The sequence below is a fragment of the Arthrobacter sp. ISL-5 genome (genome assembly GCF_018613835.1).
GTDB lineage: Bacteria > Actinomycetota > Actinomycetes > Actinomycetales > Micrococcaceae > Arthrobacter.
The window spans coordinates 56873-113891 of record NZ_JAGGPM010000004.1 but is presented as its reverse complement, the minus strand read 5'-3'; the positions used below and the strand labels follow the sequence as shown (position 1 = coordinate 113891).

Genomic DNA, 57019 nt, shown 5'->3' with positions numbered 1-57019 from the left:
TGCCACTGTAGTTGGCGAATTGCCAGACGAGGTGGCGAATCTTGTCAGCTATCTGGCGAGTCATCCTGTGATTGCCGGTCGCATCTGACATAGTCGGACGCATGTTTCGTCATCGTTCTGGCTTCTGGCGGGTGCTGACGTGATGGTAAAAGCGCCTTCCGCCGCCAAATTGCTGCCGCGGACGAGTTCCGGACTGGACATGGTCCAGTGGCGCTTTCGTGGATCCGTTGTGACTCAGGATGCCGGTCGGAAGTTGCTTGAGCTGCCGATCGTCGAAGGCGAACCTGTTCGTCTCGGCAGTCAGTGGCAGAATCGCCCCAATCAGCATGGAGTCTACTTCTGGCAACGCACGGGCCGGCATATCTGGTATGAGAGCTCCCTCGAGGCGTCTTGCCTGGTCGAGCTGGATCAATGCGGAGAGGTCGACCGGATCCTCGCCCAGCCGTTCCGGGTGCTTTTCCGGCATGGCTCGAAGGTTGTCCGTCATGATCCGGACTTCTTCGCTGTTCTCCGTAACGGGGATCAAGTGGTCTATGACGTGAAGCCGGCCAGACGGATGACCGAGGCGGTCCGTGATCAGTTCGAGGAGACGGCGCGTGTTTGCGAGATGGCCGGTTGGCGTCACGCGGTCCTCCACGAGCCGGATCGGATCCTGGCCGCCAATCTTGCCTTCCTGCGAAACGCACGGCATTCACGCGCTCATCCCGACCCTGTGATGTCCGAGCAGATCGGCAATGTCTTCTCAGGCGGACGAACCCTCGGCGAGGGCCGGGAGATGGTGAACCGGCGGTTTCCCGCATTGGCGATGCCTTTCATCAAGCACTTGATCTGGCACCGGCGGCTGTCTGTTGATCCGACCGAGCGTCTGGACTTCGACACCGTCGCGACGACAGTTCCCCGACCCGAGGAGAATCAATGCTGCGCCTGAACCTGGGCGACCTGTTGACGTGGCAGGACGAGGAATACCTCGTCGTCGCGGCCCGGCCACAGGCGGCGATGCTGCGCCGCCTTGCCGATAACGACACCGTATGGGTGGACGTAGCCTCCCTTGCCGACGAAATCACCGTGGCTGACCGACCTGAGCCCGTTGACCACACGGAGGACCTTTCGTTGACCGCCACGGTCAGCAAGGCCGACTTGGAAACCGCCCGCTGGTGGGTCGAACACCTCAACGAAGTCACGTTCGGTGTCCCGGACCCCGATGCACCGGGCGCGGTCCCCCGTCCCGGCTACGGACCTGGCACTTCCAAGCAAAGCCGTGAAGCCCTGAAGGTCAGCGAGCTATCTGCCGCCGGCTATAAGGCATCCGTGCGTAGCCTTCAGCGGAAACAGCAGCAATATGAGAGGAATGGTGTCCACGGACTCATCGACCGCCGGACCCTCACCGGGGGCAATGGGACTCCGGGGGTTGAGGACCGGATTCTTGAGGCAGTCCTCGCAGTGCTCGCGGCAACCAGGAACGACTCGACTGTCTCGGTCTCCACGCTGATCGACAAGACCCGTGTCCACCTCGCGCAGCGCTACCAAGGTGAGGATGTCGTACTTCCGTCGGACCGGACGATGCGGCGGGTCTTCGCAGCGTACGACCGCCGGGGCCTGGCCACGGGCAAGGCGACCACCCGTAGAAGTGAAGCCAACCGACACGACCGGGGACCCAGGCCTGTCGCGGCGACAACTCCGGGACAGTACGTTGAGATTGATTCCACCCCGATCAATGTCATGGCGTTGCTCTCTGACGGCACCCCGGGCAGGGTGCACCTGACGGTGGCGATGGACGTAGCCACCAGATCGATCCTGGCCTTCGACATCGTCCCCTCCGGTGCATCTGGAGTTGAGCACGCAGATCTTCTCGGACGGATGCTCCGTCCGCGCGCCTCCAGGGTGGATGCACCTGAGGACATGCGCCTGGACCGGGCCCGGGACCTCCCGTCGGCTGCAATGGCGGCCGCCGACGAACGCCAGATCGGCGCTGTCGCAGTGCCATATATTGTCCCGGAGACGATCACGACCGACCGCGGCAAGGACTACCTGTCCGAGACTTTCATCTCGGCATGCCGCCACTTCGGGATCAGCGTCATCCCCTCCCCTCCGCACTCCCCCACCTACAAGGGCCACATCGAACGGCTGATGGGCACGATTGAGACTTCCTGGATGCAAAAGCTTCCCGGTTATGTGGGCAACAGCGTCTCTAACCGGGGCCGGGTGATCGATCATGCGAGCCTGCTCACGATCCGTGAACTGCGCGAGTCTTTCGAAGAATGGTGGGTGCGCGTCTACCAGAGGACCCCACACAGTGAGCTGCGCGACCGTGACCTGCCGGCTCGCTGCTACAGTCCCAACCAGATGTACTCCGCGCTCTTCGACGCAGGAGCAGGTATACCGGTGCCGATTGACCAGGCCACCTTCATCAGCCTCATGCGACCTTATGCTCGCACCATCCAGAATGACGGCATTCACATCGATAACCTCACCTACTGGCACGACGAGCTGGTGGGGCTCCGCAAACTAACCCCGCCCACCAAAGACGGAAAGTGGGTCATCCGCAAAGACCCCTACGATCCGGACCGCGTCTGGGTCCAACACCCGGAAAGCGGCGAGTGGCTGGAGTGCGTTTCTGAGTCCTACCGGCGCGACATCTATCCCTTCGCCTCCGCACTGCGGCTCCTGCGCAACACGCCCCAAGCGCAGGCCACCCTCGCGGACGAATGGTCAGCTGAACAACTTGCCCGCACCGCTGACGCGGCTCGGGCAGGACGCAGGAAGAAGACGAAGAAGGCCGAGAAAGCACACGCGGTCCTCGCACGGCGGGAAGCGGACACCGAACCACGCCCCACCCGGATCAGCGCCCCCGAACCGGCCGCATCCGAGACCTCCGAGCACACCCGTGACGACTTCGCCGTCGTCCGCGCCACCGACAGGTTTTGGAATGACTGAACCCTCGACCGGCCAGATCACGCCGGCAGTGAAGAACACCCTTATCGGGATGCGACGCCAAATCGACCGTGTCGTTGCAGAACCCGGCAAGCTCACCCGGGCCGTCTACGAAGCGCTCACAACCGCCGGGCAGCTTGCCTACGATGAGAGCCGGGTGCGGTGGTTCGGCTCGGGATTCACGCTTCGTAGCGAGGCGACCACAGAGCTGCTGCGCAGCGTCCGAGGCTACATCGCGATGCGCGACATGGACGCCGTTGGCAGCCAAGGCGTGTGCGTCCTTACCGGACCGGCCAACGTCGGAAAGTCCACCACCCTGCTGCAGCTGGCCAAGGAAGTCGAGGCCCGCACCGAACGGCGCCACCCGGGCTTTCGCGACGACGGACGTGTTCCCGTGGTCTCCATCGAGATGCTGCCCGGAGCTACCCCCAAAGGGGTCGCAACCTCGATCCTGGACTTCTTTGGCGTGCCCCACCGCCAGCGAGACGCCCACCAGGTCCTGGTCCGGCAGGCCGCCGAAGTCATGGCCCTCCGCCGGACCTCGCTGCTCATTGTCGACGAATTCCATGCAGTCCAGCTCGATGGCCGTCGCGGCGACGACGCCATCAACACAGTGAAGGCCATCATCAACAACACCGGCGTCGTGACCGTTCTGGCAGGCATCGACCTCGACCTGCAGTTGGGCAGCCGCGCTGCAGAGCAGCTCATGGCCCGCGGTGAAACGCACCGGCACGCACCTTTCGACTACGCCTCCGAGGCCTCCCGCCAGTCATGGACACGGCTCGTTGACGCCTTTGCCAAGCAGATGTACCTCATCGACGGTCCTCCGGATCTCAGCCCGTACGCCGACGCGCTCCATTCACTCACAGAAGGCCGCATCGGCGCACTGCGCCGCATTCTCGGATTCGCAATGCTGACCATGCTCGAAGAAAAGTCCTCTCCCGCCGATCCTGAAACACTGCTTGAGGAGCACATGGGCGCAGGATCCCGGCGGCTCGTGGCCGCGCAGAAGCCCAAGAAGCGGAAGGCCGCATGAACCGTGCCGGGACAGTGCCCGGGCAACTCCACCCACAGGTCGTGCGGCCCCGGCCCCACCAGTTCGAGAACCCCGACTCCTATCTCGCCCGGCTGTGCGCAGCCAATCTCATCGACGGCAACTACATCCGGCGCCTGATCCAGAACCGCCGATTCCGCACAGGCCGCCCTGACGAGCTTGCCCACGTCATCAATGAGCTCGGCGGCCCCGACGTCGGACACTTCCACCGCGAGTACGCCCGCGCCACCGCCCAGCCTGCCCCGCGGCTGAAGGACGCCTTCCCAAGCCGCCAGCAGAAGCGAGCCGCCTGCTCGCGCTGTGTCGGCGGCGAACACATCGACACCTACGACCACCGCCGCTTCATGATCTGCCTCAAGCACAACCGCTGGATAGGCCAACACACCACCGACCAGCGGCAGATCATCGACTACGAACTGCGCACTGTTGAACGACGTTTCCGCCGCATCGCGGCCACCGGTCTCGTCCCGGTTGGAGCCCACGACGCCATCATCGCCGCCATCGACCGCCACGCGCCCGTACTCACGGACCACCTCTGGCTCGGCCACCGACCACACGGCCACCCCGACATCGACCGCTACCCCGCCCGGGTCCGCATCCTCAAAACCATCGCCGACTACCTCGGCACACACTGGCCCCTCGAGCGCGAGATCAGCACCTTGCACCGCCGTCCCGAACAAGCCCGCCTCTACACCCACCTTCGCCTGGACCTGGCATGGCTCGGCGCCCCTGCCCAGACATGGAAACTCATCGACGAACTCGTCGATGTGGTGATCGGCGTCCTTACCAACCGCACCGACAGATTCCTCTTATCTCCGACGCGTTCCTGACCTGCAGGGACCAGCGGCCGCCAGCTCCAATCGCGCGGTTCCTCGAGGCAGTCATCGTGGCCGAAGCACTCAACTGCTAGGCCTCACCCCGGCGAGAGGGGCCGAATTGCCGCCGTAAATCCCGCTTCTCGCCAAGATGGCTGTCAACTCAGCTGACCCACCTCCGCGTGGCCCTGCCCTGTCCGCAAATCTGCCTTGTCAATTTCGCCAACTACATTGGCAAGCCACAGTCAGGACCTCGGTCACGTGCCGACGTAGGCCGCGAGGTGCTCGCCGGTGAGGGTGGAACGCGCGGCGACCAGGTCAGCGGGTGTGCCCTCGAAGATGAGTTTGCCGCCGTCGTGGCCGGCGCCCGGGCCGAGGTCGATGATCCAGTCGGCGTGCGCCATGACCGCCTGGTGATGTTCGATGACGATGACGGACTTGCCGGAGTCGACAAGCCGGTCCAGCAAACCGAGCAGCTGCGCGACGTCGGCGAGATGCAGGCCGGTGGTCGGCTCGTCGAGGATGTAAATATCACCCTTCTCGGCCATCTGGGCGGCCAGCTTGAGCCGCTGCCGCTCGCCGCCGGACAGCGTGGTGAGCGGCTGGCCGAGTGTGAGGTAGCCCAGGCCGACATCGGCGAGCCGGTCGAGGATGTTGTGTGCGGCTGGCGTGCGCGCCTCACCGTCTCCGAAGAACGCCTCGGCTTCGTTCACCGACATCGCGAGCACCTCGGCGATGTTGAGGCCGCCCAGCCTGTACTCCAGCACCGAGGCCTGGAACCGCTTCCCGTCGCACTCCTCGCAGGTGGACTCGACGGTGGCCATGACGCCCAGGTCGGTGTAAATCACGCCTGCGCCGTTGCAGACAGGGCAGGCGCCCTCGGAGTTGGAGCTGAAAAGCGCCGGCTTCACGCCATTTTCCTTCGCGAACGCCTTGCGGATGGGCTCGAGCAGACCGGTGTAGGTCGCCGGGTTGCTGCGGCGCGACCCGCGGATCGCGCCTTGGTCGACAACCACCACGCCGTCACGGCCTGCAACTGAGCCGTGGATCAGCGAGCTCTTGCCTGAGCCGGCGACGCCCGTGACCACGCAGAGCACGCCGAGCGGGATGTCGACATCCACGTCCCGGAGGTTATTCGTCGACGCGCCACGGACCTCCAGGGCGCCGGAGGACGAACGCACCGAATCCTTGAGGGCCGCCCGGTCATCGAGGTGGCGGCCGGTGATGGTGTCGCTCCCCCGCAGCCCCTCCAATGTGCCCTCAAAGCAGACGGTCCCGCCCTCTGTGCCGGCGCCGGGTCCGAGGTCGACGACGTGGTCCGCGATTGCGATCGTCTCCGGCTTGTGCTCCACAACGAGCACGGTGTTGCCCTTGTCGCGCAGCTGCAGCAGCAGGTTGTTCATGCGCGCGATGTCATGGGGGTGCAGGCCGATCGTGGGCTCGTCGAAGACGTAGGTGACGTCGGTGAGTGACGAACCGAGGTGGCGGATCATCTTGGTGCGCTGTGCCTCTCCCCCGGACAACGTGCCCGCCGGCCGGTCGAGCGAGAGGTAGCCGAGGCCGATCTCGGCGAACGAATCGAGGAGGTGCTGCAGGCCGGCGACCAGCGGGGCGACCGACGGTTCGTCCAGGTCCCGGACCCAGTCGGCCAGGTCGCTGATCTGCATGGAACAGACGTCGGCGATGTTCTTCCCCTTGACCTTCGAGGACAGGGCCCCCTTGCTGAGCCTGGTCCCGCCGCACTCGGGACAGGTCGTGAAGGTGATGGTGCGGTCCACGAACGCTCGGATGTGCGGCTGCAGCGAATCGACGTCCTTGGACAGGATCGACTTCTGGATCTTGGGGATCAGCCCCTCATAGGTCAGGTTGATGCCCTCGACCTTGATCTTCGTCGGTTCCTTGTAGAGCAGATCGTGCAGCTGCCTCTTGGTGAACTTGCTGATCGGCTTGTCCATGTCGAAGAAGCCGGAGCCGCTGAAGATGCGGCCGTACCATCCGTCCATGCTGTAGCCCGGGATCGTGAGCGCACCCTCACTGAGCGACTTGGTGTCGTCGTACAGCGCGGAAAGGTCGAAGTCGTTGACCGAGCCCATGCCCTCACAGCGCGGACACATGCCGCCGAGACGGTTGAAGGTCGCCTTTTCGGTCTTCGTTTTGCCTTCGCCGCGCTCGACGGTGATGGCACCGCTGGCCTTCACCGACGGGACATTGAACGAGTACGCGTTGGGCGAGCCGATGTGCGGCTGACCGAGCCGGCTGAAGAGGATGCGCAGCATCGCGTTGGCGTCGGTGGCGGTGCCGACGGTGGACCGGGGGTTGGCCCCCATTCGCTCCTGGTCGACGATGATCGCCGTCGTCAGGCCGTCGAGCACGTCGACGTCCGGCCGCGACAGCGTCGGCATGAAGCCCTGCACGAAGGCGCTGTAGGTCTCGTTGATCATCCGCTGCGATTCCGCGGCAATCGTGCTGAACACCAGCGAGCTCTTGCCCGAGCCCGAGACGCCGGTGAACACCGTGAGCCGGCGCTTCGGGAGTTCGACGCTGATGTCCTTGAGGTTGTTCTCACGCGCGCCCTGCACACGGATCAGATCGTGGCTGTCGGCACCATGCAGCGCAGGCGGCTGCGTGTCCGTCCTCGTGACAATGCTCATCTTGGCTCCATCTCTGAGGCAGGGCGCCTTGGCGGCCTCCGTCGGCGTCGTCTGGCTCTATCTAACCAGCTTCGGGCGGCAGGTCCGGCCCGGAGTCGCTTCGACCCGCGGCGACTCCGGGCCCGGCCGACTTATTGGTCCTGAAGCAGCCCGAGCACGTTGCCATCGGGGTCGGTGACGGTGGCTACCAGGCGGCCGCCGCCGACGTCGTGCGCGGGCTCCTTCACGGTGGCACCCGCGGCGGTCACCTCGGCCAGCTTCGCTTCGATGTCCGGCACGTGCCAGTAGGCCACCGGTGAGGTCATGCCCTGCGGTCCCCCGCCCGGCACCAGCCCGATGTGCTGGCCCTCGGCCTCGAAGCCGACATAGTAGGGCCCCTCGGTTTGCGGCGGCACGCCGAGGAGGGCGGCGTACACCGCTGTGGCCGCCGCCAAGTCGGAGACGGGATGGAGCACGGTCTTGATTCCCTGAGTGGAAGAGCCGGTCATGGTCACTCCTGAGGTCGTGGGTAGTCGAAATTGTCTGGCCTAGGGACGAACAGGACGCCCGGTCGCCCCCGATGCCGATGTCGCCGTCGGGTCTCCGCTAAAACGGTCCTGGCCCGTAATCGAAGGCGGTACCGCCGGGACCGCCTTCGGGCTGGTCACATGCGAGATCGTGCCACGTCATACCGGAGTTGTCTAGCACCGGCGGCGTCCCGCTGACAGTGGACGAAACACGCTTCAGCGGCGCGTAGTACTTCTCTCCACCGGGCTGAACGTGCTGGTCAGCGGCATGATCCGGTCCGTACCCATCCATTGTCTTAAGCTGCGGTCTCGCTAAGAATGAACCAATGACGGTCTATGTGCGAGCCCTCGAAACTGCTGTTCCGCCGACACTGCTGATCCAGACGGAAGCCCGGGATGTCTTTGCCGCCCAGCCCGGCCTGACGCGGCTCGGCTCACGGCTGGTGTCCACATGCTTTGACTCCGCCGCCATTGACACCCGGTATACGGCGGTGCAGGAGCTGACGCGCGATTCCCGGGCGGACAATCCGCAATTTTTCGACCCCGACACCGGCCTGCTCAGGAGCCCCAGCACCAAGGCCCGCAACGACCTCTTCGCCGCCGAGGCCACGAAGCTTTTCATCGAGGCGGCCCACGCGGCCGTCGCCAACTGTGCCGGCATCGATCCAGCTGACATCACTCACCTCATCACGGTTTCCTGCACCGGATTCTTCAATCCCGGCCCTGACTATAAGATCGTCCGCGCCCTGGGCCTCAACCCGGCCGTGCAGCGGTACCATCTGGGCTTCATGGGCTGCTACGCCGCGTTTCCGGCGCTCCGGGCTGCGAAGTCCTTCTGCGAGGCGGACCCGGACGCCGTCGTCCTGGTCGTGTGCGCCGAACTCTGCTCGCTCCATGTCCGGACGTCCAACGATCCGGACACCATCATGGGGTCGGCGCTGTTTGCGGACGGCGCCGCAGCCGCCGTCGTGACGGCGCGCGAGGTTCCCGAATCAACGGCGCTGCTCCAGCTGGACCACTTTGAGACCGTCCTCACCCCGGTGGGTGAAGACTCGATGGCCTGGAACATCGGTGACGAGGGATTTGAGATGGTCCTCGGCAACTACGTGCCGCACATCATCGACGACCACATCGTCGGTGCCCTTGAGCCGCTGCTCGCCCGCGACGCCTCGCTGCGCGGACTCCCCTACCGGGACATCACACACTGGGCCATCCATCCCGGCGGCCGGAGCATTCTGGACAAGGTGCAGTCCCGGCTGGAGCTCACGGACGAACAGCTGGTCCCGGCCCGCGAAACGCTGCGGAACTTCGGCAACATGAGCAGCGCGACGGTGCTGTTTGTCCTCAAGCACATCCTCGTCCTCCCGCCGCGTGATGGCGATGAGCGCATCTGTTCAATGGCCTTCGGACCCGGGCTGACCGTGGAGACGGGTCTTTTCACGAAGGTGCGGCAGCCCCTGCCGGACATCCCGGTGCTCGCCGGTGAGGCCGAATCGTCCCTCGCCTGACCCGCCATGGGAATACTGGGCGCGCGCGACACCCACGCCGTCGAGGAAATGGACCGGCCGGACTGCGATCCGGACCGCCTTGACCGCACCTACAGGCAGTTTGCGCTGGTCAACCGCGCTCTGTCCGGCTGGCATGGTCTGTATCGCAGCAGGGTACGGCCGCTCCTCTCCACGACCGGCCGGGCCACCCTCTTGGACATCGGCTGCGGCGGCGGCGACCTTGCCCTGCTGTTCGCCCGTTGGGCCGTCAGGGACGGAATTGAACTCCGCGTCACCGGCATCGATCCGGACGAGCGGGCCTACCGCTTTGCTGCGAGCCGCGAGCCGGTGCCGGGCGTGCAGTTCCGCCAGGCCACCAGCGCCGAGCTTGTCGCGGAGGGCGCGGCCTACGACATCGTGGTTTCGAACCATGTGCTGCACCACCTCGACGCGGACGAACTGCAGTCGTTCCTTCGCGACTCGTCCACGCTGGCGCTGCGCGCTGCGTTTCACAATGACCTCCGGCGCAGCGCGGCGGCCTACGCCCTGTTTGCGGCCGCCGCGCTGCCGCTCACGGGCTCGTACATCCGCCGCGACGGCCTGACCTCGATCAGGCGCAGCTACACCGTTCCCGAACTCGCCGCCGTCGTCCCCCACGGCTGGACAGCGGAGCCCCACTCCCCTTTCCATTGCCTCCTCACCTACCGCAAAGGCGCGGAATGACCGACGTCCTGATCGTGGGCGGCGGGCCGGTGGGCCTGTATCTGGGCGCGCTGTTGCTTCAGCACGGGGTGACAGTCCGGATACTGGAGAAGCGGACCGGCCGAAACGCGCACACGAGGGCCATCGGCATCCATCCCCCGGCGCTCGCTGCCCTGGACCGCATCGGGGTGGCCTCCTCGCTGGTCGCCCGGGGCGTCCCCATCCGCCGCGGCCGCGCCGTCAGTGCCGGCCGCGAGATCGCGCACATGCCGTTCGGCCCGGTCTCCGACCGCTACCCTTTTGTCCTCGCCGTCCCCCAGCCGGTGACGGAGTCAATCCTTGAGCGCCGGCTTCTCGAACTGGACGGCGGCGCGCTGCTTCGCGGGGCCGAGGTGACGGACATGCACGACGACGGCGCCCGGGTCACCCTGGCCGTCACCGGAGCGGGCGTTCCGCCGAGTCTGTCCGCCGCCCTGGCGGTCGGGGCGGATGGCGCCAATTCAACGGTGCGCCGGCTGCTGTCAGTGCCTGCCCGTGAACGGCGGTATCCGGACCACTACCTGATGGGCGATTTTCCCGAATCCAGCGGGTATGGCAGCGATGCGGCCCTGTTCCTCGAGGAGGACGGCATTGTTGAGTCCTTTCCGCTGCCCGGTGGAGTGCGCCGCTGGGTGGTCAGGCTGAACCGCCCGCCGGTCCATCCGGACGCCGCGGAACTCGCCGGGCTCGTCGCAGCCAGAACTCGGGTGGCGGTGGACGCCTCCCGTAACAGCATGCTCAGCAGCTTCGGCGTCCGGTCGCGGCTGGCCTCGAGCATGGTGGCCGGCAGGACGGCCCTCATCGGCGACGCCGCCCACGAAATCAGCCCCATCGGCGGGCAGGGCATGAACCTTGGCTGGCTCGACGCCGAGTCCCTGCTGCCGGTCATCCTTGCCGCCTTGCACGGCCAGCCGACCGGGGCTGCGCTTCGCCGCTTCGATGCCGCGCGCCGCCGGGCCGCCACGGGAGCCAGGCGACAGGCGGAGGTGAACATGGCGCTGGGCAGGCCGCTCCCGGGCGGCGTGCTGCGGGCCCGAAACACTGCGATCGCCCGGGTGGCGGCCGTGCCTGCGCTCAACGCGTTCGTGGCTAGACGGTTCACCATGCAATGAGCGGCAGTCCCTGTGCGGAGAGCAGTCCCCGTGCGGCGGCGGGGGCCCCGGCCTAGACTGCAAGCATGCGTCCCCGCTTGTGGACCGCCCGACGCCGGAACATGGGTCCCGCCGTCGTTCTCGCCGCCGCGGCGTTGCTGGCCCCGGCAGCCTGCACCCTGCCCGCTGAGGCGCCCCGGACGCCTAATGCATCGGCTGGTTCGACGTCCCCGCCACCTGTCACGGCCATGGTGAACCAGTTCCGGGACAACTACGGGAAGCAGATCATCGAGATCCAGCTGACTAACAACAGCGCAGACACAGTTACTGTCCATGCCGCGAGCATCACCACCCCGCTCTTCGCCGCCGGGATAGCCTGGCGGGCTTCGCCGGACGGAACCCAGATTCCGCCCGGCCAGGCAAAGAGCCTGCCGGCGCAGCTGACAGCCGCCAACTGCGGGACGGGCACCGGGACCACCGGACCCATGGCTCCCGGCCCCGGGAATCCCGGCACGGAGGCCCAGGGAGTTGCCTCCGTCACGGTCCGGCTGACGCCGAACGGTGCCCAGGAGAGCCTGCCTGCCACGGACCCGTTTGGTGTCCTCGTTCGGAACAACACCGAACAGTGCCTGGCAAGGGATGCCGGCGCCGTGGCCAACATCGCTCTCGAGCCGGAGCTGACCGTGCCTGGTGATGCCCGGCGGGCCGTGCTGCGGCTGTCCATCCGGCCGTCGGCGAGCACTTTACCCGCACAGCAGGGCGGCGGAAGCGGAGCCGGCCGGCTGGTCATCGAGCGCATCGACGGCACGCCGCTTCTGGCTGAGGACCCGGCCAGGCCGTGGCCGCTGAACTTGGCCGTCGAGGCCGGCGGGCCCGCCCAGGTGATTGAACTGGGAATCCGCCCGGCCCGATGCGATCCGCATGCCGTGGCCGAGGACAAGGTGGGCACAGTCATCCCGCTGCGTGTCGCAGTGGGCGCTAGGACAGGCATCCTGAAGGTCGCCGCGGACAGGGATCTGAGGGGCAGGATCCTTGACTTCGTCACGGCCGCGTGTGCGCGCACCACTAGGCTGTCCCCATGAGCCACGCATCGCCGCCAACGTCCTTCAGCCCGGCCGAGATCCGGGAGCTCGTGCAGGAATTGCTCGCCATGGACACGCTGCCGCCCATCGTGCAGGCCGGCCATCCGGTGCTGCGGCAGCGTTCCGCCCTTTTCGACGGCCAGCTAGAAGCGGCTGAACTAAGCCAGCTGATAACGCTGATGAGGAAGGTCATGCACGAAGCCCCCGGCGTCGGGCTGGCCGCGCCGCAACTGGGTATTCCGCTGCAGCTGGCGGTCCTGGAAGACCAGTTCGAAATAGACGAAGAGACGGCAGCAGCCCGCGGACGTTCTCCATTGGACTTCCTCGCCATCCTCAATCCGTCCTACACCCCGCTGGGAGACACGACTGCCGCGTTCTTCGAAGGCTGCCTCTCCGTCTCGGGGCTGCAGGCGGTGGTGGAGCGTCCGGAGCGTGTCCGTCTCGACTTTGTGACACCGGAGGGTCAGCCTGCCAGCCGGGACTTTTCCGGCTGGCAGGCGCGAATCGTCCAGCATGAGACCGACCATCTCCTGGGAACGCTGTATCTCGATCGCGCCGAACTGCGCTCACTGAGCACCAACAGCGAGTACGCCGCGCGCTGGGCGGAGCCGGGCATCGGCACAGCCCGACGGGAACTCGGCTTCATGACCGGACAGCCACTCGGCAGCCAGGAAGCACCCGGCACGCCGGGTGCGTCAGGCCAGCCAGAGGCGACGGACCAGCCGGACGCGTGAGGCTAACCGGTCGGGCCGGGATTCCCGGCCGTTGGCAGGAATCGCGCCCACCACGCCAGGATGTGCTCGAATCGCTGGCGGCGGTGGTGCGGCGTGCCTGACCGGGAGAGTTCATGGTCCTCCCCCGGAAAGACAAGGAACGCCGATTCCACGCCCTGCTGCTTCAGCATGGTGAAGTACCGCTGGCCCTGTTCCACCGGGCAGCGCAGATCGTCCTCGCTGTGGATGACGAGGGTGGGTGTCCTGACGGCGGCAATCGCTGCCATGGGACTTTGCGCCGCCACCAGCTCTGCCGAGCGGCCGTTATATTCGCCGCCGAAGAACCATCCGATGTCCGATGAGCCGGTAAAGCTGACGGGATCCAGGAAACCGCGCTCCACGATGGCGGCCTTGAACCGGTGGTCCTGGCTGATGGTCCAGGCTGTGAGGTAGCCGCCATAGGAGCCGCCCATGATCCCCACGGCACCATGATCGAGCGAGGAGAATTTCTTCAGGGCACCGTCGAGGAAGACGAGCACGTCCTGCATGTCAACAGTGCCCATCCGCTCCTTGATGGACCGGCCGTGCGCCTGGCCGTAGCCTGCCGATCCGCGCGGGTTGCACAACACCACCGCGTAGCCTGCCTCGGCATACACCTGCGCTTCGTCAAACAAGGCGACGGTGTACTGGGAGAACGGACCGCCGTGGATGTTCAGGAGCACGGGGTGCGGGCCCTTGCCCAGGGGCATCAGCACCCACCCGTGCACCGGGTAACCGTCGGCCGAGGGGAACGTCAGCTCTTGCGGTTCGATGATTCCGGCCTCCGTGCGGAGCGCTGACGAAAAGTCGGTGAGCAGCCGAAGCTGGCCCCCCTCGAGGACACAGACGTCACCGGCCGTGGCCGAGTCGGAGACGCTGACGTAGACCGAGCCTCCTGCCGCAGTGGCTCCCGTGACAACCCTGTCACCGTGGACCAGGAGGGCGTGGCTGCCGGTGGCGCTGAACTCCAGCAGCTCAACCGTGCCTTGCGCGTTGTTGACCACCAGGGCGCCGTCGCTTCCGCGGAGTTCAATCCGGGCGCCCGGCGCCGCAACGTCCATGTGTTCCGCGTCGCTTAGCGCCCGTGCCTCGCCGCCTGCTGCGGGCATGACCTGCAGGACCGTGTTCTTCGCCACAAAGTCCTGGCCCGTGCTGCCCAGGTCCTGCGCCGTGAAGAACAGCCATTTTCCGTCCGACGATTCGCGGACGTCCTGGACAGTCTGCGGCCCGGCGTTGGTGGCGTCGACGCAAACCGGCTCCCCGCCGTCGGCCGGAACGCGGTAGATCCCGCTGACCAGGTCCTCGTCGGCGGCTTCGTGAAGGGCCGCGACGAAGTACACGGAGGTGCCGTCTCGGCTGAAGGACTCGCCGGTGTGGTCGGTCGCCGCCGTGGTGAGCTGCCGGGCGTCGGGAAGTCCGGCCACCTTTGCGCCGCCGCCGGTCTCCGGGGGCTGATTCCTGTCGCGGAGGGCACGCCCCGCCGGCTGGACCACCGGCTCCGCGCCCAGGTCCGGCACATCCAGCGTGAAAAGCTGAAGCGGCTTGTCCCGGGTGTAGCCCACGCCGTTCATCCTGTATTTGTAGTCCGTGATGAGCCGGGCATCTTCGCCGCCGGAGCTGACGCCGTCCACCGTGCCGTAACGCCCGGCTTCCGGCTCCCTGGAACTGAAAACAATCCGCTGGGAATCGGGCGACCAGGCGAACGAGGACACCCCCAGGGCCCGGCCGGTCAGGGCCTGGGGCTCTCCGCCGGCGGCTTCCACCACGTGGAGCTGGGGCTTGCCGCCGGCAGCGGCCCGGAGGAAAGCCAGCACGCGCCCGTCCGGTGAAAACGCCGGGGCCGTGTCGCGGAAGCCGCGCGTTACGAGCCGCGGCCGTTTATCGGGGTCCTGCGGCACGCTCCACAGCTGGCCCACGTACGCGTCGGCGTCGAAGTCGGGACGCGTAACCGACACGACGGCGCGGGTGCCGTCGGGATGAACGGCGGGGGCGGAGACGGACTTGAGCAGCGGCAGATGTTCAGGCTTCACCCACGTGAGCCTAGCGTTTCCGGCGCGGCGTGTGAAACACCTCACGTAGCCCCTTCTGCTGTCCCGGAGCAACAGCCCTAGGATTGTCCCTATGCCTCTCCGCCTACCGTCCCTGCTGTGCCCTGTCTGCAGGAAGACGCTCTCTCCTGCCTTGAGGGATGGCGAGGCTGGCGCGGCCGCCCGGCCCCGGGCCCTGGCCTGCGCGGAGGGCCACAGCTTCGATGCCGCCCGGCAGGGCTATTTCAATCTGCTCGTGGGCAAGGGCACCGCCTTCCAGCCGGATTCCGCCGACATGGTGGCGGCCCGGGCCGCGTTCCTCGACGCCGGGCACTACCGGCCGCTGGCCGCCGCGGTCGCCGGCGCGGCGGCCCCCGCGCTGCAAGGACCCGAACCGGCCGTGCTGGACTCAGGAACAGGCACGGGCCATTACCTTCGGGCAATCCTGGACCAGGCGGGCAGCGGCGGCCCTATCGCCGCCGTAGGCCTGGACATCTCGAAGTTCGCGCTCCGGCGGGCGGCGAAGCTTAACCCCGGAGCCGTGAACCTGGTCAGCGATGTCTGGCAGCAGTTCCCGGTGGCGGACGCCGCCGTCGACGTCGTTACTGTGGTGTTCGCACCCCGCAACGCGGCCGAATTCGCCCGGGTCCTCAAGCCCTCGGGACGGCTGGTTGTGGTGACGCCGCGGCCAGGGCACCTCGCGGAAATCGCCAGCCAGGCCGGCATGCTCGGCATCGAAGCGGAAAAGGACGAACGGCTGGCCGACGCGCTTACGGGCCACTTTGAGCTGCTGTCCGCCCAGGACGTCGACCTGGCTCTGGGGTTGTCCCCGCAGGACGTGGCCAACCTGGCGCTGATGGGCCCCGCCGGCCACCACACGGACCGCCCGGCCCTCACGGCCAGGCTCGCCGGTTTACCCGCCGTCACCGCCGTCACCGGGAAGTTCCGGATCAGCGTCTTCCTCCCCCGAAGAACCGCAGCCGCATAACAGCTTGGCCACGTTCCGGCGCGGGTCGAACCTTCACTGCCAGGTCCCGCTGCTTCGGTCTAGGATGGAAGAAAGTTACGGAGGGTCTGCCCCGCAGCCCCCGGAATCAAGGGGGAACGGATGTTTGAATGGCTTAGCCAAAACTGGTGGGCGCTCTGGCTCACGGTCTTCCTGGTCTTCGCTGCCGTGGAAATGCTGACCCTTGATCTCTTCTTCATCATGCTTGGCGGCGGCGCCCTGGCCGGGCTCGTGGCCGACTTTGCCGGCGCCGATCTCTGGCTTCAGATCGTGGTCTTCTGCGTCGTATCGCTGCTCATGATCGCGTTCGTCCGCCCGATCACCCTCAAACACCTGCACAAAGGCCCCGCCGAACAGCGAACCAACGTTGACCGCCTGATCGGCGAATCCGCCCTCGTCATGGAGGCGGTGTCCGCCACCGGAGGACGGGTGAAGATCGGCGGTGACGTCTGGAGCGCGCGGTCCGAGTCCGGCGTCCTGACTGAGGGCCAGCGTGTAATCGTCGCAGCCATTGACGGCGCGACGGCGGTGGTGGCTCCGCAGGCCGAAACTGCAATCCAGTAAGTACCGCAAGGTAAAGATTTCTGCCGCCGCCGTTGCGGCGTCAGCAGTTGCGGCGGGCGATCCGCCAAGGTAGAGCTTCACTGAATTTGGGGAGAAGGAGAAGTATGGATAGCCCAGGAGGAATCGCCGTCACTGTAGTGATGCTGGTCCTGATCGTCTTTGTCGTCATTGTGTTGGTCCGCTCGGTGCGGATCGTGCCGCAGGCCAGGGCCGGAGTGGTTGAACGCCTCGGAAAGTACCAGCGGACCCTCAACCCCGGCCTGACCATCCTTATCCCGTTTGTTGACCGGCTGCTGCCGCTCCTGGACCTCCGCGAGCAGGTTGTTTCGTTTCCGCCGCAACCCGTGATCACAGAGGACAACCTCGTAGTGTCCATCGACACCGTGGTCTACTTCCAGGTGACCGATCCGCGGGCCGCCACGTACGAGATCGCCAACTACATCCAGGCCGTGGAGCAGCTGACCACCACCACGCTCCGCAACGTCGTCGGCGGATTGAACCTGGAGGAGGCGCTGACCTCGCGGGACCAGATCAACGGCCAGCTCCGCGGGGTGCTGGACGAGGCCACGGGCCGCTGGGGAATCAGGGTTTCCCGGGTGGAGCTGAAGGCGATCGATCCGCCCCACTCCATCCAGGATTCGATGGAAAAGCAGATGAGGGCCGAACGCGACCGCCGGGCCGCGATCCTGACCGCCGAAGGCACCAAGCAGTCGGCCATCCTGACGGCCGAAGGCCAGCGGCAGGCCGCCATCCTCAAGGCCGAGGGTGATGCCAAGGCGGCCATCCTTCGCGCCGACGGTGAGGCCCAGGCTATCCAGAAGGTCTTCGACGCCATCCACAAGGGCAATCCGGACCAGAAGCTCCTGGCCTACCAGTACCTCCAGACGCTGCCCAAGCTCGCCGAGGGCACGTCCAACAAGCTATGGATCATTCCGAGCGAAGTGGGCGAAGCACTTAAGGGCATAGGCAACGCGTTGGGCGGGGCTAACCCGGATCCGCGCTCGGGCGATTTGTTCGGGCCCGGCCCTGATGCGGGCAAACAGCCCGCATCGTAGCTGAAGGCATGTAGGTTGCGGGGAACGGGAGGCACGCCGCCAGGGGTGCCTCCCTTTTTCCTGCCGCCGCGCACCTGCGTTGCCGTGAGTGCAGGAAAGCCGTATAATAGTATATTTGTCCGGCCGGATCAGTCCGGGCGGAACAACAATGCTTGGCAAAGCGTTTCATCTAGTGATGCTACGTAGAGCACACCGTAGTCCGCAGGCCGCTTTTTAGCCTGCGGCTAGCGCGGAGCGCGGCTCCGCGAACCGACCAGAGGGAGAAATCATGAGCGATCGCAGCCTGCGGGGTATGCGACTTGGCGCACAAAGCATGGAGACCGAATCCGGCGTGGAGCCGGCTCCGCGTCAGCGGGTTGAGTACCGGTGCGAGGACGGCGAACAGGTGTTTGTAACCTTCTCCTCCGAAGCCGAAATTCCCCCTGTATGGGTCTCCAAGACCGGCAAGGAAGCGCTGCTCGTCGATGGCGAACGCCCGGACACCAGCAACGAAAAAGCCGTCCGCACCCACTGGGACATGCTGCTGGAACGCCGGTCCCTTCCCGAGCTTGAGCAGATCCTCGACGACCGCCTCACCATTCTGCGCGAACGCCGTGGCGAACGGCGCTCCGCCTAGCCGGCACTAAGACGCCGAGCTAAGACGCCGAAAGGCCGGATCCGCTGCGTTCCTTGAACGCAGTGAATCCGGCCTTTTTTGTGCCGGGTGGTGGACCGGCAAGTTGCCCTGCCGGCCGGTCCGGGCGGCTAGGCCCGGCTGGCTAGGCCCGGCTGGCTAGGACCGGCTGTCCGCCTGGTTTTTTCCGGTCAGTTTGTTCCAGCGGGCCGTCAGGCCCCACTTCGTCACGTTGATCATGGCCTCGACGACGATGTTGCCGCTCATCTTCGAGGCGCCCAGCTCGCGCTCCACGAACGTGATGGGCCGTTCCACAATGGTCAGCCCCATTTTGGCGACGCGCCAGGCCAGGTCCACCTGGAAGCCGTAGCCCACGGACTCGATCTGGTCGAGGTTCAGCTTCTCGAGGGTGGTGCGGCGGAAGGCACGGTAGCCGCCGGTGACGTCCTTGATTTTGACGCCGAGCATGATGCGCGAATACGTGCTCCCGATGCGGGAAATCGCCTGCCGGTACAGCGGCCAGTTGACCACCTTTCCGCCGCGCACCCACCGCGAGCCCATGGCGAGGTCAGCACCCTGTTCCACCGCGTCCAGGAGCTGCGGAAGCTGCTCGGGCTGGTGCGATCCGTCGGCATCCATTTCGACGAGGACGTCGTACCCGGCGTCGAGGCCCCATTTGAAGCCGGCAATGTAGGCCGCTCCCAGCCCTTCCTTGCCCTTGCGGTGCAGGACGTGAACCTGGCTGTCTTCGGCAGCGATGCTGTCCGCCAGCTGTCCGGTGCCGTCCGGGCTGTTGTCGTCCACGACCAGGACGTCGGATGCCGGCACAGCGGCACGCAGACGGCCGAGCGTTATGGGGAGCGACTCCAGCTCGTTGTAGGTGGGAATGATGGTGAGGACACGCACAGGGAGGCCTTTCCTGGATGGGAGCGGTCAGCGCGCGTGGAGTACGGCGGGACCGCCGACTCGCAAAGCGCAACTCTCCATTATACGGGCCCGCACCGGCCCCCATTCCCGCCGTCGCCCGGTTCCCGCCGCACATGACGGAAGCCTTCAGGGTTGCGCCCCGGGATGCCACGGGCAGGTCCACACTGCCGCGGGCCAGTTCCGGACTACGCGATGGGCGTTAAGGGAACTGTTTTCTGCTGCGTTGTGGACCTGCCCCGGAATGCCGCCCGCCCGAGTCACCAGACGGCTGTCGCGTTCCAAAAGGTGGAGCGGCGGCCAGACAGATACTGCTCCAAAAGCACCCGTCCGTTGACCCTCAATGCTACGGACTGCCGGTTGCCTGTCAACCGGCGCCTGACCAGCTCTTACGTGCATCGGCGCAGGTCAGCGCCGGATTCGATGCCGGCAAACCGGCACCGAATCATGCGTGGAAGGCGGTTTGTTGCAGCGGCCGTGGCGCCCGCGGTCAGGCGCGGAGGGTGTCGGCGGAGAACAGTTCCATCCCGTTCCGCACGGTCTGAAGGCAGCGCGGGTCTGTTCCGGTGTCCAGGGCCGGAAGCAGGGGCGTCCTGGCGCGCGGATCCGTACTCCAGGACTGGACCCTGCCGTCGGCCACCTGGACCATGAGTTCCTCGACGTCCCAGACCGCAAACGTTGCCGGAGCACCCGGCACCAATTGTCCGGCCATCGGGTTGGCGTGCCTGGCCGCCCGCCAGCCTGCCCGCGTGTGACCGAGGAATGCTGCCCGGGCGGATATCCGTTGCGCAGGATTGCTGTGCTCAAGGCAGGCCCTCACGCTGGACCACGGGCGCAGCGGGGTCACCGGGCTGTCGCTTCCGAAGCAGATGGGAACGCCTGCCGAATAGAAGGAGGCAAAGGGGTTCATGTTCTCGCTCCGGGAACCCAGGCGCTGGTCGTAGAGCCGGCCCGGGCCACCCCATGCCGCGTCAAACGCTGGCTGGACGCTCACCGTCACCGAGTACTTGGCGAGGCGCGCTATAGCCTCGGCGTCGGCCATTTCCACGTGTTCGAAGCGGTGCCCGGCCGCGCGGACCGGCTGCTCCCCCACTTCCGCGGCTGCCAGGTCCAGCGCATCCAGGGCGGCGTCGAGGCCGGCGTCGCCGATGACGTGGAACCCGCCCTGGATTCCCAGCAGGGAACAGGCGGCCAGGTGTGCGGCGGCCTGATCCGCGGAAAGATACGTTGTGCCCTGCTCCCCCGGGGCGTCGGTGTACGGCTCCCGAAGGGAAGCCGTCCGGGAACCGATGGAACCGTCGATGTTCAGGTCGCCAGCAAGCCCCCGGACCGGAACGCCCAGCTCCGTGAGGAGCGCCTCGGCGTCCGCCGCCGACGTCGCGAGTTGACCCCAGTAGGCGAGGACCTCGGGCACGGGCGCGGAATCCGCCCCAGAGTTCCAGCCGGCTGCCAGCTGCAGATCGAGCGGGCTCCCGATGTGCGGTGCACCCATTTCCGCAAGTGCCACGTAGCCGTTGGCCGCGGCTTCGGCCAGCGCGCGCCGCTGGTGGTCCTGCAACTCGGCGGCGGAGAGGCGCCTGGTGGCCAGCCGTGCCGCGGCATGTGCCTCGCGTTTGACGTGGCCGCCGGGCGCGAACCCGTCAAGTTCCCGCAGGCCGGCCGCAGCAGCCAATGCCGGGGACACGAGCGCCGAATGGGCGTCCACCCGTGACAGGTAGACCGGCCGGCCGCCGGCAGCGCGCTCCAGCTCGCTCGGTTCCGGCAGCGTGGGATCATCCCACAGTGACTCGTCCCAGCCGTGCCCCAGGATGGTGCCTGCCCCGCCGGATCCGGCCACGGCGTCCAGCAGCTCCCGGGCCGAGCGGACATTGGCCAGCTGCAGCGCGCCAAGCGCAATGCCCGTCTCCGTCAGGTGAACGTGGGAATCCACGAACCCGGGGGCCAGCAGCGCGCCGCGGAGATCGATGACTTCCATGGAGCTGTCGGCGATCGACGTCGCGGCCTGTTCGGAGCCCACCCATGCGATAGTGCCGCCATCCACGAGCATGGCGGTGGCGAAAGGGTCAGCCGCCGTGTAGACGGAGCCGTTCCGGTACATCGTCACCCTCGACGGTCCGGTACCGGCGTGGGCGCGTGTGTCTGCTTCGGTCATGGGGGTGGAACTCCTTGGGGGTTTTTCGTGTGCGGGATTCAGACCACGGTGGAGTAGGCCACTACTCCCCGCCTGACAAGTTTGATGGCCTCGGCGCACAGCCGGGCAAGCCGCGGATCCAGCCCCGGAATCTTGGCCAGCTGGTCCAGCAGGTCAATCACCTGCTTGACCCACCGGACGAAGTCCCCGGCCGCGAGCTCAGTGCCGTTGAGCACCTCCTGGAGGTGGCGCCCGCGGGCCCACTTGTACATGGGCCAGATCAGGCCAAGCTCCGGCTCGCCCGTGAGGGGAAGCTTGTTCTGCTCCTCCACGTCCTCCAGCGCCGACCATTCCCGCACCACGATGTCCACGGCGGTTTCGAGCGAGACGCTGGGCATGCGCGGCCTGAGGCCGCGGTCCTCCCGCTTGGCCTGGTACACGAGCACGCTGGCGAAGGCCGCCACCTCCACGGCGTCGAGGTCGTCGAACGCGCCCTGGCGCAGTGCCTGTGAGATCAGGAGGTCCTTCTCGCCGTAGATCCGGCGCAGGCGCTGCCCGTCGGTGCTGATTCTGTGCTTGCCCGGTTCCGGCGTTTCCAGGTATCCGTAAGCGGACAGGACATCGCACACCCGGTCGAACGTTTTGGCGATGGTGTTCGTGCGGCCCTGGATCTGGCGGACCAGCCCGTCCGTTTCCTTCCGCAGCTTCCACCAGCGTTCCGACCACCGGGCGTGGTCCTCACGCTCGCTGCAGCCGTGGCACGGGTGGGCGCGCAAGGCACGCCGCAGGTCGGCGATCTTCTTTTCCTGGTTCGGAAGAACCGCGCCCAGGCCGAAGTCGTTGTTGCGGCTGCTGCCCCTGGCCGGCGGACGGTTCTCCCGCAGCGCGTTCCGGACGGAGGAGGCCAGGTCCCGCCGGGACTTGGGCACCTTCGCATTGAAGGACTTGGGGATCCGGATCCTGGTTAGCGGTGAGATGGGTCCTTCGAGGTCGTCGATGCCGATCCTGCGCAACTGGCTGTCCAGCGTGAGCACGGCAGGCCTCGGCTCCCGGGAGCTGTGGTCCGAACTCAGCACCACCGCAACCCCGGGTGCCCGGCCGGCCGGGACGTCCACAACATCGCCCGGCAGCAGGCGGCTGAGGGAGTCTTCGTTGAGCGACTTCCGTGCCCTCGACTTGCTGCGTGACGTGAAGTTCTCGGCGTCGGAGAGTTCCCGCCGCAGCCGCGCATATTCGGTGAAGTCGCCCAGGTGGCAGGTCATGGACTTGGCATACCCGGCCAGGGACTCCTCGCGGCTGCGCACCTGCTTGGCCAGTCCCACCACCGACCGGTCCGCCTGGAACTGGGCGAAGGAGGACTCGAGGATCTCCCGGGCCCGCGGGCGGCCGAACTGGGCGAGCAGGTTGATGCTCATGTTGTAGGTGGGCCTGAAGCTGGAGTTCAGCGGATAGGTCCGGCGCGATGCCAGGCCCGCCACCGCCGCGGGATCCGTGCCGGGCTGCCAGAGGACCACGGCGTGGCCTTCGACGTCGATGCCCCGCCGCCCGGCCCTGCCGGTCAGCTGCGTGTACTCCCCCGCCGTGATGTCCACGTGGGCTTCACCGTTGAATTTGTCGAGCTTCTCCAGGACCACCGAGCGTGCCGGCATGTTGACCCCGAGGGCCAGGGTCTCAGTGGCAAACACGGCCTTCACCAGGCCCTCGGCGAAGAGCTTTTCGACGACCTCCTTGAAAGTGGGCAGCATGCCCGCATGGTGCGCCGCGATGCCCCTCAACAGCCCGTCACGCCAGTTCCAGAATCCCAGCACCTCAAGGTCGTCAGAGGGTATCTCCTCGCCCGCCTCGTCAACACGCTGGGCAATGATCCGCTGTTCCTTCTCGGTGGTCAGCCACAGCCCTGCGGCCACACACTGGGACACCGCGGCGTCGCAGCCCGCCCGGGAAAAGATGAACGTGATGGCGGGAAGGAGGTCCTGCCGGTCCAGGCTGGCGATGACCTGCGGCCGGCTCGCCTTCCTGACAGCCGTGCGTGGCGGCGTCTGCTGGGACCGGTCGTCAGCACGCTGACGCTGCTGCCGCCGCTGGCTGCGGCCGCCGTGGCCGAAGCGACCCTGGAAGTTCAGTTGGCTTTCGGCCCGGGCCATGGACAGCAGCTCGGGGTTGACCTCGAAGCCGCGCTGTCCGGCGGCGTCCGGACCCGGTGCCGCCGGCAGAGCGGAGGCGGCGACGGGGTCGCCTTCGGGCGCGATTTCGTCGAAGGTGGTCTCTCCGGCGAACAGATCCACAATCTCCTTGCCGACCATCACGTGCTGCCACAGCGGGACAGGCCGGTGCTCGGACACGATGACATCCGTGTCCCCCCGGACGGTGTCCAGCCACGCGCCGAACTCCTCTGCGTTGGAGACGGTGGCGCTGAGCGAAGCCACCTGGACTTCGCTGGGCAGGTGGATGATCACTTCCTCCCACACGGCGCCCCGGAAGCGGTCGGCCAGGTAGTGCACCTCGTCCATGACCACGAAGCCGAGGTCGTCCAGGGAAGCGGAGTCGGCGTAGAGCATATTGCGCAGCACCTCGGTGGTCATCACAACCACGGGCGCTTCGCCGTTGATGCTGGTGTCCCCCGTCAGCAGCCCCACATTCTGCGCACCGTACTTCTCCGTGAGCTCGGAGAACTTCTGGTTGCTCAGGGCCTTGATGGGGGTGGTGTAGAAGGCTTTCAGCCCGCGCTGCAGCGCCAGGTAGATGGCGAACTCGCCCACGATCGTCTTGCCGGCGCCGGTGGGTGCGGCCACGAGGACGCCGCGGCCTTCCTGCAGCGACCTGCACGCCTGCCGCTGGAAATCATCCAGGTCAAAGTCCAAGGTCCGGGCAAACGAGCCCAGATGGGTTTTGGATTCCGCCGTCCGTTCGGCGCTGGCCCGGTAGCGTTCGGAGGGCGACGATGAACCGGTTGTGGTGGACATGCCTCAAGCCTAGCCGGGACGGCGCTAGAGATTCCTCAGTTCGCTGCCCGGAGTCGCAATGTCTGCCGTGGCCTCGGTCTCAGCGGCCTGCTTCGCCGCGCGCCGGTCGCGCCGGCGGTCATTGACGATGCACAGGCCGATTGCGGCGAAGAAGAGGACCAGCAGGGGCCCGGCCAGCAGGAACATGGACAGGGCGTCGGCCCCGGGGGCCGCGATGGCGGCCAGCACGAAGACGAGGAACACCGTGATGCGCCATGCCTTCATGATGGTGTGCCCGCGGATGATGCCTGCCATGTTGACGCCGACGAGGACCACCGGCACCAGGAATGCCAGGCCGAGGAACAGCACCATGCGGGTGACGAAGTCCACGTAGTCCCGTGCGTCAATGAGGTTTGAGAACCCCGCGGGAGTAAATTGCGTCAGCGCGCGGACAACCTGGGGCGTGACCATCCAGCCTACCCACACGCCGGCGAGGAAGAGCGGGACCGCAGCGGCCATGTAGCCGAGGGTGTACCGCCTCTCTTTTACGGTCAGCCCCGGGGTGATGAACGCCCACAGCTGGTAGATCCAGATCGGACTGGAAATCACGGCGCCGATCAGCAGCGCCAGCTGGAGCTTGAAGTCGAAGGGCGACGCGATGCTCGAGAAGTTCACGGACGACGTGCCGCCCGTGTGCTCCGCAATCCGGTCCACGGGTTCCTTGAGCGCGCTCAGTACCGGGTCGTAGAGGATCCAGCCGCCGACGCCGCCGATGACCAGCCCGATGGCAGATTTGATCAGCCTGTTCTTGAGTTCGTTCAGGTGATCCATGAGGGCCATGCGGCCCTCCGGGTTGGCTTTGCGGCCCTTCGTCAGTGCCACTTCAGGTCAAGCGCGGTTCGACGGCGGGACGTCGGTGCCGTCGGTCGGTTCGCCGTTTGCTGTCCTGGACTGCGGGTGGTTCACGACCCTGCCCTCGACGGGGTCGGTGCCATCATTGGCAGCCTCAGGCTTGCCATCGTTCTTCATTTCCTTGACCTCGGATTTGATGATCCGCATGGACTGGCCGAGGCTGCGGGCCATGGCCGGAAGCTTAGGCGCCGCGAACAGCAGCAATGCCACGATGATGATAATTACGATGGGCCACGGGCCATCAAAGAGTCGTCCCACTGGAAGTCCTTTCGTCTGCTTACATCCTACGTTTATCTGAATTCGATGTCGCGCAGCGCCTGGGGCTGGCCCCGTTCCGCCTTGCGTTGGATTCGGCGCTGGCGCCGCGCTTCTCTGCGGGCAGACTTGGATGCGTGGTAATCATGTCGCATCCGGTGCGGCGAGGCAAAGACAGCCGCTCCGGGCGGGGCTGCGGCGGCGTGGGACGTGCCTTCGCCGGGCGTGCCGGCCTCCGGAACGGGGGCGGGCAGGTGCCCCAGCTTCTCACCGGCGGCACCGAGCTCCTTGACCGTGGCCATGAACTGGCGGAACAGCCTGACGCCCATCACCACGAAGAACAGGAGGGAAAGCGCTATCAGCGCAATCCAGAGAAGGATCCATGACCACCAAGGCATGCTGAGTAGTCTAGCTGGCGTACCGGGCCAGGGCCGCGTCGATCCATTCCCGGGACGCCTCCGCAAGGGCTGCAGGCGCCAGGATCCGGACCGTCCCGCCGTGCTGGGCCACGAACATCGGCAGCCATGACGTGTTGCCGAACCTGATCTCGGCCACCATGCCGCCGTCGGGCAGCGCCGCGGTCCGCTCGGCGTAATAGTCGTCCGCAAGGCCGGCGCCCCTGCCGGTGAGCTGAACGGTCACCAGGGTGTCGTCGTCGTTGGGCGTGAAGAGTTTTGCCGGGAACCCGCCGTCGGGCTTGACCGGGGAGGCTATGGGCTTGCCGTTCGGCGTGAGGTCCTCGATGCGGTCGAGGCGGAAGTTGCGCAGCCCGGCGGCCGAGTGGCAGTACGCCTCGAAGTACCAGGTGTTGTCCATGGAGTAGAGCCGCAGCGGGTCCACGTCCCGCTCCGAGAGGGAATCCTTCTGCGCGGAGAGGTAGACAAGGTGCAGCTGCGACCCGGATTCGATGGCGCTGCGGATGAGGTCGAGGTTCGCGGAATTGGCCGGTCCCACCTCGGGACCGGAGAGCGCACCGGCGCGGAGCCCTTCCTCCCCGGCAGCCGCCATGAGCTTGAGTGTGACCGATTCCAGGGCGTTTCCCTCGGCGAGCTCGGGGAGGCCGTTCAGCGTCTCCAGCCCCGTCAGCAGGGCGCAGGCCTCGTCCACGGTGAAACGGACGGGCCTGTTCAGTTCCAGCGACTGGCTGATGAAGACGTGGTCGTCCTCCCACTGGATGTCCAGGAGCTCGTCGGGGTAACCCTGCGGGAGCCCCGAGCAGATCAGGATCAGCAGATCATTCTCAAGTTCCCTGCGCGTCACCCCGAACCTGTCCGCGACGTCCTGGATATGCAGTCCCTGGTTGTGGACCAGGAACGGAACCAGCTGCAGCATCCGCTTGAGCTGGTCTTCCGAGGTCCGTTTGCGGGGCCGCTTGCCGGGTCCGGCGTCAGCGAAGTCGAAGGAAGGCGCCGGCGCGGCGGCGAAGGCGGCGGCACTCGCCAGCCGGCGCTGCACGGCCGTTGCGAGTTCAGCGGGAGCCGCCACCCTGACGTTCGGGCCGTAGGAGGCCAGTTCCTCCCCCAGCAGCTCAGCGTCGCGGTACGGCACCGCCAGGCGGTCCCAATCGCCGTCGGCCCCTGCCTCTTCAGCCACCGCCTCTTCAGCCACAGCGTCTCCAGCCACGACGGCGGCCGGCGCGGAGCGCTTCCGCAGCCCCAGCAGCCGTCCCTTCCGGACGTCCACGACGGCGGAGGTGAGCGGCAGCTCCGGAAGGCCGGCCAGTTCCGCCCGCACGTTGAAGGCGGCAGGAGGCGTGAATCCCTCCTTCTCCAGCACCGTGACGGCCGACGTGAAGCGTGAGAGCCGGAAGTGGCGCTGGGCGCCGCGTACCCTGTCATGACCCACGAGATACCACTGCCCAAAGCGGCTGCCGAGGCCCCAGGGCTCAACCACGCGCTCCTCCTCCTTGCCGGTGCTGCCGGCGAGGTAGCGGAAGCGGACCGGATGCTGGGCGTGCATCGCCGCAACGAGGTCTTCGAAGGCCTGTCCGGCCGGCTTGATGCGGGGCTGGACACCGGCCGGAAGCTCGACGTCGGCAAGGCCGCCGGAAGCCTGGAGCTTGCGCATGGCGTTCGTGGCGGCGGCGCCCAGGGCGGCCTGCTCCCACAGCTGCGAGGCCAGCAGCAGTACCGTCCATTCGTCCGGGGTGAGCTCCACGTCAGGCAGCCGGTTCGATTCCTTGCCGATCCGGTAGCGCGTGGTGGCTGGGTCTTCCGAGTTCCAGCCGTGGTCCATGACTGTTTCGACGTCAAAGCCGAACTCGCGCAGGTCATTCTTGTCGCGTTCGAACATCCGGCCGAAGGCGGCGTCGTTGGCAGCGCCGGCGCGGTAGATCTTCTCCCGGAGTTCGCTGCGGCGCAGGCCGTACTTGGAGTTCAAAAGGGCGATCAGGAGGTTGAGCAGGCGCTCGGTTCGTTGGGCGGACACCCTGGTTACGTTACTAAAGCTGCCCGGGTTAAACCGCGGAAGCGCGGAAACAGTTCGGAAATTCCATCCGATTGTTACCGCGCTTCCGGTGCTCAGCCAGCAGTGCCTAGCGGACGCCCACGAGGTCCACGACGAAAATCAGGGCTTCGTTGGGGCCGATCGCCCCGCCGGCGCCACGGGAACCGTAGGCCAGCTCCGAGGGGATCTCGAGGCGGCGGCGGCCGCCGACCTTCATGCCCAGCAGGCCCTGGTCCCAGCCCTGGATGACCTGGCCGACGCCGACCCGGAAGTCCAGCGGGGCGCCGCGGCCCCACGAGGCGTCGAACTCTTCGCCAGTGGACCAGGCGACGCCCACGTAGTGGGTTGAGACGGTGTCGCCGGCTTTGGCCTCCGGGCCGCTGCCTTCGATGAGGTCGGTGATGACGAGCTCGGTGGGAACCGGGCCTTCAGGGAAGTCGATTTCCGGCTTCTGGCGGTCGAGGTCTCGCTGCCCAAATGACATGGTTGCTCCTTCTGTTTGGATGGGAAACTGCTGTGGCGAACTTACTTGGTGCCCAGGATGTCGACGACGAACACGAGGTCGCCCTTGGCGTCCCCCTGGCCGGCATCGCCGTAGGCGAGGTCCTTGGGGATGACGAGCAGCACACGGGAGCCCACCGTCTTGCCGGTCAGCCCCTGGGTCCAGCCCTTGATGACCTTGTCCAGTCCGAACGAAGCCGTCTCCTTGCGGTCAAAGCTTGAATCGAACTTCTTGCCGCTGGCCAGGGCCACTCCCACGTAGTTGACGGTCAGGGTGTCAGTGGCCTTGACCTCGGGCCCCTTGCCCTTGATCAGGTCCTGGGCGATGAGTTTCTTCGGGGCGGCGACGCCCTTGACGGCGATTTCCGGGACGCCGTCCTTCTCGGTCACGGTCGGCAGTCCGGCCGGCGGCGTGACGGCGTCACCCTCCGGCTTCTCGAGCACCTTCGGTGCGTCCTTGGCGGACAGGACCTTGATGATCAGGAGCTGGGTCGGCTGGGCTTCGGCGCCTTCGGCGGCAGCCTTGCCGGGTATGGCCAGGGCCAGCTGCGAGCCCACCTTGGCTCCGACAAAGGCGTTGTACACGATTGCGCTGCCGGTCTTGAGCTTCTCGTTCAGCTCGAGCGGTTCGGGGTCGCGGGGGAAGCTGTCATCCAGCGTTGCACCGTCCTTGCCGTTCAGGGCCAGCACGGAGATCTCGGCGATCTGGTTGGCTTTGACACGCTCGCCGCTGCCTTCCGTGACCACCTTGACGGTGGGCTCGGCGACGTCGAGGGGCTTGGTGAACTCTACGCCCGGTGCTTTCTTGTCTCCGTTGTCCGTCAGCTTGAGGGAGTCCAGCTTGGCGGTCTCACCCGCGGACTGGCTGGTCGGTTCCGGGGCTGCAGGCTGGCCGCCGCAGGCGGTCAGCAGCAGCAGTCCGGGAATGAGAATTGCTAGTAGTCGGCGCACGTAAGAACTTTCGTCGGGGCAAGATGGATGCGTTGCCGCGGTAGGTGATACCCACGGCAAGGCAGTCAGGGCCGCAAAACAGCCTATTCCAGAGTAACGCGTGAAGCTGGGTATCAGCCCATAGACTCCAGAAGCGCATCCACGCGCTCGTCCACATTGCGGAACGGATCCTTGCAGAGGATGGTCTGGTGGGCGCGGTCGTTGAGCTTCAAGTGAACCCAGTCCACCGTGTAATCGCGTCCCAGTTCCTGGGCCCTGCGCACGAAATCGCCGCGCAGCTTGGCACGGGTGGTCTGCGGCGGCGCATCGACCGCGTCCTTGATGGCCGTCTCGTCGGTGACCCGCCGGACGGCACCCCGTGACTGCAGGAGGTAGTACAGGCCGCGGCTGCGGGAAATGTCGTGGTAGGTAAGGTCCAGCTGCGCGATCCGCGGAGCGTCAAGCCCCAGCCCGTGCCGGTTGCGGTAGCTGTCCATGAGCTTTTTCTTGATGGCCCAGTCGATTTCGGTGTCGATGGTGCTCGTGTCGCCGCTTTCAATGGCGCGCAGGGTCCTCCCCCACAGATCCAGGATCAGGGGCACGTGCCGGTTATGCGCTCCGTGCTCCTGAACGAAGGCCGTGACCTTGTTGAGGTACTCCTGCTGGATCTCCAGCGCGGTGAGCTGGCGCCCGTTGGCGAGCCGGACCAGTGCCCTGCCGCTCAGGTCGTGGGAAATCTCCCGGATGCTCCGGATCGGGTTTTCCATCCGCATGTCCCGCATGATCACGCCGGCCTCAATCATCCGCAGGATGAGGTCAACGGTGCCGACCTTGAGCAGGGCCGTGGTCTCGGACATGTTCGAGTCGCCGACAATCACGTGGAGGCGGCGGTAGAACTCGGCGTCCGCGTGCGGTTCGTCACGTGTGTTGATAATCGGACGGGAGCGGGTGGTGGCGGAGGAGACACCCTCCCAGATGTGGTCCGCGCGCTGGGAGAAGGCGTACGTGGCGCCATGGGGCGTCTTGAGGATCTTGCCCGCGCCGGCGATGAGCTGGCGGGTGACAAGGAACGGAATGAGGATTTCCGCCAGCCGGGTGAACTCGCCGCGGCGCGGTATGAGGTAGTTCTCGTGGCTGCCGTAGGAGTTGCCGGCGGAGTCCGTGTTGTTCTTGAACAGGTAGACCGTCCCGTTGAATCCTTCGGCCGCGAGCCTGGACTGGGCCTCGTCCACGAGGTCATCCAGTATGAGCTCGCCGGCGCGGTCATGGGCGATCAGTTGGGCGAGGTCGTCGCATTCGGCGGTGGCGTACTCCGGGTGCGAGCCGACGTCCAGGTACAGGCGGGACCCGTTGGTGAGGAAGACATTCGAGGACCGCCCCCAGCTGACCACTTTCCGGAACAGGTACCGGGCCACTTCCTCGGGCGCGAGCGGGCGCGAATCAGGGCTCGAATAGGAAATGCCGAATTCGGTCTCGATACCGAAGATCCTCTTGTCCATTTCAGTTCTCCTCAGCCAGCAGTTCCATGACGTCGACGTCGGACAACCTGCGGAATGCCCGGCGGGTCCCCCTGCCGCTTTCCGAGCCGCGGTCCAGGACCGCTACCTCCAAAGCCTTGGCCGGCAGCTCGGGCGACTCATTGTCCGTCACGAGGCCCTTCACGGCGAGGCGGATGGCCGCCGCGAAGGAAAGATCACGCTGCCAGCCGGCCTCGACAGCTCCCGAGACTTTGTCAGCCTGCCCGCCCATCACAATGAAGCCGTGTTCGTCGGCGATGGAGCCGTCGAATGTCAGCCGGTAGAGATGGTCACGGTCCTGGGACGGTCCGACCTCTGCCACGGCGAGCTCCACCTCGAACGGCTTCTGCTCCGCCGTGAAAACCGCGCCCAGGCTCTGCGCGTAGACGCTGGCCAGGCCGCGCGCGGTGACGTCATCGCGGTCGTAGGAGTACCCGCGGACGTCGGCATAGCGAACCCCGGCCTGGCGGAGGCTTTCAAATTCGTTGTACTTGCCGACAGCCGCGAAGGCGATTTTGTCGTAGATCTCGCCGATTTTGTGGAGCGAGGGAGACGGGTTTTCGGCTACGAGGGCGATGCCGTCTTCGCAGCTCACGACGATCACCGACCGGCCCCGCGCGATGCCTTTCCGTGCGAAGTCCGCACGGTCCTTCATCAGCTGTTCAGGTGAAACATAGAACTGCTGGGTCATGTCAGGCCTCCCGCCGGGCAGCTGCCCTGGACTCGATGATGGTCCCCGCGACGGCGGCGAGTTCCCGTTCGGCGACGCGCCTCGCGCCGGCACGGTTGACGGTGTAGACGACGGGCCACAGCTGGCGGACAGGGTCCGGTCCGCCGGTGGCCGAGTCGTCGTCGGCCGCATCGTACAGGGACTCGACGGCGACCGACACGGCTTCGTCTTCCACGAGGTTGGGGCGCCAGAGCTTCTTCAGGGCGCCGCGCGCGAACATTGCGCCGGAGCCTACGGCGTGGTGCTCCTGCTCCTCGTACCGGCCGCCGGTCACGTCGTAGGAGAACAGGCGGCCCACCCCGGCCGCGGTGTCGAAGCCGGCGAACAGGGGCACCACGGCGAGTCCCTGGAGGGCCATGGGCAGGTTTCCGCGGATCATCGCGCCGAGCCGGTTGGCCTTGCCGTCCAGGCTCAGCAGCGTTCCTTCGATCTTCTCGTAGTGCTCCAGTTCAACCTGGAACAGCCGCGTGAGGTCGATCGCGATGCCGGCGGTCCCGGCGATGCCGAGCACCGAGTACTGGTCCGCGGGAAAGACCTTCTCGATATGGCGGCTGGCGATGATGTTCCCCATCGTGGCCCGGCGGTCACCCGCCATGACGACGCCGCCCGCATACGTCATGGCGACGATCGTGGTGGCGTGCGGCACCTGCGGCGGCTGACCGGCGGACGGGCCGAACTCGAAGGGCCGGTTGTAGGGAAGCAGTTCCGGACGGTCGCGTTGGAGATGCTCAGTGAACGATGACGTCGCGTTGGCGGCTACCTTGTTGGCTGTTGTCTCCTGCACTGGTGCACTCCTTCAACGTGGTAATTCAGCGGCTGTCCGGTACCTCAGGCCTCCGTGCCCGGTGCGGGTTAGGGGCGCTGCCGGGCTACTGCCCGCCCTTTTGCACGAACGCCCGGACGAACTCTTCCGCATTGGATTCCAGGACGCCGTCGATCTCGTCCAGGAGATCGTCAACGCCCTGCGTTGATGCGGATGCCTGTCCCTCGGCCGGTGCCGGCGGCGCGGGGACCTCTTCCTCGACCTCGCTGTCGCGTGGCTGCGGCTGCTGTTGCTCCTGCCCTGCCATGTTCATCTCCTTCTTACAGTCCCGCCGCTTCCGACAGGACATCCTGTATGCCCATATTGCCACGCAAAGCGGCTCTTCGGGACGCTTTATGCCGGTGGCGGAGCAGGTGCGTTTCCAAGCAGTTCCGCAAGGAAGGGCCCGGCCTCCCGGTGCCGGGCAAATAGGGCCCCGGTCAGCGCTTTCGTGCCGCGGAGCGGCTCCCTCGTGGGGACGCGCTGCAGCCTGCCGTAACCGGGCACATCAAAGATCACCGAGTCCCAACTGGCCCCCACCACGTCCTTGCTGAAGCTGCTGACGCAGCGTCCGCGGAAGTATGCCCGGGTGTCCGACGGCGGTTCCGTCACCGCGGCGGCGATGTCGGCGTCGTTCACGATCCGTTGCATGCGCCCCCTCGTCAGCAGCCGGTAGTACAGGCCCTTTTCGGGCCGGATGTCCGCCCACTGCAGATCCACCAGCCCCAGGCGGGCGTCGTCCCAGGCGAGGCCGTCACGCTGCCGGTATCCCTCCAGGATGGAGAGCTTGGCCAGCCATTCCACGGACGTCGCCGCGGCGGCGCGGTCGCTGTCCAGTTGCGTGAGCGTGGCGGCCCACCGGTCCAGCACGGCGTGCGTGTGGCCGTCGCCGTCCACGGCATCGGCAACACCGGTGTCCTGCGCCAGCTTGGCGGCGGCCTCGTGGTATATCCACTGCAGATCCAGCGCCGTTACCCGGCGGCCGTCCATCAGCCGGATCTTTGCGGTCAGCGAGGTGTCGTGACTGATGGCCTGCAGGGCCGCCACCGGCTCGTGGACTTCGATCTTGGGCGCGAGCCCGGCCTCGATCAGGCTCAGGACCATCGCGGTGGTGCCGAACTTGAGGTAGTTGGACACCTGGCTGAGGTTGGCGTCGCCAATGATCACATGCAGACGGCGGTACTTGTCCGCGGTGGCGTGCGGTTCGTCCCGGGTGTTGATGATGGGGCGGCGGATGGTGGTCTCAAGGCCGACTTCCGCCTCGAAGAAGTCCGCCCGCTGGCTGATCTGGTAGCCCGGGCGGGAGCTGTCCTGGCCGATTCCCACCCGTCCCGAGCCGCAGATGATCTGGCGGGTCACGAAGAACGGGGTCAATCCCCGCACGATGTCGCCGAACGGCACCGAGCGGGGCATCAGATAGTTTTCGTGGCTGCCGTAGGACACCGACTTGTTGTCGGTGTTGTTCTTGTAGAGGTTGACGGGCGGGAGCTCCGTGTCGCCGGCCAGCCTCCGGACGGCGGACAGCGCCACGAGGTCCCCGGCCGCGTCCCAGGCCACGGCGGCGGCCGGGTTGGTCACCTCCGGGCTGGAGTATTCCGGGTGTGCGTGGTCCACGTAGAGCCGTGCCCCGTTGCCCAGGACCATGTTCATCAGGAGCGAGCCGGACTCGTCTTCGCCGTCAAGTTCCAGCTCGTCGCGTCCGTAGGCCAGCGCCACCGCCTCGGCGTCGAGCACCGGAGGCTGGTCGGTCAGCTGGCTCGGATGGGCCTGGCCCCGTTCCAGCGTCCAGCCCCGGGCGTCGTGAAGCGGTTCCTCGTCCGTGTAGTCCCACCGGGTTTCGGCGCCGCCGGCAGCCCTGAGCCGGGTGACCTGGGCATAAGCCTGGACCACCCGCGCGGACATCATGGTGGCGTTGGCGCCGGGTGCGGAGGGCGCATGAATGCCGTATTCGGTTTCCGACCCCATCACCCGCATGGCGCCTCCCGCGGGCAGGGCTCCCCCCGGCGCTGACTCGGAGCCGGGCGTCACAGGTACTGGCCCGTGTTGGGCATCGTCTCGATGGATTTGCCTGGCTCCTGTCCGGCCTTACCCTGAACGATGGTGCGGATGTACGTGATGCGCTCACCCTTCTTGCCGGAGATGCGTGCCCAGTCATCCGGGTTCGTGGTGTTGGGCATGTCCTCGTGCTCGCGGAACTCATCGACGACCGCGCGGAGCAGATGGTCGATCCGCAGGCCCTTCTGCTGCGTGGTCAGCAGATCCTTGATGGCATATTTCTTTGCGCGGTCGACGACATTCTGCACCACTGCGCCTGAGTTGAAGTCCTTGAAGTACAGCATCTCGGTATCGCCGTTGGCATAGGTGACCTCGAGGTACTCGTTGGACTTTTCCGTGGAGTACATGGCCTCGACGGTCCGCTGGATCATGGCATCGACTGTCTCCTGCACGTCGCCGTCGTGCTCGACGAGGTCGTCCGCATGGAACGGAAGGTCCGTCGTGATGTACTTCCTGAAGATGTCAGCCGCCGCTTCGGCGTCCGGACGCTGGATCTTGACCTTCACGTCCAGGCGGCCCGGGCGCAGGATAGCGGGGTCGATCATGTCCTCGCGGTTGGATGCACCGATGACGATCACGTTGTCCAGCCGTTCCACGCCGTCGATTTCGCTGAGGAGCTGCGGAACGATGGTGGTCTCGACGTCGGAGGAAATGCCCGTGCCGCGGGTGCGGAACAGGGAATCCATCTCATCGAAGAACACCACGACGGGGCTGCCGTCCGAGGCCTTCTCGCGGGCGCGGGAAAAGATCAGCCTGATGTGGCGTTCGGTTTCGCCGACGTACTTGTCGAGGAGTTCCGGTCCCTTGATGTTGAGGAAGTAGCTCTTCAGGTCGATGTTGCCGGAACGTTCTGCCGCACGCGCTGCGAGGGAATTTGCCACGGCTTTGGCGATCAGCGTCTTGCCGCAGCCGGGAGGGCCGTACAGCAGGATGCCCTTGGGTGCCTTGAGCCCGTGCTCGCGGTACAGGTCCGGGTGCAGGAACGGGAGCTCGATGGCGTCGCGGATCTGTTCGATCTGCGGACCCAGGCCGCCGATGTCCTCGTAGGTGATGTCCGGAACTTCCTCGAGGACCAGGTTTTCCACCTCGGACCGCGGGACTTTTTCCAGGGCGTAGCCGGTGCGGGAATCGATGGACAGGGCATCACCCACGCGGAGCTTCTCCGCCAGGAGCGGCCCGGCGAGCCGGATGACGCGTTCCTCGTCTGCCCGGCCAAGGACCAGGGCGCGGTCCGGGCCCAGCATTTCCTTGAGCGTGACGAGTTCCCCGGCGCGCTCGTAGCCGAGGCCGGCCACCACCAGGAGTGCCTCGTTCAGGAGGACTTCCTGGCCGACGGCAAGCTGGTTGATGTTGACCAGGGGGCTGATGCCCACCCGCATTTTCCGGCCTGCGTTGAAAATGTCCACCGATTCCTCGGTGGCGGCCTGGCCGCTGCTGCCGGCAGTGGCCTGCCGCCTGTGGTTCAGCTGGAGGACGGTGCCGAAGCTGTACGGCGGCTGCCCCTCCTGGTCGAGGGCGTTTTTCAGCCTCAGGATCTCCGACTTTGCCGTTTCCAGCATCGCCACGAGCTTGGTGTTGTTTTGCGTGGCAGCCGCCATCTGACGGTCGATATGCCGTAGCTTATCCCGGAGGATGTTGACCTGCCGGTCTGCGACAGACAGCTCGTTGGCCGCCTGCTCGGCCGGCGTAGGTACGGAGTCATTGTTCGGCGTCTCCATGATGCATCAGCCCCTTCCTGCGCTTCTCTTAAGACCATAGCCCCAAGTCGGCGGGTACTGCTGAAGACATCCGAAATGCGGACTAGTTTGTGATCTCCGGATCGTCCTTGACGTTGGTGCCCGCGATGGCGTCCCTCGCCGCGCGCCGCAGTTTCTTGTCGGAAACCAGGCGTTCTCCCACCGCGCCCGGTGTCCAGGCGTTGACGTCCTCCTCATTGAAGTCCGTTTTGGACGGGCGCCGCTTCACCGATATTCCGGTGACACCGTCGGCGAGCCGGCGGGTAACCAGCAGGAAGCCGGTGTGCGCGACCATTCTGTGGTCGGGACGCACGGCGAGGCCTTCAAGGTGCCAGCCGCGGACCATGGATTCCCAGGCATCCGGTTCCGTGAAGCGGCCGTCCGCGCGGATGGCCTCGGCCGTGCGGGAAAGCTGGGTGACGGTGGCAACGTAGTTGATCCAGACGCCGCCCGGAGCGAGGACCGTGGCCACGGCGTCGAGGCATTCCCAGGGGGCGAGCATGTCCAGCACCACGCGGTCAATGGATCCGGGTTCTTCGCTGCGGACCACTTCCTCCTGGAAATCTCCGAGCGAGATCTTCCAGGCCGGGTGCGGGCCGCCGAAGATGGTTTCCACGTTGCCGCGGGCGATCGCGGCGAATTCCTCGCGGCGTTCGAAGGAGTGGAGATAGCCGTGGTCCCCTACCGCGCGGAGCAACGAGATGGAGAGCGCACCGGATCCCACGCCCGCTTCCACCACCCTGGCGCCGGGGAAGATGTCCGCCATGGTGACGATCTGGCCGGCATCCTTGGGGTACACCACGGCGGCACCGCGGGGCATGGAAAGGACGAAGTCGGACAGCAGGGGGCGCAGGGTCTGGTACTGCTGCCCCACGTTGTTGACCACCACGGAGCCGTCCACCTTGCCGATGATTTCGTCGTGGTTGAGGAAGCCGCGGTGCGTGTGGAAGGCGCCGCCGGCCTCGAGGCTGATCGTATTCATGCGGCCGCGCTCGTCCGTCAGCTGGACGCGTTCACCTTCGCGGAAGGGGCCTCGCCGCCGGGCAGCGCCGACCGGCTGGTCCCCCGTGCCGGCTGCTCCGGCGTCGGAGTGGCCGGTGCTGGTCCCGTTGGCGGCAGATTCGCTGCTCATGAATATTCCTCGCTCCTGTAAAGCTGTGTTGCCGTGTCCCGTGGCGGTGCGGCAGGGGTGGGCCATGTCTCGGCTGCCGATTTCACGACCGGCACGTAACTCTACCGGTTCTGGTCCTGCGGCCGTGTGTTTTCACGGGGTGGCTTGCCTGTAATGACGGTCACCACGGTGGACTGACGCAGGAGGCCTGTCACCCGGCCGTTGTGGTCAATCACCGCGTAGTCGTGGCCTTCCAGCTGGGCGAGATACTGGAGCAGTTCCTGGCCCTTGGACCATTCGGGCACATATGCCCCGGCTCCGAGGACGGGGGCTACGGCGCTGGCCGGTGTGACTGCCGCCGCCGAAGCGGGAACCGCCGCCAGCGCCACCGGGTCAACCACGCTAGTGGGCCTGCCGTCCGATGCGTAGAGTACGACGGCGGGCCCGCCGCCCGCTGTCACCCGCAGGACGTCGGCAACGGTCGCCGATTCGGGAAGGCCGACCGCCGGTTCAGCCAGCGCTGCGGCGCTCACCAGGTGCAGCCTGCTGCGCAGGCGGCCCTGCTGGATGGAGCCGGAAGCGCCCATCCAGAGGAATCCGCACACCAGCACGGTGATGAGCAGCGTGCTGGTGTCGGGCTCGCCTCCGCGAACCAGGGGAAGGGCAACGAACCACAACGCCAGGGCGATGACAATGATTCGCCCGCCCCAGCCGGCCGCGATGGTGCCCTTGGCGTGGCTGCCGGTGGCCTTCCAGACCGCGGATTCCACCAGCCGGCCGCCGTCCAGGGGCAGCCCGGGCAGCACATTGAAAATGCCGATCACGAGGTTGGCCCAGAGGAAGATGTTGGTCAGGATGTCCGCCACGCCGGTCGGGTGCAGGGCAGAGACCACGAGCCAGGTAGCACCCGCCAGCGCGAAGTTCGCGGCCGGGCCAGCCATCGCCACGAGCACGGAACGCCCGGGAGTGGCCGTGAAGCTCTCGAACTGGGTGTGGCCGCCCCAGAGGTTGAGGACGATCTTCTCGCTGGGCCAGCCGTACATCTTTGCCGTCAGGGCGTGGGCTAGCTCGTGGACCAGAACCGAGACCAGCAGCAGCAGGGCGTAGGCGAAAGCCACATAGTACGCTCCGGCTCCCAGGGCGGGGTTCCTGAATGCCAGCACGGGGCCGTAGGCGGCCACGGTGAAGGCGGCGATGACGAACCAGGAGTAGGCGAGGATGACGGGAACGCCGCCGATCCTGCCCAGCGGGATGCCCTCGCGGAGGCTGCGGCGCGCGGGCCGCTGCCCGGTTGAAGCGGGATCTGACACGTGCTGGCTCCTTAGTTGACGCTGTCCAGCGTTGAGGCACGCACAGCTGAGGCATGCGCACGGGACCCGTGCCGGCGCGCAACCAGCTCCTCAAGGTCCGCCACGGTGCGGTCTTCCAAGGAATCCCACATGGCCCGGCGCGGATCTTCGGGCAACGGCACGATGTGCGGAATCGCGACTGTCACCGCTCCGGATGCGACGGCCGCGGCGACGCCGGGGGCTGAGTCCTCAAGGGCCACGCAATGCGCCGCCGTGAGCCCGGGGTCCTGCTGCTGCAGCAGTTCAACGGCTTTGAGATACGCCTCGGGGTGCGGCTTGCCCTGGGTGACGGTGTCGCCGGTGACCAGGAACTCGAAGTAGGGCTGCGGAAGGCTCGCCACGATTTCCCGGGCCAGGGGTGTCTCTGACATGGTCACAAGGGCACAACGCACGCCGGCGGTGAAAAGTTCATCAAGCAGCTCGCGGGCACCGGGCCGCCACGGGACGTGGTTCCGCACCCGGCTGATGACCTGTGCGGTGAGCGTATCGATGATTTCCCGGACCTCCAGCTGCACACCGGCGCGCTGGAGGACGCCGGCTGAATGCACCAGGGATTGACCCACGAGCTGCATCGCCTGCTCATGGGACCACGTCCCGCCATGTGCCTCAACGAGACCGTGTTCGGCCTCGATCCAGTACGGCTCGGTGTCGACGATGGTGCCGTCCATGTCCCATAAAACGGCCTTAAGCAGGGGCTGATCGGCAGAAGATTGCATGGTCCCCAGTCTACGGGGCCACCAGACTGCCACTGCCCGGGTAGGGCGGGCCTACGCCCTCGGCGAATATGTCGGCGGGACAGGGCTGCTTTCCTGGCCATTGTCAGGATGTGGCGGTTCATTCAATGCATCGGGAACGGTTGTGGACGTAGGGTGAAGGGATGAATAGCTTCGACGACGGAGACACCACCGAACCGGGCGCCGCGCCCGAGACGGAGCAGCTGCTGCAGCCTGTTCCCGAGGGCCAGCGCATCACGGTGATGCTGGCTGCCTTCGAGGGCTGGAACGATGCCGGGGAAGCTGCCAGTGACGCACTCCGCTATCTGAATAGGCTCTGGGGCGGCAAGAAGGTGGCATCCATTGATGCCGACGAGTATTACGACTTCCAGTTCACGCGGCCCACCGTCAGGCGTACGGCGTCCGGCGAACGGAAGATCAAATGGCCGTCCACCCGGATTTACAAGGCCAGTGCCCCCGGGACGAACGTGGACGTGATTTTCATCCAGGGAACCGAACCGTCGTACAAGTGGCGCGCCTACACGGCAGAGCTGCTGGTTCATGCCGAAGCCCTCCACGTGGACTATGTGATCCTTGTGGGGGCACTGCTGGCGGACGTGCCGCACAGCCGGCCCATCCCGGTCAGCACATCAACGGATGACGGCGCCCTGCGAGAGCGGCTGAACCTGGAAGCCTCGCAGTACGAAGGTCCGGTGGGCATCGTGGGAGTCCTGTCCGAGGTGTCCCTGCTGGCGGGCATTCCCACCGTGTCTCTCTGGGCTGCGGTGCCCCACTATGTGGCGCAGGCCCCGTCGCCCAAGGCGCAGCTCGCGCTCCTGCACCGCATCGAGGAACTGCTGCAGGTCCCGCTCGATACCCATGAGCTGGCCGAGGAGTCCGATGCCTGGGAACGCGGCGTCAACGAGCTGGCCACCGAAGACCCCGAAATCGCGGCCTATGTGCGGCAGCTGGAGGAAGCGAAAGACACCGCCGACCTTCCCGAGGCCAGCGGCGAGTCCATCGCCCGGGAATTTGAGCGCTACCTCAAGCGGAGGGGCAAGGACAAGCCTTAGAGTTCGACGCCGAGCAGCGAGTTGACGGCGTCGCTCACCAGCGACCGGTCCGCGGCGGACGCCGCTTCTTCGCCTGCCAGCGCCAGCGCCGCCCAGCTGTCCACGGACGCCAGGGCAGCGGGCGCGTCAAGGTCGTTGGAGAGCGCCGCGCGCATGGCCGCAATGAGGGCCGCTGCCGACCCGGCGGGCGTGACTGCCAGCGCCGCGCGCCAGCGTTCGAGCCGTTCCTTGGCCTCTGCGAATCCTTCGGCCGTCCAGGACCAGTCAGAGCGGTAATGGTGTGCCAGGATGGCCAGCCGGATCGCTGCCGGTTCCTCCCCTGCCGCCCGCAGCTTCGACACCAGGACCAGGTTGCCCTTGGACTTGCTCATCTTTTCGCCGTCCAGGCCAACCATTCCGGCATGGGCAAAGTGCTCCGCCAAAGGCACTCCGGAGAGCGAATAGGCATGGCCGGCGCCCATTTCATGGTGCGGGAAGACGAGGTCTGAGCCCCCGCCCTGCACGGTGAATGGTGCTGGCAGGTACTTCTGGGCTATCACCGTGCACTCGATGTGCCAGCCGGGGCGCCCCTCCCCCAGCAGGCCGCCATCCCAGCGGGGCTCGCCGTCACGCGCAACGCGCCACAGGAGGGGATCCAGGGCCTGGCGCTTGCCGGCACGGCCGGGGTCGCCGCCCCGCTCCGCGAACAGCTCAAGCATCTCGGACTCCGGCAGGCCGGAAACCGCGCCCAGCGTCCAGGCGTCGACGGTGACGGCATGCTTGACGGCGGCCTCGACGTCGTAATATACGTCCCCGTCCGGCTCGCCCGGCGTTCCGGTGACACGGTACGCCAGACCGTCCTGGAGGAGCTGCTCGATGGCGGGGACGATCAGCGGCATCGACTCGACAGCGCCGATGTAGTGGTCAGGGGCCAGCACGTTCAGCGCTGCCATGTCGGTCTGGAACAGCTCAATCTGGCTGGCGGCGAGTTCGCGCCAGTCAACGCCGGTTTCGGCTGCGCGTTCAAGCAACGGGTCATCGACGTCCGTGACGTTCTGGACGTAGGAAACGTGCTGCCCGCCGTCCCGCCAGGCCCGGTTCAGCAGGTCGAAAGCGACGTAACTGGCGGCGTGACCCATGTGGGTGGCGTCATACGGGGTGATTCCGCAGACGTACATCGACTGCTCGCCGTTGGCCTCGAGTGTCACGACACCGCCGGCGACCGTGTCGTACAGCCGGAGGGCGGGCATTGTGCCCGGCAGTTCAGGAACGGGGCGGGATATCCAGGACTTCACAGCCCAAGCCTAGTGCTAGGCGCTGATGACATTGAAACCGAGCAGCAGGTACAGCGCCAGACCAAGAAAGATGCGGTACCAGACAAACAGCCGGTAGCTGCGCGTGGAAATGAACTTCAGGAACCAGCCGATGATGACGTATCCCACAAAGAAGGCAATGACCGTGGCCAGGGCCGTCTCGGGCAGGCCGTAGGGCCCGCTCACCCCCTCCTTGGACACCACTTTGAACAGCTGGTAGAGGCCGCTGCCGAACACGGCGGGAATGGCCAGGAGGAATGAGTACCGGGCAGCCGCCTCCCGTGTGTAACCCATGAGGAGGCCCGCCGTGATGGTGCCGCCGGAGCGGGACACGCCGGGAATCAGGGCCATGGCCTGGGCAAGCCCGTAGAGGATGCCGTGTTTGTACGTGAGGCAGGTGAGATCCCGGTCCTGCTTCGCGACCGCGTCCGCCACGGCCAGGATTAGGCCGAACACAATGAGGGTGGTGGCCACGATCCACAGGCTGCGCAGCACAGATTCAATCTGGTCCTGGAACAGCAGGCCCAGGACAATGATGGGCAGGCTGCCAAGGATCACCAGCCAGCCCATCCGGGCGTCGGGGTCCTGGCGGGAGACGCGTCCGGCCAGGGATCCGAACCAGGCCTTGACGATGCGGACAATGTCCCGCCAGAAGTAGACGATCACAGCCGTTTCGGTACCGAGTTGCGTGATTGCCGTGAAGGCTGCCCCGGGGTCCGCCGCATTCGGCAGGAAGGACCCTACGATCCTGAGGTGGGCGCTTGATGAAATAGGGAGGAATTCGGTCAGTCCCTGCACAAGACCCAGCAGGGCCGCTTCAATCCAGTTCACGCTAAGACCCTACGTCATGATGATGGTGGTTTCCCCGTAAGCTTGCTGCTATGCAGCAGCGTTACATCGGCAACAGCGGGCTACGATCCTCGGCCCTGTCCCTCGGCACCATGACATGGGCCCGTGAAACGGATGACCAGGATGCCTCGGAACTGCTGCGGACTTTCGTGGACGCAGGCGGCACGCTCGTAGATACCGCGGCCTCCTACGCGGACGGGCAGGCGGAGGCCTTGCTGGGCGCCTTGCTCGGCGACGTCGTCTCCCGCACGGAAGTGGTCATCTCCACCAAAGCGGGCGTGTCGCCGTCGGACGGACGGCAGAAAGTGGACGCTTCGCGGAACGCGATGCTCTCCGGGCTCGACGCCAGCCTCGCCCGGCTGGGGACCGACTACGTCGACATCTGGTTCGCCCAGGCGTGGGACCCCAATGTTCCCCTGGATGAGACCCTTTCGGCGCTGGACTTCGCGGTCCGAAGCGGCCGTGCCCGCTACGCGGGCATTTCCAACTACAACGGCTGGCAGACTGCCAAGGCCGCGGCGGTGGCCGGGTTCCCGCTCGTGGCCAACCAGTCGGAGTATTCGCTGGTGCGCCGGCAGGCGGAGGCCGAGCTGATCCCCGCCATCGAGGATGCCGGGCTGGGGCTGATGGCCTGGGCTCCGCTGGGGCGCGGTGTCCTGACCGCCAAGTACCGCGGGCATGTCCCCGCCGACTCACGCGCTGCCGGAACCAGGCTCGCGACGTATGTGGAACCGTACCTGGAGCAGCCGGCGTCGCGCGTCGTGGAGGCGGTTGCCATGGCGGCCCGTGGCCTGGGCAGGTCGTCCTTGGATGTGGCGCTCAGCTGGCTGCTGACCCGGCACGGCGTGGCTACGGCCATCGTGGGCGCCCGGACTCCGGTGCAGCTCAAGGAGATCCTGGATTCACAGCTGACGCCGCTGCCCGCGGAGATTGCCCGGGCTCTTGAGGACGTCTCCAGCAGCTCCTGAGTCCTCGTAGGACTTCGTCAGTCCTCCAAGATCCGGTCAGTCCTCCAGGATCTCGAGATCCTCGTCGTCGTCCACTTCGCCGTCTTCGTCTTCGTCCTCTTCCTCGTCATCGAACACCTGCAGCGGTGTCACTTCGTTGTATGCCTCATAGAGGGCGTCCTCGTAGACTTCGAAAGCATCAGCAACTGCAAAGAAAGCGGCTTCCACGGAGGGGTCACCATCGCCCCGACGTGTTGAAGCTGCAACCAGATGTTCTTCCAAAGCGGCGGTCAAGGACTGAAGCGCGACACGCGGATCGATGCTCATGCCTTCACGTTAGCGGGAAAAGGACGAAAATGGAGAGCAATGAAGGAACATTTTCTGACCAGCTCGGTCCTGCGGGAACGGGACTATGTGAGGCAGTACGAGTACCTGGTACTGACGGTCAGTCCTGACGATTCACTGCCCGAAGCACGCCGCCGGCTGGTTGAACATTCGGAGTACGGCAAGTGGGAACTGGAGCGCAGCCGGCTGTACGTGGGCGGCGGCAGGCGTTTCTGGCTGCGGCGCCGGGTCACGCAGGTGCAGCGCACCGTATAGCCTTCCGGGCCCGCCGCGGTCCGGCTACAAAGCCCTGATCGCTAGTCTTCGAGCGGGCCGAGCCAGGCGTTCGCCACCGTGTTGTGCGCCGACTCATCGTCCGAGGGATGGAACATTCCGGCAAGCACGTCACGGTACAGCCGTTCGAGTTCGGATCCCCGGAAGTAGCTGGAGCCCCCGGAGACGCGGATGGCCAAGTCCACCACGCGCCGCGCCGTTTCCGTCGCACGCACTTTAAGGCCCACGAGCCTGGAGAACCACAGGCTTCCGTGGTCCACCAGCTGGTCAACATCCCGGGCGACCTCCGCGAGCTGGGGGTAGAGCGCCTCCATCGCCATGGCTGCGTCCGCCACCTTCCAGCGGATATCCGGATCCTGGGCGAGGCTGCGTCCGCCGTTCTTGAAGGAGGTCCTGCGCTTGGCAGCCTCCACGCCCAGGAGAAGGGCGCGCTCGCCGATGCCGGCATAGACGCCGGCAAGGAGCGTCTCAAAGCACGCGAAGATGGCGAAGATCAGCGGATCCGCGTTGGGCCCCACCGGCAGCTTCCGGAAGATGCGGTCCGCCGGCACCTCGGCGCCCTCCAGCACGGTGGTGTTGGACTGGCTGGCGCGCATTCCCAGCGTGTTCCAGTCCTCGAGGATCCTGTACCCAGCGGAGCCACGCTCCATGAACCCGTGCACCAGTTCACCCTCGCCGTCGCGGGCAGCGCTGTCCTTGCCGAAAATCCCCAGCCGGGTCCAGGCCGGCGAGAGGCTGGTGAAGATTTTCGTGCCCGTAAACGAATAGCCGCCGTCCGGGAGGGGCCTCGCTTCCGTCAGGGAATCGAAGAGGACGGAGTCGTTGCCGGCCTCGGAGTTCCCGAACGCGAAGATCTCCCCGGCGGCTGCCTCCCGCAGCACGAAGTCGAGGGTCGAGTCGCCCCGTGCCGCCAGGACGCGCGCCACCCCGGTCCACACCAGGTGCATGTTGATGGCAAGCGCCGTGGCCGGGGCGGCCGTCGCAAGCCGCCGCTGGCACCTGGCCGCCGCTTCGAGACCGAAGCCGGATCCGCCGTCGGACACCGGAACAAAAACCTTCAGGTAACCTGCAGCGGCGAGTTCATCGAGATCTTCCGAGAAAAAGGCATTCCTCTCGTCATAGCCTGCCGCCCTCCCGCGGATGCGTTCGAGCAGATCGTCGGGCAGCAGCTGTTCGGGGTCCACGGGACGGCTCAGTAGTTGGTGAGCAGGGTGTTCAGGACCCGTGCGCCGAACTTCAGCGAGTCAGCGGGAACCCGTTCGTCCACGCCGTGGAACATGCCCGTGAAGTCCAGATCGTCCGGCAACTGGAGCGGGGCGAAACCGTACCCGGTGATGCCGAGCTTGCTGAGGGCCTTGTTGTCGGTGCCGCCGGACAGTGTGTACGGCAGGACCTTGGCCCCCGGGTCCTCCGAGTGCAGGGCATCGATCATGGAATCCACGAGGTTGCCGGAAAAGGGGACCTCGAGGGAGACGTCGTTGTGCACGTAGCTGACGTCCACCCCGCTGCCGGCCAGCTCGCGCACAATCTCCAGTACCTGCTCCTGCTGGCCGGGAAGGGTCCGGCAGTCCACCAGGGCCTCGGCTGATTCGGGAATGACGTTGTGCTTGTAGCCGCCCCTCAGGAGGGTCGGGTTGGACGTGTTCTGCAGCGTGGCGCCGACAAAGCGGGCCACCGTGCCCAATTCCTTCAGCAGCCTCTCCGGATTGTCCGGATCGAACTCGACGCCGGTGAGTTCCGTTACGCCGTCGAGGAACTGACGCGTGGTGGCCGTCAGCTCGATGGGCCATTGGTACTCGCCGATGCGCGTCACGGCGCCGGCGAGGCGGGTGATGGCGTTGTCCGTGCTGATCTGTGAGCCGTGGCCGGCCCGGCCGTGGGCGACCAGCCGCAGCCACGAAATGCCCTTCTCCGCCGTCTGCAGAAGATAGGTGCGCTGCCCGCCGATGGTGGCGGAGAATCCGCCCACCTCCGAGATCGCCTCCGTTGCCCCCTCGAAGAGCTCCGGGCGGTGCTTGACGGCGAACTGGGAGCCGTGGACGCCGCCGGCCTCCTCATCGGCAAAGAAAGCAAAGATGATGTCGCGCTTTGGCTTGCGGCCCGTCCTGGCGAAGTCCCGCAGAACGGACAGGATCATGGCGTCCATGTCCTTCATGTCCACGGCACCGCGGCCCCAGATCAGCCCGTCCTTCAGCTCGGCGCCAAACGGATCCACCGACCATTGCTCCCGGAGCGCCGGGACGACGTCCAGGTGCCCGTGCACCACCAGTGCGCTTGCGGAGGGGTCCTCCCCCGCCAGCCGCGTGACCACGCTGGCCCGGCCCGGCTCCGACTCGAAGATCTCCGCGTCCAGCCCCACCTCGGAAATCAGGCCGGCGGTGTATTCGGCCGCCGCGCGTTCGCCCGGCCCGGAACCGTCCCCGAAGTTGGACGAATCGATGCGGATGAGCTCCTGGCAGATGGTGACGACTTCGTCCTCTGGCCGGATGTGAGACATTGATCACTCCTTAATGCATGGGAATGCGGATTCACGCGGGCTGTGGCGGGTTTTGGCCGCCGGAACACGTAGGTTCAGCCTACCCAGTCGGCCCGATTCCATGTTTGCCCAAAGTTCGTGTTAGAGTTTTTCTCGCTGCTTCGGAGAGATGCGAAACGCTGAAAGGCGGAACGGGTCCCCGAATCACCACCTGCGCGGGTGGCGGAATGGCAGACGCGCTAGCTTGAGGTGCTAGTCCTCGAAAGGGGGTGGGGGTTCAAGTCCCCCTCCGCGCACAAGGGAAAACCCCTAGAATCCAAGGATTCTAGGGGTTTTTTTCTGTCTCCGCCCAGGGTACCCCTTCTACCTAACGCGCTTACGGGATACGTCCCCCAATGTACCTAACAGATCACTCGGCGTTGCCCGTCCACACTTGGCTCTGGCGGGAGCACGAAATTACCTAGGTGGGACGCGACATAAAAGCGAGTACTCACTACTGGTGTTTACGAGTACTCACTACTGGTGTTTAACGGGCGGGGCCGGCCATATGCTCTTTTTTCGAGGGTGCCAACAACGAGGACGAAGCCCTCGAGATGATTCCCTGGCGAGGTGAGGCAATGAGGATTCATGAAACTGCAACTTGGGCGGAGGAAGAGCCCGCGTGGCTGCCTCCCGAGTTCCGTTGGGTCGTGGGGTCCTCGTACACCGGGCAGCCTGGCTCGTACATCCTCCTCGAGCCGAGCTCGGTCGTGCACGATCTCGTCCCAAGCGACCGGGCCCGTTGGGCGTACTTCAGGGGGCGGTGCTGGGCGGAAGGGCGCAGCAAGGCCGAGGTGGCCCGGCTCGCGGACGCTGCACAAGCCTTGGGCAGTGAGCGTTCCTATGTGACACCGCGGACACCGTCGACCCGGCCGACACCGTTCACACCAGCAACACCATCCGACTGACACCACCCAGACAGGGGACGACCATGCGCACCCGGCAGACCAAGGCACTGCACTTCGACATCCACGGCCGCGTCAACATCCGCGTCGACGCAAAGGCGCCGGCAGCGACCCAGCTCCAGAGCATGTTGGCGTGTTTCGCCACCGACACCGAACGGCCGGCCGACATCGTCGTCGATGACCGGCCGGAGCCGATGCCGGATGCGGGTCTGCTCGAGCACGAGCTCGCGTATACGGGGAACAGCGTGCGCTTCCAAGACGATCGGGTCCAGGTCGTGAGGGACGCAGAGCAGTGGCGCATTCACGGGCCGGGCGAGCTGTTGACCTCCGTGGTCCCTGTTCTCGATGCCGCCATGGTCGGTCGAGGAGCCGGCATGATCCACGCGGCAACGATGGCGTACCGGGGTCACGCGATCGCGCTTCCCGCCGCCGGAGGGACCGGTAAGACGAGCACCGTCGCCAAGCTGATGCGGCGCGAGGGGTGGTCGTTCATGGGCGACGACTGGGCCTTCCTCGCCGAGGACGCCACGCTGCTCGGCTACGCGAAGCCGATGTTCATCAAGCCGCACCACCGGGCCATCTACCCGCACCTCTTCGAAGGTGTCCGGAAGCCCCTCGTCCCGTCACGGCTCTCGCAGAGCGTCAGCCGTCTCACCACGGTGGTGCACCCGTACGTCATCCGTTATCCGCGCCTCGCGGACTTCTCCCGGCGATGGTCGCCGGAGCACCGCATGGTCGTGCCGGGGACCGCGTTCCCGGGGCGAGAAGTGACCACCTCGGCCCCGCTCGCGGCCGCGGTCTACGTCGAGCGCTTCGAGGGCGCCCGGTCTCGGATCGTCGAGCGGACGACCGAGTGGATGGTCGACCGGATGCTCGGCAACTTCCACATCGAGATGGCGGGCTTCTCGCAGCGGGTCGTGACCGGCCTGGCGGCCACGTCCGTCGTCCCGTGGCGCGAGCACTTCGCGGCGAAGGGGGTCGTGCTGAGCAAGGCGCTCGACGGACGGCCCTGCCACCTGCTGCAGGTGCCCTCCGTGTTCACGGCGGACGAGGCGTCGGACGACATCGTCCGGTATCTCGAGCAGCTGCTGCCGTCGGTCCTCGACGAGCAGGCCTGAGGGGGACACAGTGGGCCACAGTCCCGCCGAGGTCACCGCGGTCGTTCCGGCCCGCAACGCGGAGCTCATGCTCCCGCGCTGTCTGGAAGCCCTGCGTCAGTCCGGTGTCGCCGAGATCATCGTGGTGGACGGATGCTCCACCGACCGCACCGTCGCCCTCGCCCTCGCGGCCGGTGCCCGGGTCCTGAGTGACGAGGGCCGCGGCCTGCCATGGGCTCGAACGCTCGGTGTGCGGAGCAGCAGCACCCGTTGGGTCCTGCTCGTCGACTCCGACGTCGTGTTCGGGCCCACGGGGGTCGCAGACCTGCTCACGGAGCTGGTCGAAGGCGGCTACGACGCCCTCCAGGCCGGTCTGGAGAGTGTCGGTGGGCCGGGCTACTGGGGGCAGGCGCTGGCACATCACCACCGCACCGGCCGCAGCCGCAACTGGTTCGGGCTCGTGGCGACGCTCGTCGACCGAGACCTGATGCTGGGCGTGGGCTTCGACGACTCGTTCAAGTCGGGTGAGGACATCGAGCTGCGTTGGCGGATGCGGGAGTCAGGGCTGCGAACGGCGGTGTCACGCCGGGTCGTCGTCGAACATCGTTTCGCCGCAGACGACTTCGACTTCGCGCTCGACCAGTTCCTCATGGACGGAACGGGACTGGGACGGATGATCCGCAAGCACGGCTGGCGCGGTGCGAGGTTGGCGCTGCTGCCGGCCGCCGCGGCAGTCCGGGGCAGCGCGTTGAGCCTCGCCGCTGGCCAGCCTCGGTGGCTGCGCTACTACGTCGCCTTCTGCTGGTACAACTACGCGGGCATGGCGAGGGGTCTCGCGTCGTGAGGGCTGAGCGGAGGACCGCTGTCACGGACGCCTCAACTGTCCGGCACTCCGCCCTGCGCAGCTCGCTCGGCCTCATCGTGGGCAAGGCCGCCCAGACGGGCGCAGGTTTCGCCTTCTGGGTCGTGGTCGCGCGCGCGACGTCCGACCGTGAGGTCGGGCTCACAATGGCCGCGGTCTCGGCGGTGATGATCTGCACGCAGTTCGCAGTGCTGGGCGCCGGTTCGGCCGTGATCCTCGCGGTGGGGCGAGGGGAGGCGCCCGCGCGGGTGCTGGACGCGGCGTTCGCCATCGTGGGGGTAGCCGGCACCGTGCTGGCCCTCGGCTACCTCGTGCTGCAGTCGGCCGTAATGCCGGACACAGCCTCGGTATCGGTTCTCTTCTGGCTCACGTTCCTCGTGGCTGCCGTCACCGGCACCCTGGTCATCGTGCTGGACCAGGCGCTCGTGGCGTTGGGACGCGGTGCCAGCGCGACTTCGAGGTACGCGTTGGGCGGCGGGGTCTCCCTCGGGGCTGCAGCGCTCGTGGCCTGGCAGGCGCACGGCGCCTCCGCCGACGTGCTGATGGCCTGCTGGACCCTCGGGACGACCGTGGCCTGCGTTGTCGGTGCGGTCCAGCTGCGAAGACTGGTCGGCTACCGGCCGCGACCGTCCTTGCGCGTGGCGCGCGGCCGTCCACTGCTAGCGATGGGCATTCCGCACCAGCTCCTCACGCTCACCGAGCGCGCCCCCGGGCTGGTGCTGCCGCTCCTGCTCGCGCACATGGTGGCGCCGGAGGCCGCTGCCTACTGGTATCCCGCATGGATGATGGCCTGGGCCGCCTACACCGCTCCGATGCTGATGGGAATCGTCCAGTTCTCCGAGGGTGTCCGCGACCCGGACCGCCTGGTATCGACCACCTGGGCGAGTCTCCGTTGGTCGCTCGCCGTAGGAGGTCTGGCTGCCGCCGTCCTCGTCCTCCTCGCTCACCCGCTGCTCAGTCTGCTGGGAGAGCGGTACGCTGACTCGTCCGCCGGCGCCCTGCGGTGGTTGGCGGCCGGACTGGTGCCGTACGCGGTGCTCCAGGCCTACAACGCCGTGTGCCGGGCCCGCGGTCACTACGCGGAGGCGATCGTGGTCGGTGTGACGCTCGGAATCGCCCTCTGCGCCTCAGCGCTGTCGGCCGCTGAAAGGGGCCCCAGCGCCATGGCCCTTGCGTGGCTGGTGGTGCTCTCCATCGGGGCCGCGGCGGTCGGCCTCCGGCTGATCGCCGTCCTCCGGCGCGTCACCCGGGACGAGCGATGACCAGGGCCCTCGCTGCGACCAGCCGCACCGAGGGACGCTGGAAGCCCCGTGACGTGTGGTGCGCACTGGCGGGAGTCGTGTCGCTGGCCCTTGCCGCGGGGGCCGCCTCCACGGTGGCCGTGCCCGTGAACAGCGACCTGGGGCTCGTCGCCGTGCTGCCCTACCCGTTCTGGGCGGGGGTCCTGCTTCTGAACGTCGCCTTCGTCGTGGCCCTGCGGGGGGATGCCGCGGGCCCGGCGCGCCGCCCGGTCATGATGTGGCTCGTCGTGGTGCTCGTGCTCGTGCTCTTCGGGACCGCAGCCTTCGTGACGGACGTACCGCGGGGTGAGGTCGCGTTCCGTCATCTCGGCATCGCCGACGCCCTCTCGCGAACCCAAGGGATCGACCCGGACATCGACGCGTACTTCAACTGGCCGGGTTTCTTCGCCCTTCTGGCGACGGCACTCCGGGCGACCGGTCTCGACCCGGTGGCCGTTGCTCTGTGGGCGCCGATGCTCAACATGGGTCTGTGGCTCGCTGCCCTGGGCGTGCTGACGCGCTACCTGACGCGCGATCCGCGACGGCGCTGGCTCGCGCTCTGGGTCTTCTGCCTCGGCAACTGGCAGGACCAGGACTACCTGTCTCCCCAGGCCTTCAGCTTCTTCCTGTACCTCGTCGTGGTCGCGCTGCTCGTCGGCCCGTTGGCCGCGCGGACCCCCGAGATCCGCGGCTTCCGACGCGCCGACCTGGCGGCATGGTGGCGAGGGCGGTCGCCCGCCGAGCCCCGGCCGGGGCACCGGGTGAGCGCCCTCGCGGTGACGCTCTTGCTCGTCTCGGTCATCTGCGCGAGCCATCAGCTGACGCCGTTCATGATGCTCATCGCCATCACCGCTCTCACCCTGAGCGGACGTGTCTGGCCCAGCCGGCTGCCCCTGATCACCGCAGTCGTGCTGGCGCTCTGGCTCGTCTACCCCGCGAGTGCATACCTCGTCGGGCACCCACCGCTGGCAAACGCAGGACTGGAGGCCGCGACCGAGGCGAACGTCGTCGACCGAATGGGCGGGACCGCTGGGCACGTGCTCGTGGTGCAGGTCCGGGTCTTTCTCACCCTCGTGCTGTGGGCGCTCGCCGCGGCGGGGGCGGTGCGCGACTGGCGCAGAGGGCGTCTCGACATCCGGGTGGTCCTCCTCGCCGTCACCCCACTGCTGCTCTTCCCCGCACAGTCGTACGGCGGGGAGATGCTCATCCGCGTCTCGCTGTTCGCGCTGCCCTTCATCGCCGTGCAGGCGTGCTCGGTCCTGCTTCCCACGGACGGCAGCACACGCCCCTCCTCCGGCGCCGCGGGGGGCCTTGCGCTCACCTGCTTCCTGCTGGCCGTGCTGACCGTGACGGGCCGGTTCGGGAACGCCCAGTATGACGTCTTCACCGACAGTGAGATCGCCGCCACCGCCGCCGTGCAGCATCTCGCGCCCCCCGGCTCGGCGATCATCTCGGCTGCCCACCCGACGCCGGGGCGCAGTGAGGCCTACCTCGAACACCGGTACCGGACGATGGACGACCTGTGCCGGTCCGACATGTCGACGGCGACGTGCGGCCCACTCGTTTACGGCTACGCCCGGCACAACCCTGCCGGTGCCGTCGTGCTGTTCACGCGCTCGTCGCTGGCCAGTCTCGTACTTAAGGGGGCCAGCAGCGCGCGCGGCTTCGCCGAGCTGGAGGGGTGGCTGAGGGCGCAGGAGGGCGTGGAGCTCGTGTTCAGCAACGTCGACGCACGCGCGTACCGGGTGGCGCCATGAGCGGCGGCGTCAGCCGGCCCACCGTGGCGCTCGGTCTCGGGGCCGTCGCGCTGTCGCTGGTGACGCTCGTCGGGCTGCCGACACCGCTGCAGACGGTCGCCGCGACAGCCGTCCTTGTCCTGCTCCCGGGGCAGGCACTGGCCCGGCTCACGCCGGTGACCGACCTCGCGCTCGGCGCGCTGCTCGTCCTGGCGCTCGGCCTCGCCGCGCTCACGGCGGTGTCCACGGCGATGTTCTACCTCGCTGTGTGGTCGTGGCAGGCGTGCGTGGTCACGATGGGCGTCATCACCGTCCTCGCGTGCATGGCACGCGCACGGCAGGAGGCGGCATGCTGATCGACCTGGCGGGACTGCTCGCGACTGCCGTCCTACTCGTCACCCTCGTCGCGCTCGAGGTCCGACGCGCCGCACCAGACACCGGGCAGCCCACACGCCCGAAGCACCTCGGCCGAACGGTGAGCCGCAGGGTCGTCGCCGTCATGTGGACGATATACCTGCTCCTCTTCCTTCCACGCGTGCTGGGACTGCTCGCGTGAGCCGCGCGGCGCGGTGGTGGCTCCTCAGCGACCTCCACCTGAACGTGTCGGACGACGACCCCCGCCGTCCCGGCAGAGTGCTGCCCGAGTTCCTGCGCCGCGAGGTGCTCGCAGCCTCCGGTCAGCAGCAGCACGTCGCCTTCGTCGGTGACACGTTCGAGCTGGTCGGGTTCGCCGAGGGCGAGAGCCTGGCCCGGCTCGAGTCCATCCTCGCCCGCCACCCCGACACGTTCCGGGCGCTGGAGGCGTGTGCGGCGGGCGGCGTGCAGCTGCACTTCGTGTGCGGCAACCACGACGTGGAGCTGGCCCGGCCCTCGGTTGCCGCCCGCCTGTCGGCGCTGCTGTCACCCGTCGAACCCACACGGGTCCGGGTGCACCCGTGGTTCCTGCACGTGCCCCACGTGCTCGTGGCCGAGCACGGGCACCAGCACCACGCGCTGCACCGGATCCCCGAGGTGCTCCGCGCGGCGGTCAACGGCACCGACGAGCTGGACCTACCACCGCTCGCCGTCTGGAACGCCCATCCGTCGCGGTCGCGCCTGAGCCGTGCCGGGGCCCTTGCCCGGGCCTGCCTGGCATCCGAGCGGGCGGAACGCCGCGTCCGGGAGCTCGAATACGACGAGCTATTGCAGACCGAGTCACTGCGGCTCGCGCTCGACGGGGTGGCCGTTCGGGACCTGGCGCGTCTGTCCCGGTTCCGGACGGTGTTGGCGCTCCCGGTCGCCGCGACTCGCATGGTGCTCGCGGCCGCCGGGCGCAGAATCGCCAGCGAGGAGGCTCCTGCTGCAGCGGGCCGGTTCGCACGCACCCTCGAGGCGCACGGTTCCGGGGTGGCCTGGTACGTCTCGGGCCACACCCACCGGGCCCTCGAGTCGGCGCTCGAGTCGTGCCCCACACGGTACGTCAACACCGGCACGTGGTCTTCGGACGTCCGCGGTCGAGGACCTGACCAGTCGGACCGTCGGGCGTTCCCGTACGCCGTGGTCGACGTCGCCCGCGACGGCGGCACCAGCGGCGGGCTGCGGTACTGGCGTCCGGACGGTGGCTGAGCCGCACCGGTGTCACGCGCACCGGCGGACACGCCGCTATGCGGGTTCTCAAATGATTCTTCGAATACCGCAACGCGGGCATCTTAGAGACTCAACGCGGGGGTTTGCTTTTGATGCTTCAGCAATTGACACTGTAAGCACCTGGGGATCGACGTTCAACTCCGGGGAGCAACGATGCTGGACTACATGGGCGGTCGTGGTAGAGGTCGCAGGACTTCCTGGCTTGGCGTCAAGCGGGGAGGTCGTCGCCAGGCTGGTCTTCGTCTTCGCGGGTCGCGGAATCTGCGGCTCCATGCACTGTTGACAGCGCTGCTGCTGGCGGTGGGTGTTCTGGTGGCGCCGGTTGCGGCGTCGGCTGCTGCGGGTGATGTTGGGGTTGAGGGTCCGTCGCATTCGGGGACGGGGTCGCCGACGGGTACGAAGCGGGCCACGAGTGCGTTGTGGTTCAACGACGGGGCCTGGTGGGGGAACCTGTGGGACACTGCCAGCTCGGATTTTCATATCTTCCGGTTCAATGCCGCGACGAGTTCGTGGGTCGATACGGGTGTGGCGACGGACACGCGGGCGAGCACCCATCATGACGTGTTGTGGGACGGGACGACGTTGTATGTGGCGAGCTATCGGTTCGTCAACGACGGTCTGCCGGCTGAGCCGAACTTCGCGACGACGATGCGGCGTTTCAGCTACGACTCGAGTACTAAGGCGTACTCGCTGCAGAGTTCTGAAAACATCAACAACTACCGCGTTGAGACCCTGACCATCGATAAGGACTCGACTGGCCGGGTGTGGGCCGCGTGGCAGCAGGGGAACCGGATCTATCTGAACGTCACTGGCACGGATGGCAAGACGTGGGGGACGCCGTTCCCGCATCCTGCATCGTTAAGCAACGTGTCTGTGGACGACACGTCGGCTGTGACCGCGTTCGGGCCCGGCAAGATCGGTGTGATGTGGAGCCGGCAGGTCGGTGACTCCACCGACGGCATGTACTGGAGCCATCACGTCGATGGAACGTCGAACACCGACTGGACGGCTCCTGTGGCGGCGGTGTCGGGGCAGCGCAGCGGTGATGACCACATGAACTTGAAGTGGCTGGACTCCTCGGGTGGCCGGGTTTTCGCCGCTGTTAAGACGTCGTTCACCTCGGCGTCTCAGCCGCTGATCCAGCTGTTGGCATTGAGTGGCACGACGTGGTCGGCGCACACGATCGCCACTGTGTCGGAGTGCCCGAACCGGGTGATCGTCCTGATTGATGAGAGCACGCAGAGGCTGCGTACCTTCGCTAGCTATCCGAAGCCCAGTGGCACGACGAACGCTGGTGCCTGCACTAGCTCGGGGGTGCGATCTACGAGAAGTCCGCGCCGCTGGACAACATCAGCTTCACCACCGCGAAGACGGCTCGTATCGTCGACGCCGACCAGTATGTCCACAACGTGACGTCGACGAAGCAGAACCTCAACAGTGCGGCGCGGAGCACGGCCAACAGCGGTCTGCTGGTGCTCGCCGATGTGAACGCCACAAGCCGGTACTGGCACTTTTACGACCCCAGCGGGGGCGGCGGAGGTGGTGGTGATACGACGGCTCCGATGGTGACGGGTACGTCTCCGGCTCCTGGCGCGACTGGTGTAGCGGGGACGGCGAATGTGACGGGGTGGTTCTCGGAGGCGATGGATGCGTCGACGGTCACGTCGGACACGTTCACGTTGAAGGCGGCGGGGACGACGACGGTGCCGGCCGCTGTGACGTACAACAGCACGGACAAGGTGGCGACGTTGAACCCGGGTGCGGATCTGGCGGCGGGTACGACATACACGGCGACGATCAGGGGCGGCTCCGGTGGGGTGAAGGATGTTGCCGGTAACGCGTTGGCGTCGGACAAGACGTGGACCTTCACCACGGCTTCCGCGGGCGGCGGCACGTCGGAGACCGTCACGCTCACGGCCACCGCTGACAGCTATGTGTCGAGCGGGGCGACGGGGACGAACTATGGCACGAGTACCACGTTGGGTGTGGACAACGACCCGGTGGAGGTCGCGTACTTGAAGTTCGACCTGTCGGCGTATGCGGGTAGGACGCTGCAGAGTGCGACGTTGCAGCTGCGTAGCGCCGGGAATGGATCGACGCGTACGCAGAACGTCAAGCTGGTCGCTAGTGACAGCTGGACCGAGGGTGGGATCACATACAGCAGCCGTCCGGCGCTCGGCACCAGCATCGGCACGCTCGGCCCGACAACGACGAACACCACCTACAGCGTTCCGCTGACGGTCAGCGGCCTGACCGGTGAGCTCGGCCAACAGCTCTCACTGGGCTTGGACACCAGCAGCACCGACGGCCTGGACCTCAACTCCAAGGAGGCCGGCAGCACGGTCGCACCCAAGCTGGTGCTCACGGTGGAGTAGTAGGTCGCGGCTGGCATCAGACGCCAAGTGCCGGGACCTCATCCGTGAGGATGCACTCCCGGCACTGCCTTGTACACCTGCAGACCGTGCGGGCGCCGGACACGAAGTGCGGGCCACCTGAACCACTGGTATGACTCGGAAGAGCCATGCGCCCAACACGGCCAGCGCACTGATTCAGGTTGTTCTCTGCCGTTTCCGGCCCGCACCGTCGAGATGGCAGGGTTTGAACCTGCCCAACTGCGCCACATCCCGTTGACCGGCACCGAAGCCACCCCGCGCCGGTTACTCCTTATTAGCGGCTATTCTTTATTACAGGCGCCAAGTCGACCCTCTTAACTGCTGGAGCCCTGACAGCCACTCCGCCTAAGGTGAAGACATGGCTGATTCGTATTCATCCCTGGTGGAGGCGTTCAAGA

The 57019-nt window shown here is 66.7% G+C and carries 52 protein-coding genes and 1 tRNA gene (1 of these 53 only partly in view); 27 read left to right on the top strand and 26 right to left on the bottom strand.

Features of this window, described 5'->3' with window-relative positions; all coding sequences use genetic code 11:
- The first annotated feature begins 229 nt into the window (after positions 1-229).
- Genes J7I89_RS02050 through J7I89_RS02035 form a run of 4 tightly spaced genes read left to right on the top strand, consistent with a single transcriptional unit; the run spans position 230 to position 4815 of the window.
- Positions 230-928 (top strand): TnsA-like heteromeric transposase endonuclease subunit, encoded by a 699-nt coding sequence (locus J7I89_RS02050; RefSeq protein ID WP_214966821.1) that lies wholly within the window; start codon positions 230-232, stop codon positions 926-928.
- Complete coding sequence (locus tag J7I89_RS02045) at positions 916-2934, top strand: Mu transposase C-terminal domain-containing protein (RefSeq protein WP_214966819.1); 2019 nt, start codon at positions 916-918, stop codon at positions 2932-2934. The genes J7I89_RS02050 and J7I89_RS02045 overlap by 13 nt, the downstream gene beginning before the upstream one ends.
- The gene (locus tag J7I89_RS02040) at positions 2927-3967 is read left to right on the top strand and encodes an AAA family ATPase (RefSeq protein WP_214966817.1); all 1041 of its coding nucleotides are present in this window, start codon (positions 2927-2929) and stop codon (positions 3965-3967) included. Before J7I89_RS02045 ends, J7I89_RS02040 begins: the two co-directional genes overlap by 8 nt.
- Positions 3964-4815, top strand: a complete 852-nt coding sequence (locus J7I89_RS02035) for a hypothetical protein (RefSeq protein ID WP_214966815.1) — start codon at positions 3964-3966, stop codon at positions 4813-4815. The genes J7I89_RS02040 and J7I89_RS02035 overlap by 4 nt, the downstream gene beginning before the upstream one ends.
- 242 nt (positions 4816-5057) lie before the next feature.
- Here J7I89_RS02035 and J7I89_RS02030 read toward each other — a convergent pair whose 3' ends face one another.
- Together J7I89_RS02030 and J7I89_RS02025 are read right to left on the bottom strand one after the other, a co-directional pair.
- Positions 5058-7451 (bottom strand): excinuclease ABC subunit UvrA, encoded by a 2394-nt coding sequence (locus J7I89_RS02030; protein WP_214966813.1) that lies wholly within the window; start codon positions 7449-7451, stop codon positions 5058-5060.
- 131 nt (positions 7452-7582) lie between these two features.
- Complete coding sequence (locus J7I89_RS02025) at positions 7583-7939, bottom strand: VOC family protein (RefSeq protein WP_214966812.1); 357 nt, start codon at positions 7937-7939, stop codon at positions 7583-7585.
- Between the two features lie 344 nt (positions 7940-8283).
- Between J7I89_RS02025 and J7I89_RS02020 the strand changes: the two genes are divergently transcribed.
- The 5 genes from J7I89_RS02020 (at position 8284) to J7I89_RS02000 (ending at position 13092) form a co-directional block, all read left to right on the top strand.
- Positions 8284-9465 (top strand): type III polyketide synthase, encoded by a 1182-nt coding sequence (locus J7I89_RS02020; RefSeq protein ID WP_214966810.1) that lies wholly within the window; start codon positions 8284-8286, stop codon positions 9463-9465.
- A gap of 6 nt (positions 9466-9471) precedes the next feature.
- The gene (locus tag J7I89_RS02015) at positions 9472-10167 is read left to right on the top strand and encodes a class I SAM-dependent methyltransferase (RefSeq protein WP_214966808.1); all 696 of its coding nucleotides are present in this window, start codon (positions 9472-9474) and stop codon (positions 10165-10167) included.
- Complete coding sequence (locus tag J7I89_RS02010) at positions 10164-11297, top strand: NAD(P)/FAD-dependent oxidoreductase (protein ID WP_214966806.1); 1134 nt, start codon at positions 10164-10166, stop codon at positions 11295-11297. Before J7I89_RS02015 ends, J7I89_RS02010 begins: the two co-directional genes overlap by 4 nt.
- A 65-nt stretch (positions 11298-11362) precedes the next feature.
- Positions 11363-12358 (top strand): hypothetical protein, encoded by a 996-nt coding sequence (locus J7I89_RS02005; RefSeq protein ID WP_251044778.1) that lies wholly within the window; start codon positions 11363-11365, stop codon positions 12356-12358.
- The gene (locus J7I89_RS02000) at positions 12355-13092 is read left to right on the top strand and encodes a peptide deformylase (RefSeq protein WP_214966804.1); all 738 of its coding nucleotides are present in this window, start codon (positions 12355-12357) and stop codon (positions 13090-13092) included. Before J7I89_RS02005 ends, J7I89_RS02000 begins: the two co-directional genes overlap by 4 nt.
- A gap of 2 nt (positions 13093-13094) precedes the next feature.
- Here the strand turns inward: J7I89_RS02000 and J7I89_RS01995 are convergent, their stop codons facing one another.
- Complete coding sequence (locus J7I89_RS01995; RefSeq protein WP_214966802.1) at positions 13095-15140, bottom strand: S9 family peptidase; 2046 nt, start codon at positions 15138-15140, stop codon at positions 13095-13097.
- Positions 15141-15231: 91 nt separating this feature from the next.
- On the opposite strand from J7I89_RS01995, the gene J7I89_RS01990 reads away from it, so the two are divergent.
- From J7I89_RS01990 to J7I89_RS01975, 4 genes are all read left to right on the top strand, one after another.
- On the top strand, positions 15232-16125 hold the full coding sequence (locus J7I89_RS01990) for a methyltransferase domain-containing protein (protein WP_214966800.1): 894 nt from the start codon (positions 15232-15234) through the stop codon (positions 16123-16125).
- 120 nt (positions 16126-16245) lie between these two features.
- Entirely contained in the window at positions 16246-16707 is a 462-nt protein-coding gene (locus J7I89_RS01985; RefSeq protein ID WP_214966798.1) for an NfeD family protein, read from the top strand.
- 104 nt (positions 16708-16811) lie between these two features.
- Positions 16812-17762, top strand: coding sequence for an SPFH domain-containing protein (locus tag J7I89_RS01980; protein ID WP_214966797.1), 951 nt, complete (start codon positions 16812-16814; stop codon positions 17760-17762).
- A gap of 268 nt (positions 17763-18030) precedes the next feature.
- Positions 18031-18378 (top strand): RNA polymerase-binding protein RbpA, encoded by a 348-nt coding sequence (locus J7I89_RS01975; RefSeq protein ID WP_214966795.1) that lies wholly within the window; start codon positions 18031-18033, stop codon positions 18376-18378.
- Between the two features lie 156 nt (positions 18379-18534).
- On the opposite strand, the gene J7I89_RS01970 is transcribed toward J7I89_RS01975, so the two are convergent.
- The 18 genes from J7I89_RS01970 to J7I89_RS01885 form a co-directional block, all read right to left on the bottom strand.
- Positions 18535-19281, bottom strand: a complete 747-nt coding sequence (locus J7I89_RS01970; protein ID WP_214966793.1) for a polyprenol monophosphomannose synthase — start codon at positions 19279-19281, stop codon at positions 18535-18537.
- A 508-nt stretch (positions 19282-19789) separates the two neighbouring features.
- Positions 19790-21451, bottom strand: a complete 1662-nt coding sequence (locus J7I89_RS01965; RefSeq protein ID WP_214966791.1) for an amidohydrolase — start codon at positions 21449-21451, stop codon at positions 19790-19792.
- Between the two features lie 38 nt (positions 21452-21489).
- Positions 21490-24393 carry an RNA helicase gene (locus J7I89_RS01960; protein WP_214966789.1) on the bottom strand — a complete coding sequence of 968 codons (2904 nt, stop codon included), beginning with the start codon at positions 24391-24393 and terminating at the stop codon, positions 21490-21492.
- Positions 24394-24417: 24 nt separating this feature from the next.
- Positions 24418-25212 (bottom strand): twin-arginine translocase subunit TatC, encoded by a 795-nt coding sequence (gene tatC, locus J7I89_RS01955; RefSeq protein WP_214966961.1) that lies wholly within the window; start codon positions 25210-25212, stop codon positions 24418-24420.
- Between the two features lie 48 nt (positions 25213-25260).
- Positions 25261-25542 carry a Sec-independent protein translocase subunit TatA gene (tatA, locus tag J7I89_RS01950; RefSeq protein WP_214966787.1) on the bottom strand — a complete coding sequence of 94 codons (282 nt, stop codon included), beginning with the start codon at positions 25540-25542 and terminating at the stop codon, positions 25261-25263.
- Positions 25543-25574: 32 nt separating this feature from the next.
- Positions 25575-25937, bottom strand: coding sequence for a hypothetical protein (locus tag J7I89_RS01945; RefSeq protein ID WP_214966786.1), 363 nt, complete (start codon positions 25935-25937; stop codon positions 25575-25577).
- Positions 25938-25947: 10 nt separating this feature from the next.
- Complete coding sequence (locus tag J7I89_RS01940; RefSeq protein WP_214966784.1) at positions 25948-27966, bottom strand: YafY family protein; 2019 nt, start codon at positions 27964-27966, stop codon at positions 25948-25950.
- Between the two features lie 106 nt (positions 27967-28072).
- Complete coding sequence (locus J7I89_RS01935) at positions 28073-28468, bottom strand: FKBP-type peptidyl-prolyl cis-trans isomerase (RefSeq protein ID WP_056627232.1); 396 nt, start codon at positions 28466-28468, stop codon at positions 28073-28075.
- 41 nt (positions 28469-28509) lie between these two features.
- Positions 28510-29436 carry an FKBP-type peptidyl-prolyl cis-trans isomerase gene (locus J7I89_RS01930; RefSeq protein ID WP_214966782.1) on the bottom strand — a complete coding sequence of 309 codons (927 nt, stop codon included), beginning with the start codon at positions 29434-29436 and terminating at the stop codon, positions 28510-28512.
- Between the two features lie 113 nt (positions 29437-29549).
- Positions 29550-30914, bottom strand: a complete 1365-nt coding sequence (pafA, locus tag J7I89_RS01925; protein ID WP_214966780.1) for a Pup--protein ligase — start codon at positions 30912-30914, stop codon at positions 29550-29552.
- A gap of 1 nt (position 30915) precedes the next feature.
- Positions 30916-31623, bottom strand: coding sequence for a proteasome subunit alpha (gene prcA, locus J7I89_RS01920; protein ID WP_214966778.1), 708 nt, complete (start codon positions 31621-31623; stop codon positions 30916-30918).
- 1 nt (position 31624) lies between these two features.
- The gene (gene prcB / locus J7I89_RS01915) at positions 31625-32446 is read right to left on the bottom strand and encodes a proteasome subunit beta (protein ID WP_214966776.1); all 822 of its coding nucleotides are present in this window, start codon (positions 32444-32446) and stop codon (positions 31625-31627) included.
- Between the two features lie 85 nt (positions 32447-32531).
- Positions 32532-32732, bottom strand: a complete 201-nt coding sequence (locus tag J7I89_RS01910) for a ubiquitin-like protein Pup (RefSeq protein WP_214966775.1) — start codon at positions 32730-32732, stop codon at positions 32532-32534.
- Between the two features lie 86 nt (positions 32733-32818).
- Complete coding sequence (gene dop / locus J7I89_RS01905; RefSeq protein ID WP_214966773.1) at positions 32819-34438, bottom strand: depupylase/deamidase Dop; 1620 nt, start codon at positions 34436-34438, stop codon at positions 32819-32821.
- Between the two features lie 50 nt (positions 34439-34488).
- The gene (gene arc / locus J7I89_RS01900) at positions 34489-36237 is read right to left on the bottom strand and encodes a proteasome ATPase (protein ID WP_214966771.1); all 1749 of its coding nucleotides are present in this window, start codon (positions 36235-36237) and stop codon (positions 34489-34491) included.
- 82 nt (positions 36238-36319) lie between these two features.
- A complete protein-coding gene (locus J7I89_RS01895; protein WP_214966769.1) occupies positions 36320-37387 on the bottom strand; it encodes a tRNA (adenine-N1)-methyltransferase in 1068 nt (355 codons plus the stop codon).
- A 101-nt stretch (positions 37388-37488) separates the two neighbouring features.
- Complete coding sequence (locus J7I89_RS01890; protein ID WP_214966767.1) at positions 37489-38676, bottom strand: site-2 protease family protein; 1188 nt, start codon at positions 38674-38676, stop codon at positions 37489-37491.
- An 11-nt stretch (positions 38677-38687) separates the two neighbouring features.
- Entirely contained in the window at positions 38688-39431 is a 744-nt protein-coding gene (locus J7I89_RS01885) for an HAD family phosphatase (RefSeq protein ID WP_214966766.1), read from the bottom strand.
- 161 nt (positions 39432-39592) lie between these two features.
- Between J7I89_RS01885 and J7I89_RS01880 the strand changes: the two genes are divergently transcribed.
- Positions 39593-40501 carry a PAC2 family protein gene (locus J7I89_RS01880; RefSeq protein WP_214966764.1) on the top strand — a complete coding sequence of 303 codons (909 nt, stop codon included), beginning with the start codon at positions 39593-39595 and terminating at the stop codon, positions 40499-40501.
- On the opposite strand, the gene mshC is transcribed toward J7I89_RS01880, so the two are convergent.
- Together mshC and J7I89_RS01870 are read right to left on the bottom strand one after the other, a co-directional pair.
- A complete protein-coding gene (gene mshC, locus J7I89_RS01875) occupies positions 40498-41775 on the bottom strand; it encodes a cysteine--1-D-myo-inosityl 2-amino-2-deoxy-alpha-D-glucopyranoside ligase (protein WP_214966762.1) in 1278 nt (425 codons plus the stop codon). The genes J7I89_RS01880 and mshC overlap by 4 nt on opposite strands.
- Positions 41776-41790: 15 nt before the next feature.
- A complete protein-coding gene (locus tag J7I89_RS01870) occupies positions 41791-42624 on the bottom strand; it encodes an undecaprenyl-diphosphate phosphatase (protein WP_214966761.1) in 834 nt (277 codons plus the stop codon).
- Between the two features lie 50 nt (positions 42625-42674).
- Between J7I89_RS01870 and J7I89_RS01865 the strand changes: the two genes are divergently transcribed.
- Positions 42675-43610: an aldo/keto reductase gene (locus J7I89_RS01865; RefSeq protein ID WP_214966759.1), complete on the top strand. Its 936-nt coding sequence runs from the start codon at positions 42675-42677 to the stop codon at positions 43608-43610.
- Positions 43611-43646: 36 nt separating this feature from the next.
- On the opposite strand, the gene J7I89_RS01860 is transcribed toward J7I89_RS01865, so the two are convergent.
- Complete coding sequence (locus J7I89_RS01860; protein ID WP_214966757.1) at positions 43647-43916, bottom strand: hypothetical protein; 270 nt, start codon at positions 43914-43916, stop codon at positions 43647-43649.
- Between the two features lie 39 nt (positions 43917-43955).
- On the opposite strand from J7I89_RS01860, the gene J7I89_RS01855 reads away from it, so the two are divergent.
- On the top strand, positions 43956-44189 hold the full coding sequence (locus J7I89_RS01855) for a DUF5703 family protein (RefSeq protein WP_078027774.1): 234 nt from the start codon (positions 43956-43958) through the stop codon (positions 44187-44189).
- Positions 44190-44230: 41 nt separating this feature from the next.
- On the opposite strand, the gene J7I89_RS01850 is transcribed toward J7I89_RS01855, so the two are convergent.
- Both J7I89_RS01850 and J7I89_RS01845 read right to left on the bottom strand, forming a co-directional pair.
- Complete coding sequence (locus tag J7I89_RS01850; RefSeq protein WP_214966755.1) at positions 44231-45391, bottom strand: acyl-CoA dehydrogenase family protein; 1161 nt, start codon at positions 45389-45391, stop codon at positions 44231-44233.
- 8 nt (positions 45392-45399) lie between these two features.
- Positions 45400-46704: a M20/M25/M40 family metallo-hydrolase gene (locus J7I89_RS01845; protein WP_214966753.1), complete on the bottom strand. Its 1305-nt coding sequence runs from the start codon at positions 46702-46704 to the stop codon at positions 45400-45402.
- A gap of 192 nt (positions 46705-46896) precedes the next feature.
- Here J7I89_RS01845 and J7I89_RS01840 point away from each other — a divergent pair.
- From J7I89_RS01840 to J7I89_RS01795, 11 genes are all read left to right on the top strand, one after another.
- Positions 46897-46979 (top strand) — tRNA-Leu (locus tag J7I89_RS01840).
- A gap of 674 nt (positions 46980-47653) precedes the next feature.
- A complete protein-coding gene (locus J7I89_RS01835) occupies positions 47654-48745 on the top strand; it encodes a hypothetical protein (protein WP_214966751.1) in 1092 nt (363 codons plus the stop codon).
- Between the two features lie 10 nt (positions 48746-48755).
- On the top strand, positions 48756-49568 hold the full coding sequence (locus J7I89_RS01830) for a glycosyltransferase (protein WP_214966748.1): 813 nt from the start codon (positions 48756-48758) through the stop codon (positions 49566-49568).
- Positions 49565-50848, top strand: coding sequence for a polysaccharide biosynthesis protein (locus tag J7I89_RS01825; protein ID WP_214966746.1), 1284 nt, complete (start codon positions 49565-49567; stop codon positions 50846-50848). Before J7I89_RS01830 ends, J7I89_RS01825 begins: the two co-directional genes overlap by 4 nt.
- A gap of 77 nt (positions 50849-50925) precedes the next feature.
- Entirely contained in the window at positions 50926-52623 is a 1698-nt protein-coding gene (locus tag J7I89_RS01820) for a glycosyltransferase (RefSeq protein WP_308159784.1), read from the top strand.
- Positions 52620-52958, top strand: a complete 339-nt coding sequence (locus tag J7I89_RS01815; protein WP_214966743.1) for a hypothetical protein — start codon at positions 52620-52622, stop codon at positions 52956-52958. Before J7I89_RS01820 ends, J7I89_RS01815 begins: the two co-directional genes overlap by 4 nt.
- The gene (locus J7I89_RS01810; protein WP_214966742.1) at positions 52952-53158 is read left to right on the top strand and encodes a hypothetical protein; all 207 of its coding nucleotides are present in this window, start codon (positions 52952-52954) and stop codon (positions 53156-53158) included. The genes J7I89_RS01815 and J7I89_RS01810 overlap by 7 nt, the downstream gene beginning before the upstream one ends.
- Positions 53155-54207 carry a hypothetical protein gene (locus J7I89_RS01805; protein ID WP_214966740.1) on the top strand — a complete coding sequence of 351 codons (1053 nt, stop codon included), beginning with the start codon at positions 53155-53157 and terminating at the stop codon, positions 54205-54207. The genes J7I89_RS01810 and J7I89_RS01805 overlap by 4 nt, the downstream gene beginning before the upstream one ends.
- A 300-nt stretch (positions 54208-54507) precedes the next feature.
- Entirely contained in the window at positions 54508-55641 is a 1134-nt protein-coding gene (locus J7I89_RS24925) for a hypothetical protein (protein WP_251044776.1), read from the top strand.
- Positions 55638-56603: an Ig-like domain-containing protein gene (locus J7I89_RS24920; protein WP_308159783.1), complete on the top strand. Its 966-nt coding sequence runs from the start codon at positions 55638-55640 to the stop codon at positions 56601-56603. Before J7I89_RS24925 ends, J7I89_RS24920 begins: the two co-directional genes overlap by 4 nt.
- Positions 56604-56979: 376 nt before the next feature.
- Positions 56980-57019: the 5' end (the start) of a hypothetical protein gene (locus J7I89_RS01795; RefSeq protein WP_214966738.1), read on the top strand. Its footprint extends 299 nt past the window's final position; the window shows 40 of its 339 coding nt (coding positions 1-40); it begins with the start codon at positions 56980-56982; its stop codon lies off the right edge, out of view.

What these genes read in the sequence shown, in the direction of transcription:
- J7I89_RS02045 (WP_214966819.1), top strand. Translation starts at nt 916, where the DNA reads ATGCTGCGCCTGAACCTGGGCGACCTGTTGACGTGGCAGGACGAGGAA.
- J7I89_RS02040 (WP_214966817.1), top strand. Translation starts at nt 2,927, where the DNA reads ATGACTGAACCCTCGACCGGCCAGATCACGCCGGCAGTGAAGAACACC.
- J7I89_RS02035 (WP_214966815.1), top strand. Translation starts at nt 3,964, where the DNA reads ATGAACCGTGCCGGGACAGTGCCCGGGCAACTCCACCCACAGGTCGTG.
- J7I89_RS02030 (WP_214966813.1), bottom strand. Translation starts at nt 7,451, where the DNA reads ATGAGCATTGTCACGAGGACGGACACGCAGCCGCCTGCGCTGCATGGT.
- J7I89_RS02025 (WP_214966812.1), bottom strand. Translation starts at nt 7,939, where the DNA reads ATGACCGGCTCTTCCACTCAGGGAATCAAGACCGTGCTCCATCCCGTC.
- J7I89_RS02020 (WP_214966810.1), top strand. Translation starts at nt 8,284, where the DNA reads ATGACGGTCTATGTGCGAGCCCTCGAAACTGCTGTTCCGCCGACACTG.
- J7I89_RS02015 (WP_214966808.1), top strand. Translation starts at nt 9,472, where the DNA reads ATGGGAATACTGGGCGCGCGCGACACCCACGCCGTCGAGGAAATGGAC.
- J7I89_RS02010 (WP_214966806.1), top strand. Translation starts at nt 10,164, where the DNA reads ATGACCGACGTCCTGATCGTGGGCGGCGGGCCGGTGGGCCTGTATCTG.
- J7I89_RS02005 (WP_251044778.1), top strand. Translation starts at nt 11,363, where the DNA reads ATGCGTCCCCGCTTGTGGACCGCCCGACGCCGGAACATGGGTCCCGCC.
- J7I89_RS02000 (WP_214966804.1), top strand. Translation starts at nt 12,355, where the DNA reads ATGAGCCACGCATCGCCGCCAACGTCCTTCAGCCCGGCCGAGATCCGG.
- J7I89_RS01990 (WP_214966800.1), top strand. Translation starts at nt 15,232, where the DNA reads ATGCCTCTCCGCCTACCGTCCCTGCTGTGCCCTGTCTGCAGGAAGACG.
- J7I89_RS01985 (WP_214966798.1), top strand. Translation starts at nt 16,246, where the DNA reads ATGTTTGAATGGCTTAGCCAAAACTGGTGGGCGCTCTGGCTCACGGTC.
- J7I89_RS01980 (WP_214966797.1), top strand. Translation starts at nt 16,812, where the DNA reads ATGGATAGCCCAGGAGGAATCGCCGTCACTGTAGTGATGCTGGTCCTG.
- J7I89_RS01975 (WP_214966795.1), top strand. Translation starts at nt 18,031, where the DNA reads ATGAGCGATCGCAGCCTGCGGGGTATGCGACTTGGCGCACAAAGCATG.
- J7I89_RS01965 (WP_214966791.1), bottom strand. Translation starts at nt 21,451, where the DNA reads ATGACCGAAGCAGACACACGCGCCCACGCCGGTACCGGACCGTCGAGG.
- J7I89_RS01960 (WP_214966789.1), bottom strand. Translation starts at nt 24,393, where the DNA reads ATGTCCACCACAACCGGTTCATCGTCGCCCTCCGAACGCTACCGGGCC.
- tatC (WP_214966961.1), bottom strand. Translation starts at nt 25,212, where the DNA reads ATGGCCCTCATGGATCACCTGAACGAACTCAAGAACAGGCTGATCAAA.
- J7I89_RS01945 (WP_214966786.1), bottom strand. Translation starts at nt 25,937, where the DNA reads ATGCCTTGGTGGTCATGGATCCTTCTCTGGATTGCGCTGATAGCGCTT.
- J7I89_RS01935 (WP_056627232.1), bottom strand. Translation starts at nt 28,468, where the DNA reads ATGTCATTTGGGCAGCGAGACCTCGACCGCCAGAAGCCGGAAATCGAC.
- pafA (WP_214966780.1), bottom strand. Translation starts at nt 30,914, where the DNA reads ATGGACAAGAGGATCTTCGGTATCGAGACCGAATTCGGCATTTCCTAT.
- prcA (WP_214966778.1), bottom strand. Translation starts at nt 31,623, where the DNA reads ATGACCCAGCAGTTCTATGTTTCACCTGAACAGCTGATGAAGGACCGT.
- J7I89_RS01910 (WP_214966775.1), bottom strand. Translation starts at nt 32,732, where the DNA reads ATGGCAGGGCAGGAGCAACAGCAGCCGCAGCCACGCGACAGCGAGGTC.
- dop (WP_214966773.1), bottom strand. Translation starts at nt 34,438, where the DNA reads ATGCGGGTGATGGGGTCGGAAACCGAATACGGCATTCATGCGCCCTCC.
- arc (WP_214966771.1), bottom strand. Translation starts at nt 36,237, where the DNA reads ATGGAGACGCCGAACAATGACTCCGTACCTACGCCGGCCGAGCAGGCG.
- J7I89_RS01895 (WP_214966769.1), bottom strand. Translation starts at nt 37,387, where the DNA reads ATGAGCAGCGAATCTGCCGCCAACGGGACCAGCACCGGCCACTCCGAC.
- J7I89_RS01885 (WP_214966766.1), bottom strand. Translation starts at nt 39,431, where the DNA reads ATGCAATCTTCTGCCGATCAGCCCCTGCTTAAGGCCGTTTTATGGGAC.
- J7I89_RS01880 (WP_214966764.1), top strand. Translation starts at nt 39,593, where the DNA reads ATGAATAGCTTCGACGACGGAGACACCACCGAACCGGGCGCCGCGCCC.
- J7I89_RS01865 (WP_214966759.1), top strand. Translation starts at nt 42,675, where the DNA reads ATGCAGCAGCGTTACATCGGCAACAGCGGGCTACGATCCTCGGCCCTG.
- J7I89_RS01860 (WP_214966757.1), bottom strand. Translation starts at nt 43,916, where the DNA reads ATGAGCATCGATCCGCGTGTCGCGCTTCAGTCCTTGACCGCCGCTTTG.
- J7I89_RS01855 (WP_078027774.1), top strand. Translation starts at nt 43,956, where the DNA reads ATGAAGGAACATTTTCTGACCAGCTCGGTCCTGCGGGAACGGGACTAT.
- J7I89_RS01845 (WP_214966753.1), bottom strand. Translation starts at nt 46,704, where the DNA reads ATGTCTCACATCCGGCCAGAGGACGAAGTCGTCACCATCTGCCAGGAG.
- J7I89_RS01835 (WP_214966751.1), top strand. Translation starts at nt 47,654, where the DNA reads ATGCGCACCCGGCAGACCAAGGCACTGCACTTCGACATCCACGGCCGC.
- J7I89_RS01815 (WP_214966743.1), top strand. Translation starts at nt 52,620, where the DNA reads ATGAGCGGCGGCGTCAGCCGGCCCACCGTGGCGCTCGGTCTCGGGGCC.
- J7I89_RS01810 (WP_214966742.1), top strand. Translation starts at nt 52,952, where the DNA reads ATGCTGATCGACCTGGCGGGACTGCTCGCGACTGCCGTCCTACTCGTC.